Annotated in this window: 55 protein-coding genes (1 of these 55 running past the window's edge); 11 read left to right on the forward strand and 44 right to left on the reverse strand. The window is 48.3% G+C overall.

Annotation, left to right across the window (positions count from 1 at the left end; translation table 11 throughout):
- Positions 1 to 1,208: 1,208 nt before the first annotated feature.
- The 5 genes from FJQ58_RS09265 to FJQ58_RS09285 form a co-directional block, all read right to left on the reverse strand.
- On the reverse strand, positions 1,209 to 2,090 hold the full coding sequence (locus tag FJQ58_RS09265; RefSeq protein ID WP_139992596.1) for a carbohydrate ABC transporter permease: 882 nt from the start codon (positions 2,088 to 2,090) through the stop codon (positions 1,209 to 1,211).
- Positions 2,091 to 2,109: 19 nt separating this feature from the next.
- Entirely contained in the window at positions 2,110 to 2,982 is an 873-nt protein-coding gene (locus FJQ58_RS09270; RefSeq protein ID WP_139992598.1) for a carbohydrate ABC transporter permease, read from the reverse strand.
- Positions 2,983 to 3,355: 373 nt separating this feature from the next.
- The gene (locus FJQ58_RS09275; protein ID WP_139992600.1) at positions 3,356 to 4,681 is read right to left on the reverse strand and encodes an extracellular solute-binding protein; all 1,326 of its coding nucleotides are present in this window, start codon (positions 4,679 to 4,681) and stop codon (positions 3,356 to 3,358) included.
- A gap of 97 nt (positions 4,682 to 4,778) precedes the next feature.
- Entirely contained in the window at positions 4,779 to 6,317 is a 1,539-nt protein-coding gene (locus FJQ58_RS09280; protein WP_139992602.1) for a response regulator, read from the reverse strand.
- Positions 6,314 to 8,089, reverse strand: a complete 1,776-nt coding sequence (locus FJQ58_RS09285) for a cache domain-containing sensor histidine kinase (RefSeq protein ID WP_139992604.1) — start codon at positions 8,087 to 8,089, stop codon at positions 6,314 to 6,316. The genes FJQ58_RS09280 and FJQ58_RS09285 overlap by 4 nt, the downstream gene beginning before the upstream one ends.
- Positions 8,090 to 8,240: 151 nt before the next feature.
- Between FJQ58_RS09285 and FJQ58_RS09290 the strand changes: the two genes are divergently transcribed.
- The 3 genes from FJQ58_RS09290 (at position 8,241) to FJQ58_RS09300 (ending at position 10,706) form a co-directional block, all read left to right on the forward strand.
- Complete coding sequence (locus FJQ58_RS09290) at positions 8,241 to 8,900, forward strand: helix-turn-helix transcriptional regulator (protein WP_139992606.1); 660 nt, start codon at positions 8,241 to 8,243, stop codon at positions 8,898 to 8,900.
- Positions 8,897 to 10,045 carry an alanine racemase gene (locus tag FJQ58_RS09295; RefSeq protein ID WP_139992608.1) on the forward strand — a complete coding sequence of 383 codons (1,149 nt, stop codon included), beginning with the start codon at positions 8,897 to 8,899 and terminating at the stop codon, positions 10,043 to 10,045. Before FJQ58_RS09290 ends, FJQ58_RS09295 begins: the two co-directional genes overlap by 4 nt.
- Positions 10,046 to 10,241: 196 nt before the next feature.
- Positions 10,242 to 10,706, forward strand: a complete 465-nt coding sequence (locus FJQ58_RS09300) for a RidA family protein (RefSeq protein ID WP_139992610.1) — start codon at positions 10,242 to 10,244, stop codon at positions 10,704 to 10,706.
- Positions 10,707 to 10,810: 104 nt separating this feature from the next.
- On the opposite strand, the gene FJQ58_RS09305 is transcribed toward FJQ58_RS09300, so the two are convergent.
- The 21 genes from FJQ58_RS09305 to FJQ58_RS09405 form a co-directional block, all read right to left on the reverse strand.
- Positions 10,811 to 10,972, reverse strand: coding sequence for a sporulation protein YjcZ (locus FJQ58_RS09305; protein ID WP_139992612.1), 162 nt, complete (start codon positions 10,970 to 10,972; stop codon positions 10,811 to 10,813).
- Between the two features lie 269 nt (positions 10,973 to 11,241).
- Positions 11,242 to 11,373 (reverse strand): sporulation protein YjcZ, encoded by a 132-nt coding sequence (locus FJQ58_RS33405; protein WP_420799822.1) that lies wholly within the window; start codon positions 11,371 to 11,373, stop codon positions 11,242 to 11,244.
- A gap of 184 nt (positions 11,374 to 11,557) precedes the next feature.
- Positions 11,558 to 12,265, reverse strand: coding sequence for a peptidoglycan recognition protein family protein (locus FJQ58_RS09315; RefSeq protein WP_338016135.1), 708 nt, complete (start codon positions 12,263 to 12,265; stop codon positions 11,558 to 11,560).
- Entirely contained in the window at positions 12,237 to 12,722 is a 486-nt protein-coding gene (locus FJQ58_RS09320) for a phage holin family protein (protein WP_139992618.1), read from the reverse strand. The genes FJQ58_RS09315 and FJQ58_RS09320 overlap by 29 nt, the downstream gene beginning before the upstream one ends.
- A gap of 177 nt (positions 12,723 to 12,899) precedes the next feature.
- On the reverse strand, positions 12,900 to 13,277 hold the full coding sequence (locus tag FJQ58_RS09325; RefSeq protein WP_139992620.1) for a hypothetical protein: 378 nt from the start codon (positions 13,275 to 13,277) through the stop codon (positions 12,900 to 12,902).
- A 24-nt stretch (positions 13,278 to 13,301) separates the two neighbouring features.
- Positions 13,302 to 14,705, reverse strand: a complete 1,404-nt coding sequence (locus tag FJQ58_RS09330; RefSeq protein ID WP_139992622.1) for a hypothetical protein — start codon at positions 14,703 to 14,705, stop codon at positions 13,302 to 13,304.
- Between the two features lie 4 nt (positions 14,706 to 14,709).
- A complete protein-coding gene (locus FJQ58_RS09335) occupies positions 14,710 to 15,327 on the reverse strand; it encodes a putative phage tail protein (RefSeq protein ID WP_202915240.1) in 618 nt (205 codons plus the stop codon).
- Between the two features lie 3 nt (positions 15,328 to 15,330).
- Positions 15,331 to 15,828 (reverse strand): tail fiber protein, encoded by a 498-nt coding sequence (locus tag FJQ58_RS09340; protein WP_139992624.1) that lies wholly within the window; start codon positions 15,826 to 15,828, stop codon positions 15,331 to 15,333.
- Positions 15,829 to 15,840: 12 nt separating this feature from the next.
- On the reverse strand, positions 15,841 to 16,863 hold the full coding sequence (locus FJQ58_RS09345) for a DUF2793 domain-containing protein (protein WP_139992626.1): 1,023 nt from the start codon (positions 16,861 to 16,863) through the stop codon (positions 15,841 to 15,843).
- A gap of 11 nt (positions 16,864 to 16,874) precedes the next feature.
- The gene (locus FJQ58_RS09350) at positions 16,875 to 17,276 is read right to left on the reverse strand and encodes a phosphoglucomutase (protein WP_139992628.1); all 402 of its coding nucleotides are present in this window, start codon (positions 17,274 to 17,276) and stop codon (positions 16,875 to 16,877) included.
- A gap of 3 nt (positions 17,277 to 17,279) precedes the next feature.
- Positions 17,280 to 18,317 (reverse strand): baseplate J/gp47 family protein, encoded by a 1,038-nt coding sequence (locus tag FJQ58_RS09355; RefSeq protein WP_139992630.1) that lies wholly within the window; start codon positions 18,315 to 18,317, stop codon positions 17,280 to 17,282.
- Positions 18,310 to 18,711 carry a DUF2634 domain-containing protein gene (locus FJQ58_RS09360; RefSeq protein WP_139992632.1) on the reverse strand — a complete coding sequence of 134 codons (402 nt, stop codon included), beginning with the start codon at positions 18,709 to 18,711 and terminating at the stop codon, positions 18,310 to 18,312. Before FJQ58_RS09360 ends, FJQ58_RS09355 begins: the two co-directional genes overlap by 8 nt.
- Complete coding sequence (locus FJQ58_RS09365; RefSeq protein WP_202915241.1) at positions 18,708 to 19,010, reverse strand: DUF2577 domain-containing protein; 303 nt, start codon at positions 19,008 to 19,010, stop codon at positions 18,708 to 18,710. The genes FJQ58_RS09360 and FJQ58_RS09365 overlap by 4 nt, the downstream gene beginning before the upstream one ends.
- The gene (locus FJQ58_RS09370; RefSeq protein ID WP_139992634.1) at positions 19,010 to 19,978 is read right to left on the reverse strand and encodes an XkdQ/YqbQ family protein; all 969 of its coding nucleotides are present in this window, start codon (positions 19,976 to 19,978) and stop codon (positions 19,010 to 19,012) included. The genes FJQ58_RS09365 and FJQ58_RS09370 overlap by 1 nt, the downstream gene beginning before the upstream one ends.
- A gap of 4 nt (positions 19,979 to 19,982) precedes the next feature.
- The gene (locus tag FJQ58_RS09375) at positions 19,983 to 20,648 is read right to left on the reverse strand and encodes a LysM peptidoglycan-binding domain-containing protein (RefSeq protein ID WP_139992636.1); all 666 of its coding nucleotides are present in this window, start codon (positions 20,646 to 20,648) and stop codon (positions 19,983 to 19,985) included.
- The gene (locus FJQ58_RS09380; protein ID WP_139992638.1) at positions 20,645 to 22,966 is read right to left on the reverse strand and encodes a phage tail family protein; all 2,322 of its coding nucleotides are present in this window, start codon (positions 22,964 to 22,966) and stop codon (positions 20,645 to 20,647) included. Before FJQ58_RS09380 ends, FJQ58_RS09375 begins: the two co-directional genes overlap by 4 nt.
- A 229-nt stretch (positions 22,967 to 23,195) precedes the next feature.
- Entirely contained in the window at positions 23,196 to 23,618 is a 423-nt protein-coding gene (locus FJQ58_RS09385) for a phage tail assembly chaperone (RefSeq protein ID WP_139992640.1), read from the reverse strand.
- A gap of 31 nt (positions 23,619 to 23,649) precedes the next feature.
- Complete coding sequence (locus FJQ58_RS09390) at positions 23,650 to 24,114, reverse strand: phage tail tube protein (protein WP_139992642.1); 465 nt, start codon at positions 24,112 to 24,114, stop codon at positions 23,650 to 23,652.
- Between the two features lies 1 nt (position 24,115).
- Positions 24,116 to 25,432: a phage tail sheath family protein gene (locus FJQ58_RS09395; protein ID WP_139992644.1), complete on the reverse strand. Its 1,317-nt coding sequence runs from the start codon at positions 25,430 to 25,432 to the stop codon at positions 24,116 to 24,118.
- Between the two features lie 3 nt (positions 25,433 to 25,435).
- A complete protein-coding gene (locus tag FJQ58_RS09400) occupies positions 25,436 to 25,624 on the reverse strand; it encodes a hypothetical protein (RefSeq protein WP_139992646.1) in 189 nt (62 codons plus the stop codon).
- Between the two features lie 216 nt (positions 25,625 to 25,840).
- Entirely contained in the window at positions 25,841 to 26,461 is a 621-nt protein-coding gene (locus FJQ58_RS09405; protein ID WP_139992648.1) for an ECF-type sigma factor, read from the reverse strand.
- A 254-nt stretch (positions 26,462 to 26,715) separates the two neighbouring features.
- On the opposite strand from FJQ58_RS09405, the gene FJQ58_RS09410 reads away from it, so the two are divergent.
- Positions 26,716 to 27,141 (forward strand): helix-turn-helix domain-containing protein, encoded by a 426-nt coding sequence (locus FJQ58_RS09410; RefSeq protein ID WP_139992650.1) that lies wholly within the window; start codon positions 26,716 to 26,718, stop codon positions 27,139 to 27,141.
- An 8-nt stretch (positions 27,142 to 27,149) separates the two neighbouring features.
- Positions 27,150 to 27,560, forward strand: a complete 411-nt coding sequence (locus FJQ58_RS09415) for an ImmA/IrrE family metallo-endopeptidase (protein ID WP_139992652.1) — start codon at positions 27,150 to 27,152, stop codon at positions 27,558 to 27,560.
- Between the two features lie 646 nt (positions 27,561 to 28,206).
- On the opposite strand, the gene FJQ58_RS09420 is transcribed toward FJQ58_RS09415, so the two are convergent.
- From FJQ58_RS09420 to FJQ58_RS09485, 14 genes are all read right to left on the reverse strand, one after another.
- On the reverse strand, positions 28,207 to 29,439 hold the full coding sequence (locus tag FJQ58_RS09420) for an aminopeptidase (RefSeq protein WP_139992654.1): 1,233 nt from the start codon (positions 29,437 to 29,439) through the stop codon (positions 28,207 to 28,209).
- A 147-nt stretch (positions 29,440 to 29,586) separates the two neighbouring features.
- A complete protein-coding gene (locus FJQ58_RS09425; RefSeq protein WP_139992656.1) occupies positions 29,587 to 29,829 on the reverse strand; it encodes a YolD-like family protein in 243 nt (80 codons plus the stop codon).
- 193 nt (positions 29,830 to 30,022) lie between these two features.
- Positions 30,023 to 31,072 (reverse strand): GerAB/ArcD/ProY family transporter, encoded by a 1,050-nt coding sequence (locus FJQ58_RS09430; RefSeq protein ID WP_139992658.1) that lies wholly within the window; start codon positions 31,070 to 31,072, stop codon positions 30,023 to 30,025.
- A gap of 30 nt (positions 31,073 to 31,102) precedes the next feature.
- Complete coding sequence (locus tag FJQ58_RS09435) at positions 31,103 to 31,315, reverse strand: hypothetical protein (protein WP_139992660.1); 213 nt, start codon at positions 31,313 to 31,315, stop codon at positions 31,103 to 31,105.
- 25 nt (positions 31,316 to 31,340) lie between these two features.
- On the reverse strand, positions 31,341 to 32,522 hold the full coding sequence (locus tag FJQ58_RS09440) for a Ger(x)C family spore germination protein (RefSeq protein WP_139992662.1): 1,182 nt from the start codon (positions 32,520 to 32,522) through the stop codon (positions 31,341 to 31,343).
- A 28-nt stretch (positions 32,523 to 32,550) separates the two neighbouring features.
- Entirely contained in the window at positions 32,551 to 34,089 is a 1,539-nt protein-coding gene (locus FJQ58_RS09445) for a spore germination protein (RefSeq protein ID WP_139992664.1), read from the reverse strand.
- A gap of 1,663 nt (positions 34,090 to 35,752) precedes the next feature.
- Positions 35,753 to 38,494, reverse strand: a complete 2,742-nt coding sequence (locus FJQ58_RS09450) for an alpha-mannosidase (RefSeq protein ID WP_139992666.1) — start codon at positions 38,492 to 38,494, stop codon at positions 35,753 to 35,755.
- Positions 38,495 to 38,513: 19 nt separating this feature from the next.
- Positions 38,514 to 41,648, reverse strand: coding sequence for an alpha-amylase family protein (locus tag FJQ58_RS09455; RefSeq protein ID WP_139992669.1), 3,135 nt, complete (start codon positions 41,646 to 41,648; stop codon positions 38,514 to 38,516).
- Entirely contained in the window at positions 41,645 to 42,964 is a 1,320-nt protein-coding gene (locus tag FJQ58_RS09460) for a glycoside hydrolase family 125 protein (protein WP_139992671.1), read from the reverse strand. The genes FJQ58_RS09455 and FJQ58_RS09460 overlap by 4 nt, the downstream gene beginning before the upstream one ends.
- Positions 42,965 to 42,996: 32 nt before the next feature.
- Positions 42,997 to 43,914: a carbohydrate ABC transporter permease gene (locus FJQ58_RS09465; protein ID WP_139992673.1), complete on the reverse strand. Its 918-nt coding sequence runs from the start codon at positions 43,912 to 43,914 to the stop codon at positions 42,997 to 42,999.
- Positions 43,915 to 43,968: 54 nt separating this feature from the next.
- The gene (locus FJQ58_RS09470) at positions 43,969 to 44,907 is read right to left on the reverse strand and encodes an ABC transporter permease (RefSeq protein WP_238403930.1); all 939 of its coding nucleotides are present in this window, start codon (positions 44,905 to 44,907) and stop codon (positions 43,969 to 43,971) included.
- Between the two features lie 80 nt (positions 44,908 to 44,987).
- Positions 44,988 to 46,454 carry an ABC transporter substrate-binding protein gene (locus FJQ58_RS09475; RefSeq protein WP_139992675.1) on the reverse strand — a complete coding sequence of 489 codons (1,467 nt, stop codon included), beginning with the start codon at positions 46,452 to 46,454 and terminating at the stop codon, positions 44,988 to 44,990.
- A gap of 194 nt (positions 46,455 to 46,648) precedes the next feature.
- The gene (locus tag FJQ58_RS09480; protein ID WP_139992677.1) at positions 46,649 to 48,169 is read right to left on the reverse strand and encodes a response regulator transcription factor; all 1,521 of its coding nucleotides are present in this window, start codon (positions 48,167 to 48,169) and stop codon (positions 46,649 to 46,651) included.
- Positions 48,162 to 49,979 carry a cache domain-containing sensor histidine kinase gene (locus FJQ58_RS09485; RefSeq protein WP_139992679.1) on the reverse strand — a complete coding sequence of 606 codons (1,818 nt, stop codon included), beginning with the start codon at positions 49,977 to 49,979 and terminating at the stop codon, positions 48,162 to 48,164. Before FJQ58_RS09485 ends, FJQ58_RS09480 begins: the two co-directional genes overlap by 8 nt.
- Positions 49,980 to 50,196: 217 nt before the next feature.
- Here FJQ58_RS09485 and FJQ58_RS09490 point away from each other — a divergent pair, with 217 nt between their 5' ends.
- Both FJQ58_RS09490 and FJQ58_RS09495 read left to right on the forward strand, forming a co-directional pair.
- A complete protein-coding gene (locus FJQ58_RS09490; RefSeq protein ID WP_139992681.1) occupies positions 50,197 to 50,418 on the forward strand; it encodes a hypothetical protein in 222 nt (73 codons plus the stop codon).
- Between the two features lie 158 nt (positions 50,419 to 50,576).
- Positions 50,577 to 50,879, forward strand: a complete 303-nt coding sequence (locus tag FJQ58_RS09495; RefSeq protein WP_139992683.1) for a hypothetical protein — start codon at positions 50,577 to 50,579, stop codon at positions 50,877 to 50,879.
- Between the two features lie 68 nt (positions 50,880 to 50,947).
- Here the strand turns inward: FJQ58_RS09495 and FJQ58_RS09500 are convergent, their stop codons facing one another.
- Both FJQ58_RS09500 and FJQ58_RS09505 read right to left on the reverse strand, forming a co-directional pair.
- Entirely contained in the window at positions 50,948 to 51,946 is a 999-nt protein-coding gene (locus FJQ58_RS09500) for a glycoside hydrolase family 53 protein (RefSeq protein ID WP_238403942.1), read from the reverse strand.
- Positions 51,947 to 52,222: 276 nt separating this feature from the next.
- The gene (locus tag FJQ58_RS09505) at positions 52,223 to 52,498 is read right to left on the reverse strand and encodes a hypothetical protein (RefSeq protein ID WP_139992687.1); all 276 of its coding nucleotides are present in this window, start codon (positions 52,496 to 52,498) and stop codon (positions 52,223 to 52,225) included.
- 253 nt (positions 52,499 to 52,751) lie between these two features.
- On the opposite strand from FJQ58_RS09505, the gene FJQ58_RS09510 reads away from it, so the two are divergent.
- On the forward strand, positions 52,752 to 53,516 hold the full coding sequence (locus tag FJQ58_RS09510) for an ABC transporter ATP-binding protein (protein ID WP_139992689.1): 765 nt from the start codon (positions 52,752 to 52,754) through the stop codon (positions 53,514 to 53,516).
- A gap of 41 nt (positions 53,517 to 53,557) precedes the next feature.
- Here FJQ58_RS09510 and FJQ58_RS09515 read toward each other — a convergent pair whose 3' ends face one another.
- On the reverse strand, positions 53,558 to 54,472 hold the full coding sequence (locus tag FJQ58_RS09515; RefSeq protein WP_162341404.1) for a LysR family transcriptional regulator: 915 nt from the start codon (positions 54,470 to 54,472) through the stop codon (positions 53,558 to 53,560).
- Between the two features lie 117 nt (positions 54,473 to 54,589).
- On the opposite strand from FJQ58_RS09515, the gene FJQ58_RS09520 reads away from it, so the two are divergent.
- Genes FJQ58_RS09520 through FJQ58_RS09530 form a run of 3 tightly spaced genes read left to right on the forward strand, consistent with a single transcriptional unit; the run spans position 54,590 to position 57,406 of the window.
- Positions 54,590 to 55,630: an aliphatic sulfonate ABC transporter substrate-binding protein gene (locus tag FJQ58_RS09520; RefSeq protein WP_139992693.1), complete on the forward strand. Its 1,041-nt coding sequence runs from the start codon at positions 54,590 to 54,592 to the stop codon at positions 55,628 to 55,630.
- A gap of 19 nt (positions 55,631 to 55,649) precedes the next feature.
- Positions 55,650 to 56,636, forward strand: coding sequence for an Ldh family oxidoreductase (locus tag FJQ58_RS09525; protein ID WP_139992695.1), 987 nt, complete (start codon positions 55,650 to 55,652; stop codon positions 56,634 to 56,636).
- Positions 56,633 to 57,406, forward strand: coding sequence for an ABC transporter permease (locus tag FJQ58_RS09530; protein ID WP_139992697.1), 774 nt, complete (start codon positions 56,633 to 56,635; stop codon positions 57,404 to 57,406). The genes FJQ58_RS09525 and FJQ58_RS09530 overlap by 4 nt, the downstream gene beginning before the upstream one ends.
- 179 nt (positions 57,407 to 57,585) lie before the next feature.
- Here the strand turns inward: FJQ58_RS09530 and dgoD are convergent, their stop codons facing one another.
- Positions 57,586 to 57,671, reverse strand: partial view of a galactonate dehydratase gene (dgoD, locus tag FJQ58_RS09535; protein ID WP_139992699.1) — the final stretch only. The gene runs 1,066 nt beyond the window's last position; the window shows 86 of its 1,152 coding nt (coding positions 1,067–1,152); its start codon lies beyond the right edge, outside the window — the gene reads right to left on this strand; its stop codon occupies positions 57,586 to 57,588.

Here is a 57,671-nt window from a genome sequence, read left to right on the forward strand (position 1 = left end):
ACCTTTACAATGGAGATTTTTTTTGTTTTTGTCCATAAAATTCAGATTTTGATTAGTTATTAGTAAATGGTCATCCATGCTTTTTTCTATGTTTGTGTTGATGCAACGCTAGTGGAATTGTTCCCGTTAAAATAGCGATTCTCGCTCGGAAAAGCGAATAACAGGAATTCCTCCCGCTAATTTAACCGTTACGAGCCTTTTCCGGCAAAAGGTCTTGGATTATAGGGAGAAATTCCAGTTAAATCGCCCAAAACGTTAAAACCCTTTAAATTAGCATGACATTTTCCAGCTAAATGAAACGAAGAGAAGCCAATAACATTACTCGCTAAGCCAAACAAATAACAAGAATACATCCCGTTAATTTAATTGTTACGAGCTTTTTTCGGCAAAAGGTCTTGGATTATAAAAAGGCGAAATTTTATCAGGAATTTTTCCCGTTAAATAGGCGATTCTCGCTCAGAAAAGCGAATAACAGGAATTCCTCCCGTTAATTTAACCGTTACGAGCCTTTTTCGGCAAAAGGTCTTGGATTATAGGGAGAAATTCCATCTAAATGGCCTAAAACGTTAAAATCCTTTAAAATAACGGGACAAATTCCAGCTAAATTATAATGAAGAGAATCCATAAGTAAAAAACGCGAAGTTGAACGAAGAATTAGATATAAGCAACAAACGTGAGGTTCTACGAAGGATAAGTCTTAAGCAACAAACTCGAGGTTCTACGAAGGATCAAACTTAAGCAACAAAAGTGAGGTTCTTCGAAGGATAAGCTTTAAGCAACAAAGCAAGGTTCTACGATGGATCAGCCTTAAGCAACAAACGTGAGGTTCTATGAAGGATCAAACTTAAGCAACAAAGCGAGGCTCTACGATGGATCAGTCTTAAGCAGCAAAGCGAGGTTCTACCAAGGATAAGCTTTAAGCAACAAATGCGAGATTCTACGAAGGATCAGCTTTAAGCAACAAAGCGAGGTTCTACGAAGGAACAGCCATAAGCAAAAAAACAGCGCGAAGAACCTTGAAGTAAAGCCTAATGGGAAATTAGCAGCTAGGTGCACGGGGCTTTGCTCAAATCAAGCCGGTACTTTTAAAAATTGATTCTATTTAAATATATGAGGATGATTTATGTTAGAGGCGCTGTTGGGTTGGCCGATCTCTGGAAAGAACAAGACGTTCCTGCTGGCGAAACTGCAGAAACGCCTCCTTTCTTTTAACCTTTGACAGCTCCCGCGGTCATCCCTTTCATCACTTGCTCCTGTAGCACAAGGTAAGCGAGAATGGTAGGAATGACGGCAAGCGCCATCGCTGCCATAGTCAGCTTATAATCGGTGGAATAACCCGTTGCAAAAATCGAAAGGCTGAGCGGCAGCGTCTTCAGCTTCGGATCGCTAATAAAAACGAGCGCGAACGAAAAATCGTTCCAATATCTTAAAAAGGCCAGAATGCCAACCGTTGCCAGTGCAGGAAGGGAAAGCGGGAGCATCATGCGAAGAAAAATGCCCCAGTAGCCTGAACCGTCAATCATCGCAGCCTCTTCAATTTCTTTGGGGAAGGTGTTCATATACGCCACACATACGAAGATCGCAATCGGCAGCTCAAAGGCAGTATAGGGTAAAATTAAAGCGGCATACGTATTCAAAATATCGACTTTGTTCATTAATATAAACAAGGGAACGAGTGTGCTGTGAATCGGAATCAGCATGCCGAGCATAAAGGTACCCATGACGAGCAGCTTGCCGCGGAATTGGAAACGCGAGATGACATAAGCGCACAGTGCGCCCATGATCAGCGTAATTGCAAGCGCCAATAAGGTGACGATCGCCGAATTCATAAAAGCCGTGCCCATATCCGCTACTTCCCACGCGCGGGCGTAGTTGCTCCAGTTCCATACATCCGGCAAGCCGAATGGCCGCGAATAAAATTCTTCGTTTGTTTTGAAGGCGCTAATAAACAGCCAAATGAGCGGGTAAAGCGTAACCAAGGCATATACGGTTAAGCCAAGGGACAATATGCCCCCTTTCAGCTTGCGCGTGCCTGCTCCAGCACCTGCGGAGGAGGCTGGGTGAACAGCGCTTATCGATGGCGTAGTCATAAAGCAAATCCCCCCTCCTTTATTTTTTGGATTTCATCAGGTACTGGCTTCCCGCTACAAGAACGAGGCTAATAATAATAATCATCGTGGATACCGCGCTGCCATAGCCGAATCGGTAAATAGAAAATGTATTATTGTACATGTACGAAGCAAGCAGCTCTGTCGAATTTGCCGGACCGCCGCCAGTCATGACGTATATAAGGTCAAAGGCTTTGAGGCTTCCCGATATGCAAAGCACAACCGCTACCTTAATCGTATCCCAGATCATCGGAAGCTTGATCGAGAACAGCTTGCGTGAGCCGCGAGCCCCGTCGATATTGGCAGCATCATCGATCTCGCTTGGAATATTTTGCAGGGCGGCAATGAACATAATCAGGTAGGGACCCACGTTCAGCCAAATGATCGGCACCATGATCGCGTACATAGATACGGCTGGATCGGACAGCCATTGCATTTTCCAACTCTCCAAGCCAAGGCTATCTAGCAAAAAATTAAGAATTCCGATTTGCGGATGATAAATGTAGCCCCAGATAATGCCGACGACGACGGACGAAAGCACCATCGGCATAAAAATGGAAGCTCGAATAAACTTTTGGAACCAGCCGTTCTTAAGCAGTACCAAGGAAAGCAACAGCGCAATCGGTACCTGACCGAACACGGAGGCGGCGACGATGAGCAAATTGTTTTTGAACGAATGCCAGAACAGCCGATCCTGAACAACCTCTTTGTAGTTGTCCAATCCGATGAACTTCATCGCCCCGATGCCCTTCCAGTCAAAAAAGCCATAATAAGACGACCACAGGATCGGCACGATAACAAAAAAGACGAATAGCGCAAGCGCCGGAAGAAGACCGATCGCGATAAAACCTCTGATGCGTAAAGCTGATGACATAATCGTCCCTCCTCAAGGTTTGCGAAGCAAACCTACTTCGTAAGCATAAGCTTGGTTTGCGAAGCAAACCTTCTTCGTAAGCATAAGCTTGGTTTGCGAAGCAAACCTTCTTCGTAAGCATAAGCTTGGTTTGCGAAGCAAACCTNCTTCGTAAGCATAAGCTTGGTTTGCGAAGCAAACCTTCTTCGTAAGCATAAGCTTGGTTTGCGAAGCAAACCTACTTCGTAAGCGTATGTTCTATATGCGATGTTTGCTGGGAGGCCCGGCGCCCATGCATCATCTTCGGGCTGCCTGATCGGTGGCCAGAAGACGATACCGTGCGCCGTATTTCACAGAATCCTCGCTAGCCTATCGCTTTAAACGCAGCTGCTTCTTACTTCCCAAGCGCCTTCGCTTGCGCATCCTGAATTTTTTTGGCGATGTCCTCGGGCTTGCCGCCCATCAGAAGCTCTTGCAGGCCATTATTCACAGCATCCGCTCCGGCAGAGGTTAATTTGCCATCATAGACTGGCGTCATTTTCACTGTATTCACCAGCTCATAAACTTCACTAAAAATCGGAGAAACCTTGCTCTTATCCAGCTCTACTTTATAGCTCACCAGTTGGTTGCTCTCTAGCGTCCGCTTCTGAGCATCTGGTCCTGACATAGCATAAATGAGCTCGAATGCCGCATCCTTTTTCGGTCCGGTTGCATCCTTGCCTAGGCCCATGCCGACGCCGACTACACCCGAAAGTGAATTTGGATCGCCCTTGCCGCCTGGTATCGATGGCAGAACCGTTGCGCCCATCGCCTTCAACGCCTCTTCGGAAGCATTCGAAGCGAGGTTAGACAATGCCCAGCCGCCATCAATCATCATCGCTGCTTGACCTTGCGCAAACATTTGCTCCATTTGCGTATTGTCGATGGCATTGAAGCCATCCTGGAAAGCGCCTGCATCGCCGAGCTGCTGCATATACGTAAGTGCCTGTACGAATTCAGGATCCGTAAATGCCGCACCGTCCTGGGCTGCCGCCTTCAAAAACCATTCCGTGCCCGTTACGCGATCAGCAAGCGAGCTGAAAATACTCGATTGTGCCAGCCATGCCGCTTTGTTGCCAAGAGCGATCGGCGTAATTTTTTTCGCCTTCAACACGCTAATCGCATTGAGCAGCTCATCCCAAGTCTTCGGAACCGTCAATCCATTTGCCTCGAGAATGGTTTTGTTGTAATAGAGAACCGAAGTCGGCGACAACCCCATTGGCGCGCTATAAATGTTGCCGTCTACCGTAAAAGCATCAAAGGAATTAGGCATAAAGCCTTCCTTCCACTCCTTATGGCTGTCAATCAGCTCATTCACCGGTTGAATAAGGCCGCCCGCGGAAAACTCCTGCGTCATCGAGCCGTTCGATAAAATAAACACATCGGGCATCTCATCCGCTGCCGCGACCGTTTTGAGACGAGTCTTGTAGCCGTCCGGCGGAATAGCCTGAATATCCAATGTAATATTCGGGTGATCCGTCTGGAACTGCTCGATAATCGAGCGCATCGTCTGTGCTCTCAAATCATCGCCGGTAAAATTATGCCACAGGCTAAGCTTTACCTTTTCCGCTGCAGGCGTGTTGCCCTCTGTTGTATTGCTCTCGTTGTTCTTTCCCCCGCACGCTGCCAAAATTGAAATCATAAGAGTGACCATAATCGCGATTGTTAAGCTCTTCTTCATGTCATGTTTCCTCCTTGATATTTGTCTTATCTCCGAGTATAGGGAACGGAAAGTGACATGGGCAGGGGACAGAAAGCGGGAATAGGGTAGACAAACTTCAGCTTCTGGAGCGGTACTCTGAAGGGGTGTAGCCTGTACTGCGCTTAAACAATTGGCTAAAATATTTCATATCCGCATATCCTACGCGGCCTGCCACCTCGCTTACCTTCATCGGCGATTCCTCCAGCAACCGCTTGGCACGCTCCATTCTGGCGCGGGTGACATAATCGATGTAAGTGTGTCCCGTCTCCCTCTTAAACACCTCACTAAAGTGATTGGGATTCAAATGAACATGGCGAGCCACCTGTTGTAGGGTCAGTTCCTTGTCAAGATGGTCATGGATATAGGCAATCGAACGCTTGATGTAAGGTATTCCTTCCTGTCCCACCGCTTCACGGTACAATTGCTGAAGATGAATGAGCTGCTTGTACAATACTTTTGCTCTATTGCCCTGATCTGCGACAGCAATTGAAACTGCTGGCCGCGCGGCATCGGCTAGAATCGCTGAGCCGCCAAATGCCGTTATGATCCGTTCCACCCAGCGATGGGCGGATATTTGGACGGAATGGATGAATCGGTCTAGCGAGTCCGGGGTCGCATCCGGGTCGGAGAGCTGGAGCAGGATAAGCTCATCCACCCAGCGCTGCAGCTGTTGTTCCGTCCCATTTTGAAACAAAGCCGTCAGCTCGCCTTCCTCTTCTTGCGAGCATACCGAGCGCCCGCCTCGCCTGCCTTTGATGCTGTCATGAGCGAGCAGGCCATTCTCAGCCACGATTCCTTTAAACAACGAGGCATAAGAGGCTTCCGAATAGGAAGCGCTGAGATGGCGCCAATCCGTTACCACCGAGCCTGCTGCCGCAAACAGCTCGCACTTCAGCTTGCGCGCTACTCGCTCCAGCACCCTTTCTAGCGGACCAAGATTGCCTCGCGGGCTTTCCTGCATTAGCAAAACAACGACGCTATCCTGACGCAAGAGCGCCTCGCCTACGACCAGCTCACTCAGCATATTGTGCACGGCAAACAACAGCAAATAGCTTTGGCTTGCTCCGTTCCCCCAGCCGGATGCTTTTACAATGACTGTCTGGTAAAAGGAAGCCTCTGACAAGCGAAGATTCGGCAGCAGCTTCACCGCTTTCTCGGCCGAGTGGCTGTCCAGCTCGGTGTCTTCAACCAACCGCTCCAGCAACCGATCCCGAAGCTGGTCACGTTTAAGTGATTCCCACTTTTGCAAAATCCGCTGCTTCGCACCGTTAACCGCCTTGATAATCTCGTCTGGCCGGCTTGTTTTGAGCAGATAGTCGCCCGCGCCTTCCCTTATCGCTTGCTGCGCATAGGAAAACTGATCATACCCGGTTAGTATGATAACCTCACTATCCGGCAGCTGGCGCCTGATTTCTCCGGCAAGCTCTAGTCCTGTCATTCCGGTCATTTGAATATCGGTCAGTATAATTTCCGGCTGTTCGGCAGGCAAGCGCTCAAGAGCTTCCTCACCCGATGCAGCGGGCGTAAGCAGCTCATAGCCCAGCACCTCCCATTTGATCACCGTGCTAAGCCCCGTCCGAATAATAACCTCGTCGTCCACGATCAACAGCTTCATCCTGCTCTTCCCCCTTCGCTCAGCATCGGTATAGAAAAGGACACGCGCGTGCCGATCCGATCCGTGCTCTCAATGCGCAAACCCGCTTCCGTGCCATAGTGAAGTTGAAGCCTTTTATGGACATTGCGCAATCCATAACTCCCCCGCTCCAGATGCTCGCGGTCCCGTCTGCGGTCATCCGGTCCGTGCAGCTCCTTATAAATCGTTGCCAGCTTGGCCGCATCCATTCCAATTCCGTTATCCTCGACCGCAAACGCCATAAAATGCCCCTGCTTATGGGCGGTAACTTTAATTTTCCCCGCTTCAGGTTGCTTCTGAATGCCATGAATTAGTGCATTTTCGATCAAGGGCTGGAGCAGCAGCTTCAGCATCGTTTGCTCCAGCAGCTCCGGATCGATTTGGACGCTTAACTCAAATTTGTCCGGAAAACGGATCGATTGTATATTCGCGTAATGCCCCGCATGGGCTGCCTCCTGCTCCACGGAGCAAAATTCCTCCCCTTTGTTCAAGCTGAAGCGCATAAAATCGCTTAAGCTCCCGACCATGTCTGCCGTCTTCTCATCCTGATTCATCAACGCCATCCAGTGGATCGACGAGAGCGTGTTGTACAAAAAGTGAGGGTTGATCTGTGCTTGAAGCGCATGCATATCGGCCTCCTTTTTATAGGATTCCTCCAGCTTCACCTGCTCCGTCAGTCCCTCGATTCGCTCGCTTAGCTTGTTGTAGCTGCGCACGAGCTGGCCCACCTCATCCATCGTTTCAACGGGATAGGTTTGCATCGGCTCCTCAGGATTGGAATGCTTCAGAAACTGCGTCAGCATAATAAGCGGGTTCGTGACCCGTTGAACAAAATAAAGAACGAGCACGGCAACAAGCAGCACCGAAAATACGATCACGATGACCATCAGCTGCAGGACGTAATTATTTTGAGCCTTGTATTCGCCGAACGGCATGATTCCGGTGAGCTGCCAGCCCACATCCGATACCGTATCGTAGAGTATCGTCTGTTTATTTTCTCCTTCGCCGTAATTAAGCGTGCCTGCGCTTCCCTTTATAACGAGGCCCGGCAGCAAATCATCGATGGTCACCGCCGCCGCTCCTTCCTCGCTGCCTGAGAGCACCAGCCCCTCCTTATTCGTCAGCACCACATAACCGCCAGCCGGAATTCCCGCCTGCTTTAGCAGCTGCGCTACCGCCTCCTCGTTCAAGCTAATCACGAGCGTTCCGATTTGCTTGAAGTTGTTGAGGCTCCGAATCGGCCGGACAAGCGAGATCACCTGCTTCACGCCTGCAGCTGTATCCGTTTCATAACGGCTCGTCCACCACTTGACGCTCGATTGAAAATGCCGGACATCCTGTCCCGTCAGCTCGGCCAAGCCGGTCTCAAAAATCGTCGTATTGGACACCGGATGCGATGGATTTAGGGGATAAATGGTGATGTCGGAAATATAAGCTTTGGAGAAAACGAGATTAGACAAAAATTCGATCATCTGCGTCTGCTTGACCGCATTCTCGCTCGTGCTGCTGAGATACTGCTGAACATCCTTTTGCCCGATAAGAAATAGCGACATATTCTCGATATCCTGCACAATAAACTCGAGGTTCGTACCCGTCTGGCGCAAAATGCTCGTTCCTGACTGCTTCGCTTTCTCTTCGGTTGCCGTTGCCGCCATGTTGTAGGCGAATAAGCCGAGCGCAAGCAGCGGAATCAGAACCGAAAGCAGCAGCAAAAAGGACAGCTTGCGCTTCAAGGAGCTGCTGATCCAGCGCATGGTTCATCCCCTCTTTCCTCTGTGATGTCACTTGAAATAATTAAAAACATCCTACCATACTTTTTTTTAGGTTAACAGATTTTTTGTTTGATTTTTCGAGAAAGCCGTAGTACGATGTGGGCAATAAGTCAACAAGGAAAGCAGGACACTCATGGAATCGATAGCGCAGGAATTACTGTTTTTGACGGAGATGGCCAAAGGCATTGCGGCGCAATTCGGCGATCATTGCGAGGTCGTCGTACATGACTGGTCAAAGCCGGTGGACAGCACGATCGTCGTCATCGAGAATGGCCATGTTACAGGCAGAAAATTGGGAGACCCCGGCACCAATCTCGGCCTGGAAATTATGCGCGGCACGTCCGAGGGCGACAACCGCCACAACTACGTAACGCAAACAAAGGACGGACGCATCCTCCGCTCCACTTCAATGTATGTGAAAAACAACACTGGAACGATTATCGGCGCGATGTGCATAAATTTTGACATCACCGATTTAATGGTGGCCGAGAAGACGCTGCAATCGTTGACGGCGAGCGGGCTTCAGCCCGTGCGCGAATCCTTCGTCAGCAACGTAAACGATCTGCTGGATACGCTCATTCAGGAAGCACAGGAGCTGATCGGCAAGCCGCCAGCGGCAATGGCCAAAGAAGACAAAATCAGAATCATTCAGTTGCTGGATCAAAAGGGTGCTTTTCTGATTAAAAAGTCTGGCGAGAAAATATGCAGTTATTTAAGTATTTCCAAATTTACGCTGTATAGCTACCTGGAGGAATCCAAAGGCGGAGAAAGCGAAGGAGGAGCAGCGGAATGAGCGAGCCATTAGCAAGTGGGAAAAATGAACCGCATACTCGTGAAGACTTAGGGCTCGAAACCCCTTGCCTAGTCATTGACAGCAGCGTTGTGGATGCGAATATTTCAGCAATGGCCGATGCTGTGAGCCGCCTCGGCGTCACGCTTCGCCCGCATGCAAAAACACATAAGCTGCCTCAGATGGCAGCGCAGCAGCTCGACGCTGGGGCAGCGGGCATTACCGTAGCAAAAATCTCGGAAGCCGAGGTAATGGCAAGCAGCGGAATCCGCGATATTTTCGTCGCTTATCCGCTAGTGGCTTGGTCCAAGCTTGAGCGGGCGGCACGGTTAAGCCGCTCCGGCGTTCGCTTGATCATCGGCGTTGATAGCATCGAAGGTGCACATCGCATTTCTGAGGTGGCCGTGCGAGAAGGTGTTGTACTTGAAGTACGGCTGGAGCTGGAAACGGGACTGCGGCGCACAGGGGTTATCTTGGAGCATGCGGTACAGCTCGCTGGGCAGATTCATGCGCTTGACGGGATTAAGCTTAGCGGTATTTTCACCTATCGCGGGGCGATGCTCGGCGGCGCGGCAACGCTCAATCTCAAGGCAGCGGGCCATGAGGAAGGACGTCTAATGGCAAGCGCAGCCGCCGCTTTAAGAAGCGCTGGGATTCCGATCCAAGACGTTAGCGTCGGCTCTTCGCCTACGGCAAGGTTTGCCGCTGAAATCGAAGGCATCACCGAGGTACGGCCCGGCACTTACATTTATCAGGACCGAATGCAGGCTGCTTTTGGCCTCTGTGCTTTAGAAGATTGCGCCGGCGTCGTGCTAGCGACCGTTATTAGCCGTCCGTCCGGCGACTTGATCGTCATCGACGGCGGAAGCAAAACGTTCGCCACGGATGTACAGCCGGGTAACCCGCCGCTGTTTCTGAAAGGATTCGGACATATCCTCGGAGATCCAGACGCGGTGCTAGAGCGCATGAACGAAGAGCACGGCATGATTCGGATTCAGCCCGATGCACAATATAAGGTCGGGGATGTCATCCGGATCATACCCAATCACATTTGCAGCACCGTCAATCTGCACAGCTTCGTTTACATCAGCGACTCGTCAGGCCAGCTGGTCAAAACACCCGTAGCTGCGCGCGGCATGCTCGAATAACTCGCATAGGTAGGCATGCCACATGCTCGATACCCTGTTCGGCGCTTTATGTGGCGGATATTACCGCCATTCAGGCAGAATACAGCAACCTTTGAATGCCATTCGATCCCCTTCGGGTATCTCGTATGTCATCATCACCAGCCTTCTTGCGCTGCTGCACCTACTAAACGATTTTTCAAAAAGGAGCCATTATCTTATGTCATTAATCGAAAAACGTCTCGCTGAGCTAGGCATTGTTTTGCCCGAAACGACAAAACCAAAATTCTCCTACATTCCCGTGAACCAAACCGGCAACCTCATCTACACATCCGGCTTCGACTGCCGCATCGACGGCATTCTTATGTATGAAGGCAAGGTCGGCTCTGATCTGACGATCGAGCAGGGCCAAGAAGCTGCTCGCCAAGTGGTTATCAATCTGCTAGCCGCGATGAAAACCCATTTGGGCGACCTGGACCGCGTGGTCAAAATCGTCAAAATTCTCGGCTTTATCAACAGCGCGCCCGGCTTCGGCGATCAGCCATACGTGCTGAATGCTGCCTCCGACCTCTTAATTGAAGTGTTTGGCGAGAATGGGCGCCATGCCCGTTCCGCGATTGGAACGAGCGACCTTCCGTTCCATACCCCTGTTGAAATTGAGCTGATCGCAGAGGTTCGCGACTAGCCTAGGCATGCAAAACCCCCAGGGCTCAGGCACCTGGGGGCTCCCATACTATTTTAGTTTAGTGGAAACGCAAATGTTGACGATTTACAAGTAAGCGTATTTGCCTAGCACCAAGAGCGGGATATGATGACAAGCAAAATGAAAAGTACTAATATAATACCAAGTCCAGTACCTACTCCGCCAACTCCGCAACTAGCGCCTGCAACCGGATAAACGGGGCCGCAGTTTCCTGGACCTACGTTCGCACCTGCTACTCCATAGCTCATTTGTTCATCTCCTTTTTGTTAAGGTACAGTATCCTATGTTTCAGGAACAAAAGCGTATAGGCGATTGAACAAAATGTGCTCCTGCTCATTTTTCAGAGCTTCACGCACAATCGAACGAGGTGCTGGGCTGCTGAAAGTGAAGTCTGGCAGCTTGTCTTTATGCGGAAAATGAGAATCCCCAAGTGCCTGCAGCCTTGGGGATTCTCATTTTATTTTTAGTTAGTGGACATCATAGGCGTCCGACTTGTTTGTAAGCTCCCGTGTGGCGATTACAACCAAGAACGAGAAATGATGACAAGTAGGATAAAGAGAACGAGGATAAATCCAATGCTGGAAAATCCACCGCCGCCGCAATTACTTACACCTGCAACCGGGTAAGGTGCGCAATTTCCTGGACCCACGTTTGCTCCTGCTACTCCATAGCTCATTTGGCCATCTCCTTTTGTTAAGGTACACTGTATCCTATGACTCAGGGGCAAAAGTGCATGGGCTTTTGGCGGAAATGAGCAGATGCCTAAGCAGGGAAAAAGGTCTATTTTGAAAAGGCACATAATCACCTGTAGATCCATTTTTCATGAGGATTTGCTATTTTCGCGAAAGAATAATCGTATTCAACCAAGCCAGCTCCGATAGGGTCAAGGAGCCCTGCTCCGCTTTTTCCTTCCACTTGGCATCTTGGAGCAGCTTTTGTTCCGTAAATCGACCAAGCGTTTCCACTAACAATTTATGCTCCCCGTCAGAGAGGATTAAATCCGACTTTGGAATGTCCATTTTCATTTGCATATTCTCCGATACCTTTATTTTAAAAGCAGCCCAGCCCGTCCATTTGCCTGCATCGTACATTAATCTCGGACAAATTTTCCCGCTCCAGTCATAATGCCGAAAGAGACGCTCCGTCCCCCAGCCAAACTGCTTCAGCAGCTTCGCCGCTAGTTCAGTTGCATTGGCTAATGCTTTCGAGTAGTCTCCGCTCTCGCAAATTTCGATGCCAATCGATGTGCGGTTGCCGCTAGCCGTTCCGCTACCATCACCAGCATGCCAAGCGTTTTCGGTTAGCGGCAAGCACTCGATCACCTCATGCTCGTCCACGACAAGATGATAGGATGCGGTCCGATTATTCGCTGGATTAGTCAGCCAGGCTCGCTCATTTTGCGCCGTGCTTGCCGGATTGCCTGTGTTGTGAATCGTTATCGATTGAGGAATTAGCAGGTGGCCAGGACGGCGGTTGCATGGGGTTGTTTTGGGGATGTGGTTGATGGTGTAGTTAGCGATTGGAGCTCTCTCCTTCCGAATCGGCTCCGCGCTGCGTCGCCCTGTTCACTTTCGCCTTCAGCTCGCTCTCGATATGCTTGATGACCGTATCCGGTATCCATTTCTGCCAGCCAGCACGATAGGCATTCGCAGTAAGCGACTGCCAAGTATGATAGACCAAACCTAGCGTAATCGCGTAAAATAGTAGCCCCGGCGTACCTAGCATCATATCTAGCAAATTGGCCAAAAACGGAAAAGCCAATAAGAATATGGTCCGCAAAATACCATGCCGTCCATATTCCGAGCTGTATGTCTCGTCTCTGAGTGATGCGGCGATACCGGTAATCCAGTCCATGACAATAGCTGCTAGAAGCAGCGTGATTGGAATGAGACGCCCCTCCCCGTAGATCAGATCAATCCACGGGGCAGCTGCTGCTCCTACTCCAGCGGCTAACGTCTTCGCAGGCGAAATTTCTATTTCAAAAATCTGTTTAAACATTGCTTTACCTCCTTTCTTGACTATGAATATTTGAGTTTTTTACATAAAAAAGAAAGCCTTGACGTAGCAAGGCCTTCTCAATATAAAACTTTTTAACATTCCATCATAAATTATTTCGTTTTTCAATTTACTACATATGCTTATCCACTCAAAGAAAAATCAAATATTCTTTTGCGCTTAATTCTTGCTACTTCCGATGTTATCATATAGCTCATTGATTGCTAACATTATACGTATATTATTTTCTTTAAGTTCGTTTATTTCTTCTTCAATTGTCTTTCTTTGATTATCAGTTTTCACATCAAAACTTGACCATGAAATCTCGCCTGTTTCAATAGAAATATGAACAGGATAACCATTTGAAAACTCGTAGGAATATTCACCATAGTTTAATTGAACATAAGAGTAGCTATCTTTTATTCGTTCAGATAGTACGTTAAAAATAGCTCTGTCTTGCTCAGGCAATGTTTCAATTACATTACCAGTCATCTCACTTGTTATCAAAATTACATTTCCTGAGCTATTGTCATAATAAATCTTTCTTCCAATTTCCATAAAAAAAGAACCTCCAATTTCAATTTAGTACCCACCAAATGCATGCCACTTAAGGGAAATGCCCCCCATAGCTGATGAACCATTTAGAACAAATCCGTTACTGTTAATTGAGGCACTTCCTTTATTAATGGTATTAGATGTAGCATAAATATAATCGGTTGTTGATTTAAGTGCATCATATAACATAAAAGTTGTACTCGTATTCCAACTTGAAGCATTTGAAGAACAAACAAAAACTAATTTAGGTATGAAATCCAAGCCAGTTACTGATAATATCCCAGATGATGATGCATACGTTGTTCCCGATGCTCTTAAAATTGAACTTCCCACATAAGATCCTATTTGTCCTAGTATATTTACTCCACTTCTAATATTTGAAGGTGTAAAACTAGGGTCATCTAGCCGTAACCATGAATCACCTTCATAAAGCATGGCCCCTAGATTAGCAGTTGTTGGACGAATAAATAGTACACCATCCCATACTGTTTTATCTACTGGTACATGGTGCCCCGCACCTCGTATAGGAATGGAACCTTGTAATCCAAATATATTTTTATCAGCACGGAAATTACTGTTCACTAAATCAGGTTCTGCATTCTGCAAATGCACTAGAGGAACTTTCACTTCAGCCCCACCGTTCACACCCCCACCATAGTAGCCATTAGGAAAATAAGCAGAAATAGAACCATCTCCCCACTGACCAGCCCCTGTACTTTCTACTAAACCTCCACGTACAGGTATTGTTCCTGTTTGTTTAATTCCACCTTGATAAAAGGTTTTACCGTTTAACACATCTACACTACTTGCAGTTGCATCTTTGCTAATATTTCCAACCTTTGTCGCTAGCGAAGAGTGTGTTTCACTTCCCGATGCGGAGACTCCCATGCCAGTAATCGCCGCCGCAACCGCGTTCTTACCGTTACTGACATTTGTAAAAAGCTCTTGAATCGCACCTTCAACATTCGTAGCCGTAATCACACTCCCCGCATCAGCAATCGTAATCATAGATGCTGCATGCGTAGACGGATGCGTATAGTTATTCGCCCCTGCCGCAATTCCGTCCAGCTTGGCTTTATCCGCAGCGGATTGCAGTCCAGCTGTCGTAGTTGTCGCGGCTGCCGTACTAGCCTTAGCGTTCCACGCCGCTTTTTCCGCATCCGTTGCGAAGCGGTTGCTAGCATCCTGCACGATAATGCTTGCTGGATGAGTGGATGGGTGCACATAAGCGTTGGCACCCGCAGCCACTCCCGCAAGCTTGGTTTTCTCAGCCGCCGTATAATCATTGGCCGATAGTCCTTTTCCAGTCTCTTTATCTACCTTACCCGCTACGGCCGCATCAATGATATCCGCATTGCCGTTTAGATCCGCAATATCTACAACATCTGTTCCTTCTGGCTTTTTCAAGCCTAAGTTTCCTGTTGTTTGCATAAAATCACACTCCCTCGTAAACTCTTAATTCGCTCCACGTCTTGCCTTTGGCTTGATTCCACGTCAAAGCTTTTATCTGATTCCACACCGTATAGGTGTATTTCAAGCTGTAGGCCAAATGAGCCGGCTTGATATCCTCCAGCATCCGAATAAAACCTGCCATATTCGGCGGAATGCCCTTCGTTCCCACAAACACAACCTCGAACCGGCTCTCCGCCGGATACTCGACGACGTTTACTTCCCCGCCCGAAAAAGCAATCGCCGTTTGAATAATCTTAACTCTCGTTGTCGTTCCCGCACCGCGCATTTTGGCAATAATGCTTTCCCTGCGGCGGGCATTTGGCAGCGAAGGATCGCTGGCAAGTCCCATCATTTTTTCCCAGCGCGCTAGCCCCCAGGTCGAGGAATGAACATAGTATTGTGCCAACGTATCCTCTAAAGCTGCTGCCTGCTTCCCGATCTCCTCACCTAACTGCCCTTGAATCAAACGCATCTCCAGCACCTGATGGTAATAAAGCGGCAAATACTTCATCAAATCGATTTCAGTAGGAACGGTTTCTTCCCCACTCTCGTTGTCTGCCCCGTAGGCTTGAACTCCATACAATGTTAAACCATACGACAAAACCTACACCCCCTTTAGCTGGTTCCAGGTGACGCCCGGGCTCAGCTTCCCGCTTGCAAAATCATAGGTTAGCTTCACCGCATTTGCTGTAGCAGCCTGAACCGTACTGATGCTATTAACCGCATTATTGAGCTGGGCAACGCCAGCAGCGGTTGTCGAAGCGGCAGGCAACCGGGCTACAGCCACCGTCCCCGAAGTTAGATCGGAAGCGGCATGCCCATGTGCAGCAGGGGCAAAGGTTGCAGGCTTTCCGCTTACACCTGCCCAAGGTACCGCATCAGCCGCTTCCGCGCTGTCCACTCGCCCGTTATTGTTTGTATCGTAAATGCTTTTGAGCATATCGCCCGTCGCCTGTTGGGCGGCGGCAAGCAGGATATTCCCACTCGACGCTCCTATATATAGTTTTTGAGTATCGGTGCAATATCCCAACTCGCCTGTCTCCAGCGAACCGATGCTTGCTTCGACTCCCCGCCTCAATTGAATGAGTACTTTTCGTGGCATCTGCCCACCTCCTTAGAACGTGCCGCCATCAATAACGGCAACCTTCAAGCTATTTCCGGCAGCCGTATCGTACACAATGCTTACGCCATCAATATTAGCTTCAATACCTGTCGCATTGACCAAAACCCCTTTGCCCGCCTTAGCGCTAACGGCAGAAGCGGCAACGGTAATCCCGTTCCCCGCGCCAACGCTGAGGGTAACCGAATCGGCCTGTCCCCCGCCCGTTAAGCCGTTCCCGGCAGTGATCGTTTGTAAAGCACCTCCGGTTCGAACCCATGCGGAACCATTCCAGCTATAAATTTTCTGCTCGTCATCCACATAGCAGGTCCATCCGACCTGCGGTGCATAAAAATCCCAAGCGACCCCGTTCCATTCCGCGATCTTGTTCAATTGCGATGCCCAAGCACCCGTCGCCCCTGCCGGAATAATGAAACGGTCAAAGGGTAAAGGCGTTGCTGGCGGAGCAGCCAGATCCTTATCCATGACCGACGCTTGCGGCTCAATATTGCGTTTGGCGAGTTCAATTTCGTTACGAATCTTTTGCGCGGACCATAAGTCTGTTACAGATGTGCTCGTATCGTTAATCAGGCGATGCTTGGTCGCATCGTCCAGATGCGTTTTGATTTCGGCTGCGGTCTTAACGTTTACGCCATCGGAAACCTTATTTACATGGCCGGAGGTAATATCCGCTTTTACCACCTTAGCGTACGCAGTACCTTCGGCTACATCGTCCAGCGTTCCAGTTAAATCCGTCAGCTTTTGGGCATTGATTCGTTTCCAAACTGCGCCATCGTCAAAATACAAATAGCCGACATTAGTGCCGCTGCTAACGTAATATAGCCTTCCCAACATCGCTGCGGCAGGCCTCGCTGCTTCCGTTCCCGACAGCGCCCGCCCTACGAAGCTATTTGCCGTTCCATCGCCGATATAAACTTCCTTCGTGTCGGTGCAAAATCCCATCTCTCCCGGCAATAAAACGCCATAAACCGCTAATTGCGCCTTTGTTCCGCGCTTGATTTGAATCGTCTGCGCCATATAAGCCTCCCCTAAAATGTTCCTCCATCGATGTTTCCATTCGTTTTGTAACGTTCCACTTCCATTTGAATGGCCTCAATGCTTCTCTGCAATACGTTGATATCCCCGGCTTCCACCCGGTCGCCAGGCGTTTCATAAGTGACGAAAACCTCATTCACCTGTGAAAAAAGCTTTAAGCTAAGCTTCCATGGGGTTTCTAGCGAGGAAGACAAAAAATAATTTACTACTCTTTCCCCGCTTAGGCCCACTCCCGTATAGATTTGGATGCTTTCCTTCCGAATATCGTCATGGGCCAGCTCGCCCTCGAATACGCCGCTCATGACAGCAAGCTTTTCTTCGATAACGTATAGCTCATTGTTATCCTTCTTGTTCAGTTTTTCCGTAAAACGATCCAGCTCGTCAGGGTATGGCATTCGCTACACCTCCAATTCCACAAGCCCTGCAACGGGCACTTCATCAATATCGAGCTCAATGTTGGCAGTCCCGCCATTTAGCAAAAGCCCGGCGTAATCAATTACCCCAGGAATGCCTAGAAGTAAAGTTCCAAGCTTGGCGATGCTTACATAAATAATTTGAAACGCCGTTTCCTCCAAATAAGCGCTGACCGCAGCGGTGAAAGCGGCTTTGACCTGCTGGATCGTATAGCCCGCAGCGAGGGTAACGCTCGCGGCTGCTGCAATTGGCAAACTGATAGCAGAAACAACCGAAACATCTGCTCCAATTGGCCGTTGCTCGTTTAAATACGCCAGTACTTCTTGCTGTAGCAATTCGCTAGCTGGCTGCTTGTCGGCATTTACAATGACGACTTTTACGGTACCAGGGCCATCCCATAAAGGAAGCACCCTCGCCCCTCCCACACCAGCAACCGACGTCGTCCATTTCATATAATCGGACACATTGCCGCTTGTACCCGGATTTTGCACCTCTGCCAAAAAACGCCGACGAAGCTGATCATCCGATTCTTCGTCCTCGCCGGGCACCAGCACATCAACCAGCTCGGCACGCGCAAGCGAAGGGACATAATCAATTGGGAGCATGTCGCCGAACTGCTGATTCCCGGCTTCGCCTTCCAACTCGCTTTCGAGTATAAAAGAACCGGCGCTTAGCCGTTCTTTGACGACAAAATTAACCATGCTAACCGAATATCGGCTGCCAATGGGGACATCCACAGCCGTTTCGCCAGAGCCATAAAACTTGCCAAGCCGCTTTGCTCGCGTAGCCGCCTGCCTGTTGATACCGAAATCTGAGGTTCGCCTAGTCAGATATTCTCCGCTCGAGGTGTCAGCAAACGCGAGATTCAAATTCACGTCGAGCTGGGCATACAGCTCTGACAGCTCTGCGGCTGCCGGGGCCAGCGCATCGTAAATGATGCTCCCCTCTCGCTTGTCCACATCGCCAGCTACCCGGTCCAGCATCTGCTGCAGCAAATAACTATAGGTCATCTGTTCATACACGTTCCATTACCTCCTCTCCAAAACTGCCGAATTCCGATACGACGGTAAATTGGATGGTCGCAAAATCATTCGTGACCTCAAATTGAAAATCAGTCACGGCGCTTATGCGGTCATCCTGCATCAAAGCCTCCCGGATTCTGCGCTCCAGCTCGGAGCGAACGAAGGAAGGAGCCTCGCCAACCAAGCCCTGCAGCTCAGCTCCATAATCCGCGCTGTAAATAAAAAAATCGAAGCGCTCCGTCTGTAAAATTTTAAATACGGCTTGTTTAACCGCATCTAGACTATCGGTTTTGCCTACAATCCGGTTGTTGATCATATCGAGCTTGTAGGTGACGCTTGTCTCCGTGCCTTCATTCTCCACGTTCTCTGTCAGTCTTGCCCCTTGAGGAATCATGGCTTGACCACCTTATCCAGCACCACGAATTGCTGCCCGCCTTGCACGCGAAGCATAAGTACGGCATCTCCCGCTTCAAGGCCGCTCCGAATAAGCAGCTTCTCCGAGGAGGGCAGCACCGCTTCAAACCGCGTCAAGCTTTCCGGCACAATCAAAAAATCCTCCGTCAAGGTAAAACGTTGATCCACGTTTAGCTCCAGAGGATTAATCTTCGTTACTTTTCCGATCATGACGGCCATCGGGTTGCCAGCGGCATGAGCCGCAGCGCCTGCTTTTTTAATTGAGTCCAACAATGCCATTAAATCACCCTCAATTCCAGCTTCATCGTGTGCGAATCCGCATCAAACTTATGCGTACACTCGTCCACGAGAAAATATTGATTGATATCCAATTCTTTAATAATGACCGGAACGTAGCTGCCCGCCCTGACCCGCAAGTCGCCAATCGCGTCAATGCTGATGCTTCGGCTCTCCCGGTTTTTCAAAGTCATGAGCTGACTGAGCTGCTCCCTGATCTGCGCCTCATTCATTTTCTCGTCTGCCTGCTTGTACAGCTGCAGCCGCCCCCACTTCGCCATATTCGCACTATCCTGCTCGATATGAATATCGCGTTTGCCTGTTTCCTTATTGTCCTGATAAATTTTAATTTTGTTATACGTGTCCCCGTCAATCGAACGCTTTAAACCATAATCGTACAGAAGGCTATAATCCCCAATAACAAAATCGACCTTCATATCCTGAATGTTCCGAACGGAAATCTTGCCAAAATCATCCAAGAGCATAAAATTCCCGCCTTTATGAATAAGCGTCAAATCCAGTGCCTTGCAAATGATATCCAGCAGCTTCTGGTTGTCCTCCACCATCTTCGGAATTTTATATTCCGTATCGGCAAGCAGCCCCGTCTTCAGCTCAAAATCATCCGCGATTTGCTTCACAATCTGCGAAGCGGTGACGTCTTTAAACACATAAGTGTCGTTCATAAGCAGGTAACGAATCTGATCATAGGCTTTAATCGACACGCTCTCGTCCTTGCCAGAGCTGATTTCAAATACATAGCCATAAAAGATATCAAGATTATCATTACGCACCGTGATGACATCGCCGTTGTTCACTTCAAACGAAGCGCTCTGGAACAAGCTTCCTCTAATAAACGTCAGATCAAGACTAGATGCAGATCCGATCCGTTTTGTCTTGTATGTGAGGGACGGGACCAGACTCGTTATATTCCACACCTTGCCGTTTCGGTTATCAATTAAAATTTCCAGCATGTTTTCACCCCGGCAGCTTGAGCAGCATTCCAATCGGCAGCTTCTTCAACTGCGAATCCTTAATGCCGTTCAGCTTCTGAATTTCTTTCCAGCGCCCTTCATTGCCGAGCTGGACCCTAGCCACTTTGATAAGGGAATCTCCAGCGACTAGCTTGTAGGTCTTGGGCGTTGTTTTGTCGGAAGGACGAGCCTGTGGCTTCACGCTGGCTTTATCATTTTTAATAATGACTGGCCTCGCGCCGTAGAAAGCAAATTCTTTTAGCGAAATGCTGTATTCGATGTCTCCGGAGCCAGCGGCTTCTTTCCATTCGAATTTTTCAATGCTCATCGGCAAATTGATATCGAATGTCGGTCCCGTGTAAATAAAGCGAATGGGATACTTTTTCTCCATCCAACCCTTAATGACGATGACATAAAAGGCAGGGTCAATCCACGTTTTACTAACTAAGAACGGATAGGCCTCCGCAGGAAAAAAGCAGTCAAATGAAATATTGGTAAGCTTTGGGCTTTGAATGACATTGATTTCGCCCAGACCGGATACCTCGTACGTTTTGCCGCCTGCAGCATCGCCGAGCTTAATTTCCGGCGGATTGACGGGCAAATGAAGGTTTTGCTTCTGATTGCCGTAGCTCAGCCATATGTTGTGTTCATGATTGCGATTCGTAATCATACGTTGTATGTCCTTTCCGCAGACATCGCAATCTCCTCATTAAGAGAACGCTCAATCCGTCCAATAATAGTATCAATATCATAGCCGTTATTGATATCGCCAGTTTGCACACTAACCGTTGGCTGCAGTGAGACGAAATTCTGAATGTTCTTCATCTCCGCAAGCTCCCGCATCGTCTTTAGGTCCTCACTGGATATATCGACGGTTTCGTTAATGGAGCCTACCTCATTTACTCGGTTGATGTCTGGAGCTACACTCTGGAAGCCTGTTTGTGCAGGCGAGGTCATTCGGCTTCCACTACTCATGCTATTGTTACTGCCATTCATAATTTCATTAAGATCAGGAGAGTTCCCCCACTCTTTAGCTATTGCATTGGGATCAAATTTTGGTGTTGGTTCGAATTCTTCTTGCGTATCCTCTTTTGTACGATTTTTAATAAAATCATTAACACTTTGCTCTCTTTCTGCAGCATTTTTCGATGCTCTTGCATAGGCGTCTTCTTTCTTGGCTTTCATAAAATCGAGAGTATCATCAATAATATTATCCATATTGAATCTAGCTGTTATTTCATAACTCTTACCAGTGACCTTATTTATGATACCTAAAACTTTATTAATTCCTTCAATAATTCCATTAATCACTGCATCATAGATAAAACCTATCTTTTTTGCCCACCAAAATAACGGAGAATACATCCATTCGGCCAGCTGCCAAAAATATGCAGGTAAACGATCTAAAAAGTTAAAGATAGAGTTCCATGCTCTCAAAAATCCTGCAGCAAAAGCATCATTCTTTTGCCATAACGCTATTATGAAAACAATTAGAGCAACAATTAAAGAAATAATAAATATAATTACATTTCTCTTCATCGTAGCATTCAGCGTTGCCCAAGCAGCAGAAAGACCGCTAGTAACTAGAGTTAGTAAAGCAAAAGCTACTGTTCCTGAGGTAGACAGCGCCACCATAAGAGACATATAAGCCGCTATGATAGCTGTTCTGGCAGCGAGAAGTCCAATTATCGCATGCCAGGCGGTTATGCCTGCAACTATTCCCCAAATTATAGGCTCAATTACTGGCCACCCTACTGAAATTACTAAACCCAACCAAGTAGCAGCACTTGCAATCCAAGCTAGTAAACCAGCCACCCAGGTTAATACATTTCCTAGAGAATCAAAAAATGGTTGAAAAACATCAGATCCAAAAAAGTCATTCAGTAACTGAAGCGGCTCCATAAAAGCTGTTACGGCTCCAGTACCAGCACCTGCAAAAGATGAAGCAATATTTTGCTCAAGCATTTGAGCCTGCTTAACCGGTGTATCCATCATTTGCTTCATGGATTCTTTTCCCATATCAGCTTTTTCCAACACCGTATCTAAAGCAGAAATGAAACCGTTCATATCTCCTGATTTCCCAAGAGCTTCTAAATTAGCAGATTGAACTAGATCTGGAGAAATATTGTATTGTTTCGCTAATGAAGAACTATCTCCTTGAGCAGCTGTCATTACAGCTCGAGAAGCGGCTTCATTCCCTCTCTCGGCCGGATCAAGAGTCGCGAGCTGAATAGATAACGCAGAAAGCTCGCTTATTTGTTTGGCATTACTTGTTGCGCCTTTTAAAATTATAGCTCCCTTAGCAGCTTCACTTAGAGCCATACCCGCTTCCAGTGCTTGAGTGCTTAAAGCGTTAAATAACGCACCGCCTTCGTTCTTACTGCCAGTTTGGTTGATAAGCATACCTTTAATCTGTTGCTCTTCAACCGCATTTCGCAATGATAGATCTATGATTGTTTTAACCGGCTCTTTTTTAAGATCAGTAAACTGCTGTTTTAAAGCGTCAATAGATGATTTACCATTATTTAATGTCATTGCTGTTGGTGCAGCGACCGCAGCCTTAGCCGGTTGTTCCACATTTGATATTTGATTTTCTTGAGAAGTAAACTTAGAAAATGATTCGTAAACTGCAGGTTCTACTTTTAAAATTTGGGTTCCAAAAAAAGGACTGTTAGAGCTAGACCTTGACTGGTTAGGCTTAGCAGAAATAGATTGTATCATCTTAGATAAACTTTCGATGTTATCTTCTAAATTTTCTAACGCACCTGCTGTGTTATCAATTGCTGAATTTGTTTTGCTTAAAGCAGCATTGATTGATAAAAGTTGCTGCCTGGTATCCATAAAAGCTCTTGCAACAGAATTACTGTCATTCATTTGATTATTAAAACTTTTAAAAACGGATATGGACTTATTCATAGTAGCAGTCATTAGTTTCACTGCTCTAGTGACATTATTAAATCCTCCAGCAGCAACATTCGCACTCGCCATCTTCCCACCCCCTTCACACGGGCAAGAGCGCCCCCTCATGGGAGCGCTGCCCGTCCTTATTTTCGTTTTGCTTTGGCGCGCTGCTTCTTCTCGTTCTCGATGCGAACATCGATCATCGCGTAGATAGCCGCTTTTTCGCGCTTGGTCATGGCCATCAGCACATGCGGCAGTATGCCGAGCTCGTGGAGGGCGTAGTAAGCGTAATTCGCTTCCCCGTCGCCCTCTTTAATTAGTTTTTTACTTCTTCAGCCAGATCGTTCAGGCTTTGGTTGAAGCCGTTAATTTCCTGTACGCGCTGAACGAGGGACGCATACTCGCCCGGCAGCAGCATTTTGCGCAGCAGGTTTTCGGCGCCTAATGTGCCGTACGATTTTTGCAAATCGGCATCCTTCAAGTTAGGAAACTGAATGCTGCTCACGACGAGCTTGGCGAGGTATTCATCGGTATTGGTTTCCGGTACGAAAACGCCGTTTTTCCCTTTCACCTTGCGGGTGGAGGACTTGCGGCATTCCTCGTTCTCAGCCTCAGTCATGCTGCGCAGCTCCCAAGCCACGGCTTGTCCTTCGGCGTCCTTGAACCGATCGGATACGATAAACGGCTGCGTCGACTCGACTGCCGCATTTTGTGCAAAAAATACGCTTAAATCACCCATTGATAAAGCCTCCATTTCAATCTATGTTAAATTAGCCCAACGAAAGCGCTGTAAAGTGGTCCTGAATATCTACGCCCTCAAAGGTAAACTCGATCTCTTCCTCAAGCGCTTCGCTCTCGGTATCCAGCTTGCCGATGATGACCTTGTTCAAGTTGACCTTATTCAGGACAACCGTTTGCTTGCCTGTCGCAGAGGAGGAATCCTCGTTCATAATGACGATGTCAAAATAAGCATCCACGCCGGTTTTCACGTAATCGAGCATCATTTGGCGGAATTTCGTCGTTACATAATAGATGGTCATCGTCCCTGTACCTGACCAGCCTGTTGCTTTGTGCTGCAAGCCCCGGTGGCCAAGCGTCTTGATTTCCGCCTTTTGCTTCTCGATGCTGGCTTCCAGCGTCTTCACGTAAAACATTTCTTCCTGCGAGTTGTTAATTACCGTAAAAGCCCGGCCTTCGCGGCCCGAAATCGTATCTCCTGCGTTCAAAAATGCCATATTACTTCACCGTCACTTTCATGTATACTTTTTCTACGCTATCTACTGGTTGAATATGAACGTCAATCACAAGGCTATCGGAATCCGTGCCGGCAAGCACCGACAAATCCGCCTGCGAGTCGAAATTTTGAATCGCGCCAAGCGCCTGAATACTATTCAAATACTTCGTGCACTCATTGCGGAATAGACTGCGGCCATCAGCGTTATTATCCACTTTGCCGATATAAAAGGTTTCGAAAATTCGTTTGAAGTCATTAGCAATGCCGTCCAACACGCGAATGACCCGATTTTTCGAGAAGGCCTTTCCTTTTTCGAGCGTATAGCCGGTAAACGTGTTAATATCCTGCTCGACAATGACTCGTCCGCCGCTAACGGTAAACAGAAGCTCACCAGCCTGCAGCGCCGCAACCGTCTGCGAATTCGTATAACGAACATCGGCATCGACTGCCTCCTCATAAGCCTCGTACGTCAGCGATTGATTGATCGCTGCGCCCGCCGTAGCAGCGGCCACCCATACGGTCGCTTTTTGTGCATCGATAACGGTACCGTCCTGCAGTTTCACACCGTTTTTGACGCTAATGACGCCCTCATGGTCCGCAGACGGATAGTTCGCAAGCACAACCTGAATTTTTCGGCCTTCCTCCTCGCGCAAGCGGCGAGCAAAGGCAGCATAGACCGCCTTTAGCGAAGCATCTCCGGATACAAGCGCAACCGTGTTAAAATCCTGCAGCTCGATCTGAGTCAAATAATCGGTGTGGTCCTGATTCGTCACCGTACCGTTAGCGCCGCCTGCAAGGGGAACGCCTGCTGCTGCAGTCAATACCCCTGTACCGCCAAAATCAACATAAGCATTACCGCTCAGTGCTGCTATAGCAGCTACCGACTGCGTATCTACCTCTGCATCAGCAACATAAGTGATGACATCGAACAGCTCAACGTCGTCAACGTTTTGCTTCACGGCAACCTTGATATCATTGCCTCGAACGCCGCCATATTTGGCTGTAAGCGTCAGGCCGCCAATGGTTGCTGCTGCCTTCGTCCCTTCATTAAGACGATATAGAAGCAAGGTTTTGGCTTTCTTGAGCGCTTCACGCACCAGCAAGAGCTCCGGTGTGCTCACTTCATAGCCGAGCAAACCGCTAAGATCATCGCCCGCCTGAATCGCGATCACTGATTTTGATTTTCCCCAATTCAAGGTCAGCGCCGCTGCCACCGTTCCGCGCTCGCCGATGCTGCCCACCGTTTGTTTTTCGCCTACCAGATTAATATATACGCCTGGACGCACCTTATTTTGTGATGTATAAGTTCCTCCTGCCATGTTCTACATGACCTCCTTTTTCAAATAGGCTGTTATCCGAGATAACGCTTGTTCATGAGTGCATCTGTCTTGCTCATCCAATACCGCTGAGAGCACATCCTTCTGTGCTGGCGTATACCGCCTCGCTGCGAGCAATTGCTGCTTGCTGAAGCCTGCCTCTTTCCCAGCATTCTGCCATGCTTTCTGCTTCATCCCATCCATCCTCCGGCTTCCTTCTTCGTTTGAAGCGGCTAACCCGCCTGGCGATCAGCCTTGCCGCCTGCGCACTTTCACCTCAGCACCTACATCACAACCACCTCCTTTCCTTGGCAAAACAAAAGGGACGTTCGGTATAGTCCACCGCTCGTCCCCGGTTATGATCTCTTGCACAATATCATAATATCACGGTTATTTGAGCAAAAACGGACATTAGGCGGACAGAAAGCGGACAACTTCCGCAAGCGCCTTTTGCTTCCATCTTCGAAACGTCCGATCGACGATTCCAAGCTCCGAAGCAACAAACTCTGTAGGCTTTCCTTCTATAAAGCGCAGTCTCAGCAGCCTCGCATAATCGGGCTCATAGGCTTCTAGCGCCTCCAGCGCTTGGTCAACGGTTTGCAGCTGCTTCTCGATATCCTGAAGCTCGCTAATTTTATCGATCACGCCCATGTAGCCTTCGTAGCCTCTGGAGCCGGTACGGGCTTCAAGCACTTTTTCTATCTTTTGCTCCAGCTCTCGCAGCAGACGTTCATCCTCCGGGCTTGCCGCTGCCCGGCTTTTGATGACCTCGCTGAGCTGCGCCCTCGTTCCAAGCGGATATTTGGACAGGTTGGCGTGTGCAGCTGCTTCGATTCGCTGCTCTTGTTCATCTAAGTACATCGATGAGGGCAGCTTGCGCAGCTCCCGGTGCAGCTCCTGCAAATGATCATCCTCGGACATGGTGCTTAATCTAACTCCAGGCCCTACTGAAATTCCCTCAAGCTGTTTCTTTCTCGCCTTTAACCGTTTATAAGCTGTTAATTGGTCAATAATATGCTGTTCCTCTTTCATCGCAATACCCTCCTGTTGGTTATGATTTAAGGTTGAGTATTTAAAATACCGTTCTAATCAAAAAAATATAATGGAGTTCTCGGTATTGACAATACTCTCGAACAAAAATATACTAGCTTTGAAGTATCTAAAATAGCGAATCAACTTTACTGATAAATAGTGATACTGTTCGTCTGATGAATCTCATTGTATTCGGTATTTTAATTACCGTCAAGTATTTTAAATACCAATACTAAAAATGGAGGGTATTTATAATGTCATTAGGAACAAGAATAAAGCAGCTGAGGATAGAGCGCGGGTTAACGCAGCAGGACGTCGCCTCTAAGCTTGAGATGGGCCGGTCAAATTTCGGGCATATCGAGAATGACCGGGTAACGCCAACCAGCGAAGATCTGCAAAAAATGGCCGATATTCTAAATACGACCACAGATTATTTGCTCGGACGCGAGGTTTCTACGGCAACAATACCCGATTGGGCGACGTATAAGGATAAACGGGATTTTAAGAAGCTGCTGGAGGAAGACGGGGAAATTATGTTTGACGGCGTACCGATGAGCGGAGCCGATCGCCAAAGAGTGATGGACGTATTGACAGGCCTGTTCTGGGAAGCTAAGCAAATGAATAAGCACAAAAAAAATACCGAGCCGAAGGATGCGACTCCTGATGATGCCAAAGGGTAGGTGCTGCTATGGATAAAATGATTTTGAAGCTCATCCGCAAATACAAAACCAATGATCCTTTCACCATTGCAGAAGGCCTTGGCATCCATATCCGGTATGCGGATCTCGGCGAAGGCACGCGCGGACTTTACTTCAAAAAGCTGCGAAGGCGATTTATCGTCATCCATGAGACGCTGCCAGACAACTGGCGGCGGTTCGTCTGCGCTCATGAGCTCGGACATGATCGATTGCATCCTGGATTCAACCGTTTTTGGATGGATGAACAATCGTTCTTTAATGTGGGAAAGTATGAGCGGCAAGCGAGCAAATTTGCCGTTCGCCTGTTAACGGCAGGCGATGCCCCTGCTCGCAGCGAGACGCTGGAGCAGCTGCTCACGCGCAACGGCGTGCCTGCGGAGATGCAAAAGTTTTATTTTTGAGATGCTGGCAGTCGTTTCACAATAAAAAAGTCAGGTTCGCCATGAGCGTTCCTTGCTTTTTTTAGCTTACTTTATCGGTTAATCGAGCATCGTTAAACGACCTTAGTAGGTTGATATGTTTAATCATGACATATCATTAAGTACTAGCTGTTTACCTTCCCGTTCTTTTATAGCATCACTAGCAACCGATGAATAGGTCGGGCAAAGGTTTTCAATTGTCTCATTTCACCCAAACTCTCTCCTTCCTAATCTGAATATTTTTGATTGCTCAATACGATGATTTAGATGGAAATTATCCTTCTATTTACGGAAAAATCGGTAGTTTTTAGCATTTAAAAGGAATTTTCCCTGCTAATTTCAGGAATTTGGTTAGAAACCGGCTGATTCTATCAAATTAACGGGATAAATTCCTTCTATTCTATGTCCACTGCTAAAAACGCTATTTTAGCGGGAATAATTCCATCTATTTTATAAAAAAGTTTGTTTGAATGATCCCTTAAACAATCATTGCTCTCGGCGGAAAACCTGACCTCTTATTTCTCCGCATAAGACAAATGATCCGCTAAAAGCAAAAAAGCCCGGACTCCAGAGCAATTGCTGCTCAGGAATCCGGGCTTATTATCTATTCATGGAAGACTGCAGCAGCCTAAATTGCCCAATTGCCGCTGCGGAAGATAGCCTCACTCTTGCCATCCGGGGTGATGCCGTCAATGCTCATGTCCGGCGATCCGATCATAAAATCCTCATGGACGAGGCTTCTATTCGCGCCATGGGAAAGCAATTCCTCTGGCGACATTCCCGTACCTCCCTTGAGATTCACCGGGTATGCTTGGCCTAGAGCCAAGTGACAGGAGGCATTCTCGTCATACAACGTATTAAAGAAAGTCACATTAGAGTTGGAGATGGGGGAGTCATGCGGAACTAATGCTACTTCCCCTAATTGCCGCGCGCCATCATCCGTGTTGAGCAAATTCGAAAGGGCCTCGTAACCCTGTTCCGCGAAATAATCGACGACTTTCCCGTCCTTAAAGGTCAAGGAGAAGCCGTTAATCACCTGGCCGTTATAATTTAATGGCTTGGTGCTGCGAACGGTTCCGTTCACTCCATCCTTCAGAGGCATCGTAAATACCTCCTCCGTGGGCATGTTGGGATTAAACAATACACCCTTCGAATTTGCTTTAGCGCCGCCGAGCCAAATATGATTCTCCGGCAGCTCAATCGTGAGGTCTGTTCCTTGCGCTGTATACTTTAACTGCTTGTAGCGCTTGCCATTGAGCAGCTCGACCATTTGAAGCAGCTTCGCATTATGTTCTTTCCATGCCTGTATCGGATGCTCCAATCCGATCCGGGTAGCGTCAATGATTCGCTCCCAAAGCTTCTGCACCGCTTCTTCTGCCGAAACCTCTGGAAATACCTTTGCTGCCCATTCCGGTGTGGCATAGGAGATAAGAGTCCATGCATTCGTGTGGTTCATTAATGATCCACGGTATCCGCTAAGCGCAGTAGAAGCGACCTTGGATGCCGTAGCCACCCGAGCCGGATCTACGCCGTTCAGCAAATCAGGGTTAGGAGAGTAAATTTGAATAAACGCTGCGCCCTGTTCTACGAATTGCTCCCATGCCTGGGCGCGCCACATCGGATATTCGGTGAAAGCTTCCTCCGGTGCATTTTTGTATTTAATGAGCGAGAGCTCCTCGTCGTTATACTCCACATGCACGTTTTTGGCACCGGCCTCATATGCCTTCAAAGCAATTAGCCTTACAAGTGGTGCAGAACTAATTGGCGCCATTACAACGACGGTCTGTCCTTTCTGTACCGAAACGCCGACATTCACCGCAAGCGATGCATAGTTTTCTAATTGCTGCTGTGTAGGATACATATATGTAAATTCGCCTCCATTTTTTTATATTCGTTGCTTATTTCATTATAATGCTCCTGCTCGCTTAGCTCAAACGAACCTCATATCCAAAAAAGCCCCCGTCCGCTCAACGTTCAAACGGAAGAAGGCTTTGATCCAAACGATGGATTAATAGGGGTTTTCTACCTTCATAATATCCAGAAAAGGGATCTTCGTTACGCTCCCCATATACTCCACATGAACCTTTTTCGTTCTGGAATCGAGCACAGTAATCACGCCTCTTACCTGCTCTTCCGCTGCCCAAACCGTGATCAGCAGCTCCGTTTTTTCCTGCTTGGCCTCCACCAATCGCTCGCCCAGCTCTTCAAGCTCAAACTCATCTCTCGTTGGCCGTTTCGGTCCTTTTGCCATCCTATTCCCCTCCTGCACGATATATGGCAACCCGAATACTCCATAAAAAAAGGGCCCCTCCGCTCCGAGGAGACCCCATCCCTATCTATCTAAGTTACACGAATAACTCTATTATACCATGATGCCAAGGAGTCTGTTAGCTGCGTTTTCGACGTACATAGGACCAGCCTAACAATAACATAGGCAGCAGAAGTCAAACCGTCAAATCAAACATTGACCAGTAGTGCTTGATCATCTCATTATATATGACGATATTAGGCGTGCTAACCACCGAGCCTACCAATAAAATCATCGCGAGCGGAACCGTAAGCATCTTGCTTTCTTTCAACCGAAACAATTGCTCCAGGCTCTTCGTTAGGGCAAAAAAGATCAGCAGCGTTTTAAAATATACCGTAATGATCCACATAAAGGTGAGGATCGCCTCCATCCGTTCGAGAAAATTACCCACCGTAATCTTCTGGGCAAGAATAAAGGTAGGGTAATATTTTGTTTCCATCAGATTCGCACCGAGCACGAGTAAGCATATCAGCACCGTTATGAATAAAAATAGTCCCCCTATGCTAGTGCCAATAAGGAACGGCTTAAGCGGTTTCTTTTCTCCCGATAGATGAGGGACTAGCATCAGAATGACAATCAGCTCCGTAAACGGGATTGCAAAAGCGGTAGGGACCCCTTTTATAATCGGCAGCATCCCGTTAGCCATTATCGGCTGCAGCTTGTCTACTTCAACCTGGGGAATCAGAAGCACAACCATGAATATAAACAACAGCATAAAGAATGGAAAAAGCAGCTCGCCCATGCGGGCAAAGGCTTCAACGCCTAACCGGTATGCGATAATGACGACCGAAATGAATAGGATAAAAATCGCGTTGTTCGGCGTTTCAGGCATTAACTGCGTGGTCATAAACTGGCTCATTTCGCTAGTCAGCGTGATATGAAGATAAACAAAGTACACAATGAATACGATGCTCACCAGGCTGCCAACTGCATTCCCCAGCGATTGCTGTACGAAAGCGATCAGATTGGTCCCCTGCATTCTCATCGCAAGCCAACCGTAAAGCGCACCTACACCAATTCCCATAGCCATACTGATCAACATCGTGATCCATGCATCCTGCTTGGAGGCTGCCGCTATAATCGTCGGAAGGATCAGGATGGAATCGCCGATTGTACATAAAATGATGAGGATCATAAATTGTCTGGCCGAGATTTTACCGTTATCTTTTGAAATGCTCTTGCTCATAATACATTCCCCCTAACCCTAACGCACGATTCAAGACATGATTGGATCAAAAACGGCTTTGATCAGGAGAAAAGGATTCGGTATTTTGGCATGCAAGGTCAGCGCTCCGTACAGCCCCGTACCGATAAGAAGCAGAGCGATGAATAGGAAAATTTCCTTCCTTCTTTTTCGCTTGATCAGTCCCGGCAGCTCCCAGCAAGCAACGCAGACGGCTACGGCTATGACACCAATAAAGGATGACAACGCTTCAGCCTCCTCATTTGATCCATTATTTCATGGTTGAATTGCCTATTGTCCCTATCTTGCGAATATTCACTTTAATATGGTAATGAAGCTTCAACGTCTGAAACCCATCCTCATCCCAATGAGTTCGGAGATTTTTCCATAGGGCAGGATGCTGCCTTTCAACCGCGCTGCCCAATCCGAAAATATCGGACTTTAAGCTTTTCGCCCGTTTTACGGAAGCTTCCGCATTGCTTTTCATCACCTTCTCGACCCGATGCTCTAATGTTTGGATGGCAGCTGGATCGGAGAGATCCACATCTTTGCAGGAACGGTCAACTACATTGGCTTCCGTCTGAAAATAGATATGCGCCTCCGGCATTCCATCCTTCACTTTCATTTCAATACGCGAGTTTGAAGAGGTAATCTCGATTCCCATATATAAGTTCCCGCTGCATCGCAGCTCGACGGACGTACTGTCCAATTTATTCGTTATATCCGTAAAGCCCTTGCTTTCCTTTTCATTAAGCCAGCCGATGAGCTTGTCGTCTTTAAAAGCCGCGATTCCCGTATAGCGGAAGTGGCTGCTTGGAAGAAAGGTTTCCACGTTTTGCTTTTTTTCCGCTAATTGCTGATCGCCAATTACCTGAATGCCCGTGAGCGCGAGCTCCCTCCCATCCTCGGATAAAAAGTCAATTATATCGTCCATCGTCACTGAAACCGTCGGTGCCCAAGAACGCTCGGAGGTTTGCAGGGAACGGAGCATATTTTGAGTAGGCAGCTTCTCCATAGGCGTGAAAATTTTCAAAATATCCTCGGCCTTCATTCCCTTTGCGACAACGACATTAAAATCCATACGTGCTTCATTATCGCGCAGCGTATTATCTAGAAACGAGGAGATGCCCATCCTCGCCAGCTTTTCTCCGATAATAAAAATTTGCATATGGCCAATGTACACCTTCCGTGGCGCTTCCGCTGTTAAGAAACGTGCGGCTTCAAACATCGTTTTGCCTCGGCCTTGATAGAGCGTCCCCGGCGGACGGTCTCCACCTCGCTGCTGGGCGGAAATCTCGCTCGGGTTAACCACCTGAAAGGAAACCAAATATTCGCCATCCTCCCAATCCACCGCAACGCCGAGCACGATTAACAGCTCATTGAGCTCGCGTCTGCTCCAGCAGCCCGTAAGAAGCAGCATGCATAAGGTGATCATTATCGCTTTTTGCAGCATCCCGTACCGCTCCTTTCCCGCTTTCCATCTAGCTCTTTTGCTGTCGGTTGCGGTTGCTTTTTTGCGAACTGCTTGGCCGTTTGAAATAAAGCCACCTCGGCATCCGGATTAGGGCATCCTCCTGCTCAGTTGCAATAAAAGGACTGAGGGGCGCCATATACGGCTCCCCAAAGGAGCGGAGTGAGCATAGATGAAGCAATAAAGTAAACAATCCCATTATGATGCCGAACAACCCAAAGCTAGCCGCCAATCCCATGAATGCAAAGCGAAGGATACGTACTGGAATGGACATGCTGTAGGCAGGCACAGTAAAGGTTGCAATTGCCGTTACCGAAACGACAATAACCATGGCCGCGGATACGATTCCCGCTTCGACAGCAGCTTGTCCGATGACAAGTGTCCCAACAACCGAAACGGCTTGGCCGATGGCTCGGGGCATGCGAAGCCCCGCTTCCCTTAATATCTCAAAGGTTACCTCCATCGCCACCGCTTCAATAAAGGCAGGGAACGGTACTCCCTCCCGCTGGGCAGCAAGACTGATTAACAAGGACGTTGGCAGCATGTCACGGTGAAAAGTCGTAATCGCGATATACAAAGAGGGGAGCAACAGTGAAATAAAGCCGCTAATAAATCTTAAAATGCGGAGCAAGCTCGCATAGACGGCCCTCTGGTAATAGTCCTCGTTCGATTGCACGAAGCTAACGAATTGCGTCGGAACAACAAGAGCGTTTGGCGTGCCATCCACTAATATCGCTACTTTCCCCTCCAGCAGCTGCGATGCAACATTGTCTGGAAGTTCCGTGTTGAATACCGTAGGAAAAACCGAATATTTGGCGTCCTCAATTTGCTCCTCGATATATCCGCCTTCCAGTACGCCATCGATATCGATAGCATTCAATCGCGAGCGGACCTCATTTATGACGGAAGGTTTCGCTATGCCGTTCAAATACATCATGGTCACATCGGTCTTCGTAATACGTCCAATGGCGATGGTCTCCAGCCAGAGCCGCGGGTCCTTGATTTTCCTGCGCACTAGCGAGGTGTTCACACGCAGCGTTTCGGTAAAGCTCTCCCTTGGACCCCGAACCGAGGTCTGGTTGGTGGATTCAGTTACATCGCGACCCTTCCACTGACGAATATCAGCACGATAAGCATGATCGCTCCCATTCAAGAGAATGATGGCTTCACCGGATAACAAGGACTGATAAAGTTTTCCCATTTCATGAACGCTGCGAATCGAGCCTATGCCCGATAACAGCTTTTCAGCCAGCTCCTCTGGCGCTGCTTCGTGCTCGGAATAATCCGACGCGTGATGCATGGAGCGCATTAGAACATCAAAAATAAAAGTATTGATAATAGCCGCATCCGACATCCCATCGATATAAACAACAGCCGCTGCCAGAGCTGTGCTTCCAACGCTTCGGATCTGACGAATGATGACATCGTCGCTGCCGCCCAAATCCTTTAAAATCGTATTTATATTTTGTTCGATGTCCGCAGATAGAAGAACATCCGTCGATATAGGCTGATTCGTTCCATCGGATGCATGCTCAATAGGCTTGGTCATAGGTGATCGTCTCCGGTTCCATTGTCTCTTTCCATTATCACCATCGAAGTTTGCGGTTAAACCCTTGTGACATAGCGGAAGCCATAACAAAAAGAGCTGGCTCGGAAGGAATTATTCCTTCTGTGTCAGCTCCTCCCCGTTCAATTTTCCATATAGAGATTACAATTGCAGTCCCTATAACATCGCATTTTAAATTGGATTACCCCTATAAGTTGAATTTAATTTTTTCGTTTAGATCGCTTTGCGAGTAGACCATTCTTTGGGATCGCGGTTGTAACCAGATTCTTTGATTGACTATGAAATGTAAAGGGAAGCTTCCAGCTATAAAGGCAAACTCTTCGTTTCTCCAGAATGATCTCCTAACGCTGCTTAAACTTCCTTCATTTCTTTCGTTTAACTTACATAGTGCCATTAACTTTTTGGTAGCCCAAATTTGCATCCGCTGAATTGCAGCTACAACACCATTCTAATTCTTCGTATTTGCTTTGTTGTAACTTTTGGGTTCTTTGGGTTCTTTGGGTTCTTTGGGTTCTTTGGGTTCTTTGGGTTCTTTGGGTTCTTTGGGTTCTTTGGGTTCTTTGATTTCTATATCATGCATTTCATCGGCTTAATGACATCTTATGAAAAAGATCCTTGTTCCCCGCTGTTTTCTTTGTCCACCCTATGCATGCGTCTGATCAGGCAACATTGTTGTTTATGACAGCTCTCCATTCGATTTAGCGGGAATTTATCCCTCTATTTCTAAGAAATTTAGGCTTCTGAGGCATTTAGATGGATTTTCTCCCTATAATTCGAGATTATATAATGAAAATAATCTAAAATGCTTGAATTAACAGGAGAAAATCCAGTTATTTCATCTGTCCAAGGAATATCGTTATTTTAGCGGGAGAAATTCCAGTTAAATTGTAACCACTCTCTAATCACTCTTAACGGGCGAAAGGCGCTTATTTCAATAACCACTTAACATTTTTATATCCCACAAAACAATGTTAGATGAACGAAGGAAATCCAGCTAATCATAACCACTCTCATTTCACCCAATAAAACGTAGGAATTTCGCTCATTACATTTCGTTATTTCTATCTCACATGCCGCAAAAAATTACTATATATTAGTGGAGTAAACTCCATTGTAAATAACTCAACAGATGAACCAAAACGCCTTATGTAAGTTATTGAAACACTAGATTAGCTGAGCCTAAGAGATGATGTTACTGTGATGCGAGAAAAACGGTTGGAGGAAATTGGGGGAAACGAAGTGTTCGCCTTCACAGTAAGATTGTGAAGTTAGATACCTAGTACATTTATTGTCAGTTTGTCACTTCAGATGTCTGGCACAATTATCGTTAGATTGTTCCGTTAAATGTCTGCACAATCAAAAAAACCAGCTCCAAAAGTTACTCTAAAGCAGGATCTCCTCGTGCAGTGAACCTAACGTCATATTCCAGATCGATTAATGATTGCTCCGCGCTCCCTCTCCGCTTGAATCCTGCGCTTGTTCTTGAAACAATCAAAAAAAACAAAATCGATTAACGGCTGCTCAGCCATTCACTTCCCTCCGTTTACAGCCAGCGCTTGACCTTAAAACAATTAAAAAACAAAGCAAAAAAAGAGCTGCACAAGCAAGACAAATGTCTCGCTCATGCAGCCCTCTCTATGAAAAATTATGAACGTTTCACACCAACTGTCAAAATCTCGCAAGCGCCAACTGGAACTTGGTAATGTGACTCACCTGCTGGAGCAAGACCGTCGCCCTGCTGCTCGAGCACATCACTCCGATATGCCTGTCCAAGTGACGGTGCAGCCTCGCCAGCCAAGAGCTTAAGCTCCGATGCTGCTGGCTTCATGTTGTACCAGCGAAGAAGGAAGTCGCCTGATTGCTCATTCACCTTCAAGGAGGAGAAGGCTAGGCTGCTGCCTTCCCAGTTGAATAGGGAGCCTGCGGAAGCCAGCTTGCCCTCATGAATGCCGGTTTGTACAACCGTCCAAGGCACTTGGAACTGGTATGCCGATGCATAAGCACCGGATTCAACTCCATCACCGCTATGCGGAAGAATTAACAGGCTAAAGCTTTGCTCGCCTAGGCATTGCGCTTCCGGAGTAGGGAATACGCCCCAGTCGCCAAGCTCTGCTACGGCACGAAGCAGCGTAACCGCAATCGTGTTGCGCCCATCACGCAATACTTCATATTCGTTCAAGCCGAGGTTTGCTACCGTCATCCCCGCTTGCTCGCCGCTCACATCAACAAAAGCCTGCTGATGCTGCGCGTTGCTTGGGTTGATCCATTCTGCTGCCGGTTCGTTATCACGCTGAGCAATTTCGAAGATCGAATCCGCATGATGCACGTTTGCAGCCAAATCCGTTGGGAACAGGACGCGTACGCGGTGATCCTTCGCTTGGTTATTGAAGAAGGATTTCCATTCTACGCCTTGCCCATCACGGCTGAGTCCAATTTCAGTACGGATCGTCAGCGGAACCGTTTGCTCCGTACGCTGCGATTTACGCTCAGGGAAATATACCGCCTCGCGCTTCTCTACTTCAAAATACTCATCAGCCGAAGCTGGCACCGCCCATTCGTGCACGATCTCGAACACTGCATGGTACGCATTGTCCTCTTTCAGACGAATGCTTGCCGGCACGCCTTTCGTCGTTAAGGCCTGCTCGCCTGTAGGCTGCTTGTACATATATTCATTCCCGATATCACCGGTGTTTTCATATATGCCTAGGTCGCGATACACTTGGCCCGTGCGTTTATCCGTGAGCTGGAAAGAGCCATCCTCTGCGAGGTCAACGCGCAGCCATTCATTCTCAAGCGCATGTGCTCCCGCCACGAGCGAAGCTTGCGGCTGGGCAGCCGTTTTCGCATCAAGAACCCAAGCGAATGACGCCAGACCGAGTGCTGCTACCTGCTCTGCTTCGAACGACAAGCGAACTCTGCGGCTCATATAAGGCTGGCGGAACTTGTCATCCGGCAGGTCATAACCGAAATGTAGTCCCATATCATGAACCGAGTGAGCAATCGCCGAACCGTTGCGGTCGACGAGCGTTCTGCCGGTTACATCAATGCCATACATTTTCTGATTCATTTCATTCAGCGTAAAGCCGTCACGGAAATAGATCCGAGCCACATCCAGCTCGACTTCGATTACGCCGCTGCGCTTCCACCCAGTCGTATTGTAAACGACAAACGGAAGGGCATCTCTGCCGTATTGCTCGAACACAGTAGTATCCACCGCAGCCGCAATGGCTGTTTTGCTCTCATCAATAATTGCTTCTGCGATATGGCGACTCTTATCGAAGCGAGTCACCATCTCGCGGTGAACCTCGTCCACGCTGCAGCCGCAAATGCTGTCATGCGGATGGTTCTGCATTAGCGTTTTCCAAGCATACGTAAACAGATGATGCGGATACTCATGACCAAGGGAATAAGCAAGGGAAGCCAGCGGCTCGGCTACCTTCTCCAGCATCGCTTGGCCAAGCTGATTCATTTGCTTCAAGTATACGCGCGCAGAAGCCGTATTCACCAGTGTTGACCAGCCGTCCGTCCGCTGGCTGCGAAGCTCGCCTTTTACGACGGAAAGCTCTCGAGTTAGCGAATCATTGACCGAAGCCAAATAATCCTTGAAATTGGAATGTACAAATTCCGTATCCGGGAATAAACGTCTTGCCGTATCAAGCGCCTCGGACAAATCCTGCTGGATCGGCTGATGATCGCAGCCATTCATAAACAGCAGCTGGCCGGTAGCCGCGTATTTCTCTGCCTCGGCAAGCTTGCGCTCCCAATATTCCTTGGCAGCCGCTTCTTCCGTCGGCACTTCCATTCCGTTGCAGTACCAGTTGGCGAACAATACGCCGAGCACGCGCGAGCCATCCGGGCCTTCCCAGATCAGCTCGGAGAAGGACGATTCATAATCCGAATCCGCAACCGTGTTGTTGAAGCCTGTCGGCTTCACGCCTCGGCCGAACACAGCATTATCAATGCCCGCTTGCTTCAAAATTTGCGGCGCTTGGCCGATATTTCCGAATGTATCCGGGAAATAACCAACCTTCGCAATGGTGCCGTAACGGCTCGCATCCTGATGGCCAATTTGCAGATTGCGAATATTCGCTTCGCTGCTGGTCAGGAACGCATCCTGCAATATATACCAAGGCCCGATTGGAATGCGGCCCTCTTTAATGTAACGCTCCAGGCGCTCCCGGTTTTCGGGACGAACCTGCAAATAATCTTCCAAAATGATGGTCTGGCCATCCAAATAGAAGCTTTTGAAATTGGGATCGGTATCGAGTGTATGAAGCAGCGTATCCATCAATTTTACGAGCAGGACGTGATGCTTCTCATATGGTAAATACCATTCGCGGTCCCAGTGGGTATGCGAGATGATATGAGCGGTTCTCTTTTGGGTCATCGTTGTACACCTCTTCTTGTTAGTGGTCGTTAGAAGGCCGTACCGTTACTTCCACCTGATCTGGCCGATATACGGACAACAATTGTCCCTTGCTATCCACCGCAAATAATACGGAGCGTTCGTTCTCCAGCATAAAGGCGTAACGAATGCCTGTAACTGGATCCTGTACTTCAATTTCCACATCCAAGCTAAATTCGGAGACGAAAGTGAACAGCGCGCCGCCTTCAAAGGTCAGCTTGCGTCCATAAACGCCAGGGAAATGCCCACCTTTTACCCATTTCAGCTCTTCACTGCAGCCAGCGGTTGCAAGCGCATGTTGGTAAATAGCCGATATCGGCTCGATGCGGTCATTTAGCTCTACCGGCAGCGGACACCATAAAATCCGGCCCTTGCCATGCTTGAGCTCAATCAGCTGATCGGCATTCGCTTCAGCGGCGCCAGCCATCGCTTCTTTCCATACCTGCGCAATCCGCCGGTTGCTATAAGAGACGGGCAGCATCCGATTGCCGATGTGAAGCAGCTCCTCGCGGCGCACATTGACGAGCTCTCTCGTTCCAAGCAGCTCGGAATGACGATTTATGGGGCGCCAATAGGCATCCAGACTCGTCGGGCCCGTAATAAGGAGCGTTGCCCCCGACTGCTCGGTATAATCGAGCAAACGGTCAAATGCAGCATCATCTATGTTATGGGCGCTCGGTACGATCACAAGCTTAGCCGGATTCGCTTCCAGCTCATGCAGATGATATTCCGATACGCCGCGGAACGGTTTGTTCAGCTCGTATGCGAGCACGCGCGTCGCTTTGGTTGTTGCATCGAAAGCAAGCTTCCGGTTAGAGAAATCATTTGAGTAAGGGAATACCACAACCGTGTCTTCGAGCTCCCGGCCCGTGAACAAATCTCTGATCTCAGCCATAAAGCTTCCGAAATCATAAGAAACGTCTGCCTCCGGCTTCTCTGTACCATCGGCCCGGAGCGCGCCGATATGGGATTCATTCGCATTGTCCATATAGAAATTCGTATTCCATATCCACTGGACCGCACCGGCCCCGCCAGTAGCGAAAGCATAGGCGTACTTACGCTCGAGCATGCTTCTAAGCTCTTCTTCCGTACGCTTTGCACGGCCCTCAGGCGTCTCGACATACATGATGCCCGTTTCCTGTACAAGGTTAGGCTTGTCTGCCGTCTTGGCAAATATGCTGTCCCAGACCAAATGATCGTTCAGCCACCACGAATGCACGGTCGTATAATCAACCGCTTCTCCATAGAAGAATGGGGAAGGCCTTTGCGCGCCAAGCGCCTCGTCCTGACCGACTGTAACCATATGGTCCGGGCATTCTTCTTTGATTGCCTCGTAGAGCTCCTTCGCCCAGCGGTTATGCATGTCCATCGAGAAAAGAGCATAATCGAGCCAGCGCGTGCCCTTCTTGCCTTGATGCATATCCTGCACGTCAAAGTTAATTTCTTCCGGCTCTGGCGGCAGCGCCGCTTCAAAGCTTGGCAACTGCTCCGGCGTCATGTTCCATAGCTGCTGAAGCCGCTCCACCGATCCGTGGCGCTCCTCCAGCCATGCCGCATAAGCAGCTTTCTCGAAGGGATCGCGCGCTGATCTTGGGCCGTCGGAGAAAATCCGCGGCGGATCGAACATCGAGGGCTCATTGATCAAATCCCAGTCCACATGCTTCGATTGCTTGTGGCGCGAGATAATCGCCCGAATGTACCGTTTCTGCGCTTCGACGCTGCGCGGATCGAGATAAGGGTTCTGCCCTTCCCACGTCTCTGGCGTAAAGGAGAAGAACGTGAAGGTTACCTGCAAATCATGGCGCTTCGCTGTTAGCAGGAACGCATCAATCGAGCGCAATACCTCTTCCGACGCATGCCCATCCACCTGCATCACATTGCGGTAAGCCGTCCATATGCCGGTTCTAATCCAGTTAATGCCCGCTTTGCGCATTTGGGCCATGTCCCGCTCCCAGACTGCTGCATTCGGCAAAAATAAGAACTTGCGCGCGACGTCTGAAGTCATGTAAGTCATGCCGACAACCGGCATCGGACGACCGTCCTTCACGAAATAATCCCGCTCGCTCGTAACCGGACTGCCTTCCGCAAGCAGCCCCTCATCGAAGCCCCAGAAGCCTTGACGAAGGATTCGAACTTCGCCGCTCGTCGATTCCGCTTTACAAGTTGCCTTGTAGTAGCCGCTCACAAGCGTAAGCGGAACGGGAATACGGACGATCTGCTGCTTAGCCGAAGCATCCAGCTTCAAGCTGCTCGTCCATCGCTGCTCCTTGTCGTTGTCGTGCTCGATTTCAATCGTAAAGCTCCAACTTGCAGCAGATGCCGCTTGATCCGCATTGCGGCCAAGCTGCTGCATCTGCAGCGTCAACAGGGCGCGCTCTCCCGGCTCGAAGGAAGCATAATTCGGCTTCAACCACAGCTCCGTAACGCCTTCCGCGCAATAATCCGCCCAGCGGCGAAGCTCATCCGCCCCGCCAGCCTGCCAGAATAATTCCGTTAGCGGCAGGTTGACAAACAGCCAGCGTGCGCCCGCAAACGAGCCTTTCATATTCTCCCATAGCAACACGGGAGCAGCTACCTCGCGCCTATCCGCTGAAATGCCCTTCAGCAGCGGATACAGCTGCGCGTCCATCGGACCGGCCGATCCCATCTGATGCGGCAAATCGCTGCTTTTTGTCACATGAGGCACCAGGTTCCAAGTGCTAGACACCTTGAACATTGCTTCTTTGCCTTGCAGCAAGGAAAGATCGGCATGAGCAGACAATGTTTTGATCGGCGCTCCGCTTACCGGCAAAATCTCATGAATATGAAGCTCCCTGTGGTAAGCGGTTTGCTCGTTCTCGATCTCCCATACTCCGGCTTCATTCTTCGACACCGGGCGCTTGAACGGCGCGCCGCCAATGCTGACAAGGCCGCCACCACGTTTGAGGAACGCCAGTATCTCTCCCCAAGCCTCCTTCGGGAAGAACGGAGCATGCAAATTCACGAAGCTGCCGCCGTTCGCCTCGCGGAGCGCCTTGGCAAGTCCACTCGCACGGACCACGTTGCCCTGCTGAACAAGCTGCCCCTCCGCATCCGCGCTGAGCAGTTCATCTATCGGAAACGAAGAATCATAAAAAATAATGGTGCTCATGCTCATAGAATGTCATCCTTCATTGCCTTGTAGACAAGCTGCGAGAACAAGCTGTTCGACCAAGCGAACCATTTGCGTGTAAATACGGCTGGATCATCCGAATGGAAGCCCTCATGCATGTAGCCTGTATCCCCGTCCGTTGCTTCAAGCATGTCGATCAGCGCAAGCTTCTCTTCTTTGCTTGTTGCTGTTAGCCCCTGCATCGACAAAGCCATATGCCAAATGTAGCCTGGAGGCGTATGCGGACTGCCAATCCCTTTGGCTGCTTTGCCCTCATAATAGAACGGATTATGCTTGCTTAGCGCAAAGTTACGTGTATTTTGATAAATCGGATCGTCCGAAGTCGTGTATCCAAGGTAAGGAATCGACATCAAGCCTGGCGTACCAGCATCATCCATCAGGCAATAGTTGCCGAAGCCGTCTGTCTCGTACGCATAGATTGGGCCAAATTCCGGATGCTGATAAATGCCGTACAACTGAATGCCGTGATCGACATCATCTTCAAGCTTCTTCAGCTCCTTCACGAAGTCCATGTCACGGAAAACCCACTCGGCGATTTCTCTCATTTGGCGCAGCGTAACTACCGCAAACATATTCGCCGGTACGTTGTAATGGAAATCACACGCATCGTCGCTGGAGCGGAAGCCTGACCAGATCATGCCAGTGTAGTTCACAGGCATTCCTAATCCGTCATTGCGCAGGGAATCCGTCGGAATGCCGTTATCGCGAGTGAAGCGATAAGGCGATTTCTCGAAGTGGCGCTGCTCGGTTTTCCATAGCTCAACAATTTGGCGCATCGCTGCTTTAAAGCCGGAATCGAAAATATCGGTCAGCTCTGTCTCTTTCCAGTAGGCATGCGCAAGGCGCATGGAGAAGCAAATGGAATCCAGCTCGAATTTGCGCTCCCATACCCATGGCGACATTTCCGTCTCATCCGTGGTGTTCCAGTGCCAATCGTTAGCCGACTCATTAAACGCATTCGCGTAAGGATCGATTTGGATATAAGAGATATGGCGCTTGATCAGACCGCCGATAATCCGCTGCAAATCCTTGTCCTCTTTGGCAAAAGGAACGTAGTGAATAACCTGCTCCACGGAATCGCGCAGCCAAAGCGCAGGAATGTCGCCCGTAATGACAAAGGTTGTCCCATCATCCATCAGCTTCGTTGTTGTTTCGAGCGTGTTCGGGAAACAGTTTTTGAACAATTGCAGCAGCTTCGGGCGGTGCGCAAGCTTCTGCTCCGCTTCCTTCAGCACGTCTTGAACCGCATTCGGCAGCGTCAGCTCCGGAAGCGGGATTTTCGGTAATCTAAATTGCTCCATATCGTATATGCTCCTTTAGCAATAAGTCGTCGTTATTCCTTAACGGCACCAACCGTCAAGCCTTGAATGAAATATCTTTGGAAGAACGGATATGCGAATACAATTGGCCCAGTCGCAAGCACGACCATCGCCATCCGCGACGTATCCTGCGGCATCGATTGCAGCACGCCTACACTGAGTGAAGCATTTTGCGAGTTTTGCATAATAAACTGCATACTATTTTCAATCCGCATCAGCATCGACTGAAGCGGCACTAAATTCGGCGTATTAATGTACAGCAAGGCGTTGAACCAATCGTTCCAATAACCAAGCGTACTGAACAAACCTATGGTAGCAAGACCTGGCAGCGATAATGGCAGCACGAGCTTGAAGAAAATGCCGAACTCGCCAGCGCCATCGATTTTGCCCGATTCAATAATCGCATCCGGCACCATCGTCGAGAAGAACGTGCGCAGAATCATAATGTAGAAGGCGTTGACCGCAAGCGGCAAAATTAGCGCCCAGATGGAATCTTTAAGGCCCAGAAGCTGCGTGACAATAATATACGTCGGCACAAGGCCGCCGTTGAACAGCATCGTGAAGAAGGCAAAGAAGGCGAAGAAATTGCGGTATTTAAAGCTGTGGCGCGAGATCGCGTAAGCGAAAAGCGCGGTAAAAACAACGCCGATTACCGTACCGATCACGGTAACCATAATCGTAACTCCATAAGAGCGAAGCAGTTGATCTCCGGCTTTGAACAAATAGGTGTAAGCTTCTACGCTCCATTTTTCCGGAAATAGCTGATACCCGTTTCGGGCCAGCGTCGTCTCGTCCGTAAAGGAAATAATCGTAACGAATAAAAAAGGAAATACGCATAGTAGTGCAAAAATACCGGCTACGGCATGAAAAGCGATATTCCAAGCGGTCGTCAGCCTGTGAAAATCACGGCCTTTCGTCGTTTGAGCGGACACAACGATTTTCCTCCCTTCGCAATGCTAGCTTGTCTGGCTGTCTGATCGTGATGACTAGAACAATGCATTGTCTTTGTTGAATTTACGAACGATTCCGTTCGATGTAATAACCAATACAAAACCAATGAGTGACTGGTACAAGCCTGCAGCCGTACTCATGCCGATCTCGCCGGTTGATTTAAGTCCCCGGTATACATAAGTGTCGATAACGTTCGTGACGCTGTAGAGCGTTCCCGAATCGCGAGGCACCTGATAAAATAATCCAAAGTCCGCGTAAAAGATTTTGCCGATCGCAAGCAGCGTCAAGATGGTAATGAGCGGTGTCAGCATCGGTATCGTAATGTTGCGAATTTGCTGCCATTTGTTGGCGCCATCGATCATCGCTGCTTCGTAAAGCGATTTGTCGATCCCCATGATAGCGGCCAAGTAGATCACGCTGTTATAGCCTACTGATTTCCAGAGGAACACGACGACGATAATAATCGGCCAATAGGTCGGATCGGAGTACCAGTTCACTGGATCGATGCCGAACCAGCCTGCTACTTGGTTTACAACGCCGCGATCAAGGCTTAGGAAGCTGAATACGAAATAACCAACGATTACCCAAGATAGGAAGTAAGGCAAGAACATCCCTGTCTGATACACCTTCGCCAATCGTTTGTTCGTAATTTCGGCTAGCATGATCGCCATCGCAACGGCAATGACAAGGCCGAGCACGATAAAGAAGATATTGTAGACTACGGTATTGCGGGTAATGATATAAGCATCATTCGTGCTGAACAGAAACTTGAAGTTTTGCAAACCGACCCACTTGCTTTCAATAATGCTCGCAAGAAAGCCGTCTCTGCTGTACCGGTATTCCTTAAACGCGATAACCATACCCGCCATTGGCAAGTAAGAGAAAAAGATGAACCATAACGTCGCTGGCAGTACCATGATCAGCATTGCCGCATTTTTGTTAATATTTTTGAAAAATCGCCCAAAGGCTCCCACGTGATCACCTCTCTGCTGTCAATTTAATGAGAGAAGGTATGAATCGAATGCCGAGCATTCGCCTCATACCTCCCGCTTTCTTACTTGTTCGCGGCTCTCCACTCGTCTAGTTGGCGCTGCGCTTCAGCCATAATTTTATCCAAACCGGCTGCCTTGAATTTGTCGTTAGCACGGGCAAGGTATGTCTCAGGATCTACTGTACCCGTCATGAGAGCTGCCCAGTATTCTTCCTTCACGTTTTGAACGGAAGCGATTTCTGTCGTTACCTTCGAAGTATCGAAGTTGAAGCCAAGAAGCGGAGCTGGCTTTCCTGCGTCATTAAACTTCTTGAACTCTTCCCATTTGTTCGTAGGGTCAGTCGTGTTAAGGTACGTAAGCATAACATTTCCTAGCGAGAACGTTGGCATATCGTAGTTTTTCGACTCGTCTAGGTTTTCCATCACGTTGTCGCTAGCTTTCTTGTAATGAACGCCTTCGATTCCGGAGTCAACCATGTTGCGAAGCACAGGATCTGTGTTAAGCAGGTTCAAGAACTCCATTGCTTTCTCCGGGTATTTCGAGTTCGCCGAAATGGCTTGCATGGAGCCCATTACCGACCAGTTGTAAATCATTGCATCGCTTGCAGGCGTGGATACAACCGGGTAGCCGTAGCTTGCCGACCATAGGTTGTCCGCGAAAGGCTGTGAAGTTGCGCGGTCCGCGAACCATTTGCCAGTCGTTTGCACGTCTGTCATCGAATCCATTGTAGCGGCTTCTGTTGGGATGTAGCCTGCTTTGTAGTATTTGTGCATCGTGTTCAAAATTTGTTTCATTTCTGGTGTATCCAGTACGTTAACGATTTTGTAATCCGTTGTGTCAAGCGATACCGCCATTGGCAGCTTCTCGATGACGTAATCGTAAGGAACGTAAGGCATTTGGTTTTTGTCTACAGCAAACGGATAAACATCTGGCTCGTTTTCTTTGATCGTTTTGAGCAAAGGCTCCAAGCTCTCCAAGCTGTATACGTTAGAAGTATCCAGTTTGTACTTGTCTACGTATTGCTTGTTGAAACGCCATACCTCTTGAGCAGGAAGCTCTTTGTTAGCCGGGATGCCGTAGTTGTGGCCATCGACCTTCGAGCCTTCCAAGAATGCAGGATCAAGAGTATCAACAATGCCTTGTCCATGCTCTTTGAGCAAATCGTCGATTTGCATGAATGCGCCTTTTCTAGCGTTTTGAACATAATCGAATGCCCATGATGAAGTGAACATAATGTCAACCGCTTCGCCTGAAGCCGTCATCACTTGAAGCTTTTGGGAATAGTCACCCCAGTCGATCATGCTCATTTTTACCGTTACGCCGATTTTCTCAGCTGTATATTTGCTCACTTCCGCCATGACCTTGTCTACATCTTTTTGCGGTGTACCAATGGTGTACCAGATCAGCTCAACCGGTTTCTCGGCTGTGCCTTCGGAGTTGTTTTTGCCGCCTCCGCAAGCGCTTAGCACAATGGACATGGCAAGCAGCAGCGAAAGGGCTACCGTAAAGCTGCGTTTCTTTCTAATCATTAAGTAAATCCTCCCCGTGTTGTGTTTCGAAGCAGAATCCGAATGCGTAAGCATGCGCTTACTTTATTTCTGTGCCCCTCGCGCGTAGCGTTTTGGGGCTAACTTAAAAATACCGGATGTAACGATTTTCAAATAGGCAACAAATTAAAGGTATGGTGTACAAATTAAAGAAAAAAAGACTGCCCTAGCTTGCATTAGAGCAGTCCTTTGTAATCCGTGGGCGAAATGCCAACGTATTTCTTGAATTGTTTATAGAAATAACCGGTCTCCCAGTATCCCACCTTTAATGCGATTTCCTGTACCTTCAGCTGCGTTTCCTTCAGCATTTCCTTCGCTTTGCCGATTCGGTATTTGTTGATGTATTCGGTAAAGGTCTCGCCCGTCTCCTTCTGGAACAGATGCCCGAGATAGACCGGATGAATATTATATTGCTGGCTGAGCGATTTCAAAGAGAGCGCCTGGGCATAGTTTTCATGGACGTAATTAAGCAGCAGCTGAATGATCGGGCTCTTCACATCGCGCATGAGCGAATCCACGGTTAAAGCGGCCGCTTCCTTTACGACTGCCGCTAGCCCTTCAATCGTCTCGGCTTGCATGATTTGCACGAAGCCAGCTTTGTACAGCTCGGGCTGGTCCGCCTGCTTAATCTCCTTCAGCTCCATCTTAAAGCGAATCATCAGCTCGATGGCCATGCTTTGAATATACGCGGGGGTAACGCCTTCAAGCGATTGGTATCGCTCGAACTCTGCATTAATCATCTCCTGCAGCTGATCCAGCTCCTTCGCCTTGATCAGCTTAGAATACGCGGGCCAGTCTAGCGGCTCGGCAGCTGTATTCTCGATGCTGTTCTTCTCAGAGAGCAAATCATAGTCGAGGATCACCGGTTCATCGAGCAGCAAAAAATACTCTTGCGCTTTCTTCGCATGCGAATAGCTTAAGGGAGCTCCCTCCCCCATTTCCTGAACGCTTCCAAGCGAAATGCGCATCGGGCTTGGCGCTAGCCTTTTCTGCATATTTTCTAGCTGGCTCATTGCTTTTATTTTGCCTTCGGCTCGATCTTCCAGCAGAAAGACAATAACGAGATCACCGTCGATATCGACAAACGGGAGCATCGATGAATCCTGCATCGCAAGCCGCTGCGCAGCTTCGTAAGAAGGCTCGAATTGACTCTCCGTCCGCAAGACGGCTGTCACCAAATAGGGCGCATCGAGCTGAATGTCCAGCATATCCGTTCTCTCCAGCAGCTCATTTGGCGCAATTCTCCCCGTTAGCCAGCGATACAATATATTATCCCTAAGAATGCGAATATCATAATCGCTAAATAAACGGTCCGGCCTTGTGGTGTTCAGCTTATCGATCGTATTAGCCAATGTCTCCTGCAGCTCGTCAATGTTAATAGGCTTGAGCAAATAATTTTCCACGCCTAGCTTGAGGCCTGACTTAATGTAATCAAAATCATTGTATCCGCTCAAAATAATGACCTTTAAGTCCGGCCGGAATTTTCGGGCTTCACCGATCAAGGTCAAGCCGTTCATGATCGGCATTGATATATCCGTCAGCAAAATATCAGCCGCCGAACCCATAAGCGCTTCCAGCGCGTCCTGTCCATTCTCGGCAGAACCCACGATCTCAAGGCCAAACGCCGACCAATCGATAATATCGTATAACCCTTCAATGATGAAGGGCTCGTCATCAACTACAAAAACTCTATACATGCACTGCCTCCTCGATGTCAGGGAACTCAAGCGTGACAATTGTTCCCACGCCTGGCGTGCTCTCGATGACAAGTCCGTATTCCGTCCCGTAAAGCAGCTTCAGCCGTTCATGAACGCTTCTCAGACCGAAGGACTCACCAGTCTCCTCCAAGGAATCCATCGCTTCACGAATCGATTCCAGCCGCTCCGGCTCAATGCCAATGCCGTTATCCTCAGCCTGAATGCGAACTCTGCCTTCAAGCTGTTCAATGGTAATTACAATCCGGTTATCCGCTCTTTTTGGCTGCAATCCGTGAACGACGTAATTTTCGATAATGGGCTGAAGCGCCATCCGCATAATTTTACGGCCCGCTAGGCTTTCATCGCAAATAATTTCATAAGACAGCTTGTCTTTGTAACGAATCCGGAACAATTCCAAATAGAGCCGTGACGTTTCGAGCTCATCCTTGAGCGTATTTTCTCCCTTTGGCTGCACGAAGCTCTTGAACAAAACGGACAGGCTATAAATCATTTCGCCAACATCCCTCGCTCCCTGGGAGACCGCCCGCATTCGGATGACCTCAAGCGTATTATAGAGAAAATGCGGATTCACCCTAGCTTGCAGAGCAGCCAGCTCGGTATGCTTTTGCTTGATTTCTGCTTTGTAGACACGATCGATATGACGGGTCAGCTCGTCCAGCATATCGTTAAAGCTTCTCGATATTTGCCCGAGCTCGTCCTCTTTGTCATCTAAAATTCTCGCGGACAAGTCACCGCTCTCGACCTTGCGCATAAAGCGAATAATTTTGTTGGTTCGCTTCGCGAAATTGCTAACGACCAAAATCGGAACGAGCAGCACCATGACGATGCATACTGCGCTAATAATCATAATCGTACGCTTAAGTCCCTGATAAGCAGCAGCAACCTCCGACTTTGGCGCTACGCCAACGACCAAATACCCCGCCTGATTTTGAGTAAGCGTCGTGACATAGGATTCCTCCTCCAACATCGCAGTATTATACAAGGAGTCTATTTTATCAGCATAGGGGTAACGAACGCCATAATAGCGATCCGAGGAATCAAACAGCACTTCGCCCGAAGGACCAAGCACCACGATATAGCCTTTTAATTGTTCATTGTAGCTATCAAGCGCATTCCTAATCCGGTCCGAATTATAATAAACGAGCAGTTGCCCTAAATTTTTGAGCGTGTTTTTATCATTAATGGGCACGCGCATGGAAAACAGCTTCGGCTCATACTGGTTGATCGCGCTGCGTACCCATGCATTAGGTACCGAAACCATCGTATTCTCCAGCGCCATGGCATCCGGGATATAAGAGCGCGAGGCATTGGTTGATACCAAACGGGTCACATGCCCCTGCTTATAGGCAAACAAAAACTGTTTTTCCGAGCTGTACAGCATTAAATTTGCGATATCGGTATCGCTGTCGAGCTTATTTTCGAAAAAATCCAGCCCTTTCGGCACGTCCGCATTCGACTCGTCAGCATATTGGTCGAGTTGGTAATTCATATAATCCTCAAAGGGGTGCTGCAAGAAATAAGCGAGATGCAGCGACAGTGATTCATTCCGGTACACGTCAAGCATAATCGATTGCACGGATTCGTATTTGCGTGTCATATAGCTATTAACGCTTTCCATCGCTTTTTTCTGATTTTCCAGCTCATTGCGCACGATAGATTGCGACATCACATTAAACATAAAATAGGAGAACGTAACGATCGTAACCGTTGTAATCAACGCGAACAGCAGGATCATTTTCATGAAAAGATTATTTTTCACATAGTTGTCGTACAAGCTTTTTCCCTTCAAAATAAACTCCTTCCCGTGAAGCATCGATACTTCCCTACACATGATTTGCGTTACAACGTTTAATCATACTCCACGATGATTTGCGGACACAAGTAGGCAGCGCCTTGCCGAGTTGGTGTCTATATACATTATCGGAAATGAGGTGTGGTTGAATGACGGGGCATGCAAGGCATATAATGGAGAAGTGAGGTAATCAGCAAGGGATGGAGATGAGAGCATGACACTTGGTAAAATGGTACGCCATATTTCAGTGGGACTTCTATTCGGTATACTCGCAATTGGTTTGCTGCCGTTTCTCGTTATTTTCAACTGGGCGGAGATGCTCAATCTCGTTGAGCTGGAAGCCTCGCCGTTATTTTTAATTTTTGGCCGCATGATCGGCCGAACCCCATTAAAGGCTAAAGCAAAAAAGCCGAAGCAGCAACATTTGGATCAGTAATCGAACTTATGCCGACTTATCGTTCGCAATGAACGCCAGGCCCGAAAGGCTGTACCTTGCCAAAGGTGTGCAGCCCTTCGGGCCTTTCTTTCTCGCTTAAAGCGCCATTCTATAGTAAAATAGGGCAAAGCAACACTATACGATTATGAGGTGCTGGAATGTCCATTAGCTTTACAACGTCCATAATAAGCCGGTTAAAGAGAGAAATCTCCGACCTACAAAAACAAGGCGCCGCCGACAAGAGCAAGAAGGATAAGGCGCTGGCCAAAATAAAACAGCTGCAAAAAAGCGTGAAACTCAGCTCCTCGCCCACGGACTTAAGCAGCAAAATGACACAAATAACAAAGCTGAATGACGAAGTAGCTCGACTGGATGCTTCTCAGCTTGCTTTAACCAAGCAGCTTACGGCCAAAAACGCCGAGCTTAGGCAGCAGCAAGCCAAGGAGCAGCCGAAAGGGTAATCATTAGATGGTTTACCGCCAAACGACCAGAGGCAGGCTCGAATGAGCCTGCCTCTGGTCGTTATTTATTAATTCAAGAACCCTTCAAGTGCAATCGTAGGCTTGCCATCCGCTTGCCAGGCTCCTTTGTTATAGCCTCCATTATATCCAGGCGTCGCCTGCGGCTCCCAATAAAACACGCCTAGCCCTTTTCCTCCAGAAATATTGCGCACTTTCGTTTTGATGTCAGTCACAAAATTTTTGGCAGCAGCCGGCTGGTTGTAATCCATTCCGATTTCTGTAATCATAACTGGCTTTCCGTAACGTGTGATCATATTGTTTGAGTTGCTGATCGTTTGCGTAACCTTGCTAGACCAGTCAGTTGCGGTAGGATATAAGGACATGCCGATAATATCGAAAGTTGCTCCGCTTGCGATCAGGCCGCCAATGTTCCAGATAAATAAGCCATTATCGTATCCGTTCGCCAAATGGACAATCGTTTTGGTAGCCGTGCTGATCGACTTCACGGCGTTGTTGCCCGTATTAATTAGCCAAGCATAGTTTTGCATGTTTAGCGAGGCCCTGCCGTCATTCCAGAGCATTCCGTCGTTCGTTTCGTTGCCGATTTGCACCCAATCCGGCGTAACGCCTTTGGTTTGCATTGCAGTCATAACGTCCCTAGTGTGATTCCAGACAGCGTCCATCAACTGCTGAAACGTGTAGCCAGTCCACGCAGCCGGTTTCGTCTGCTGGCCAGGATCGGCCCATGAGTCGCTGTAATGAAGTGTCAGCATTACGCTCATGCCTGCATCCTTGGCCCGCTTCGCCAGCGTCGCCGCCCGCTCCTTGTTCATATACCCATTGCCATAGCTCGAAGATGGATTAACGAAAACGCGAATGCGCACAGAATTGATCTGGTAATCCTGCTTTAAAATTTGAATAATGTCTCTCGTTACGCCATTTTTGTCTTTCCAGCTATAGCCCTGCGCCTCCATCCCAGGAACCCAGCTGATATCCGCTCCTTTGGCGAATGTCGGCGCTGCGCTTACCTTTGACGGAATACCCTGATTCACGCCAAAAACACTCATGACCAGCAATAGTGCGAGTACGACACAACAAATTCTTTTCCACATCGTTTTGCCTCCTTAGACTAGTTTGGCCCATCGTAAATATTATTTTGTATACGTTTCCATTTGTGTGGTTTTATTATAAATTTTACCGAAGTAATCATATAGGATGTAATCCCAATATTTTCAATGTTATTGCAACCGGTTTAGGGCTTCCCACCTGAAGCCTATCATCTGTCTGCATAAGAAAAACGGCGCTGCTGTCATGTTCATGACAGCAGCGCCGTTTTCCGTTCATTATTGAAGAGGCTTATTTTGCAACGCATTTGCTGCCGCTTTGGCCTCTTGAAGCTTTTGTTGTGCTTGCTGAATATCTTGATGCTCTTTCTTCACTTGCTCTTGCGCCTGCAATACATGATGGATCTCCGATTGCAGCACCTGCTCCGCTTCTAGCAGCTCTTGGTTTTCTTCTTGCAGTTGAAAATGCGCTTCTTGCACTTCATGCTGGGCAAGCTGCAGCTGTTCGTTTTCTTGAAGATCGGCAGCGATTTGCTGCAGGTTTCGATTAACCATATCATGAGCCTCCATCATTATAATTATAGTCCGTGATTGACCAACCATTAGGGTGCTCTTATGAACGGTTTTTATGCCGTGTATGGCTGGAAAAAATTTCACTATGCGAAGAAGTTGACGTTTGTTTTCTTCATTGCAAGTTTACTTGTATCGTTGTTTTGAATAAATTTGGCAGCAGCGAGCTTACATTGACTTTTAGAAACAAATACAGTACCTTTATTCAAAACTAGAACACTTCGAGGTGATTCCATAGATGGCTACTGTAAAAATCAACCATGTATCTAAAGTTTTTTCCTCACAGGGGACAGATGTTCATGCGCTAAATGACGTCAATCTGGAGCTGGAGCCCCATGAATTTGTGGCTATTATCGGACCCAGCGGCTGCGGCAAAAGCACGTTGCTCAAGGTCGTCGCCGGTCTCGATACCAACTACGAAGGCACCGTTAAGCTGGACGATGACTCCGTAACAGGGCCAAGTATTGAAAGAGGCGTTATTTTTCAGGAACATCGCTTATTCCCTTGGCTGACTGTTGAGAAGAACATTGCCGCAGACTTGTCCTTGAAGGATCCTAAGGTGAGAAAAGCAGTGGATGAAATGATCGAGCTAGTCAAACTCGGAGGGTTCGAGAAGTCTTTTCCCAAACAATTGTCCGGAGGGATGTCCCAGCGGGTAGCGATTGCGCGTGCCCTCATCCGCAGTCCCAAAGTACTGCTGCTGGACGAGCCTTTTGGCGCCCTTGACGCATTCACGCGCAATCATATGCAAGAAGCGCTGCTCGATATTTGGCGCAGCAACAAGACAACGATGCTGCTCGTAACACATGACATTGATGAAGCCATATTCCTCGCAGACCGGATTGTGGTGATGCAGTCAAAGCCAGGAAGAGTGAAGAAGATCATTCCCATCTCTATGCAGCATCCCCGCTCCCATACTTCCACGACATTCTTGGAGTATCGCAAGCAAGTCATGGAAGCATTGAGCGAATCGGAACAACCAGAACCGGCCTACTCCATTTAACTTTCTCCGCTTCACCCGACAGGGTGAGGCGGTTTTTTATTTCATAGCCCGAGCCGCTCCATTTCCCACTTCAAATATTTAAGAAGCTCCTGATGGGCGATAGAGAAATGCTTGCGCTTGGAGTGGGCATAGCCCAGCGGAATAATATCCTGATCCAGCTCCTTGGCTTCTAACGGAATTGCTACGATGTCTCCGCTTAGAATTAGCGGATCATTCCTAAGATTAAATTCCATAAAGATGCCGATTACATCGCCTTCAGCAATCGTTCTTTTTAGCACTTCCTGATTTGTAGATGTAAACACAACCTGCACAGGACCGTATTTTAGCGTCATTTTTTTCATGAAGAATCGGGAAAAGCTGCCATTCACGCTTACAAAGGTCTGGTCCAATAAATCCGGTATGCCAAGTCTGCTCCTTGCAGCTAGAAGCGAGGATCTATTTACGCACACCACTAATCTCGATTCAACCATCGTCGTCAGCCACAGGTCCTTGGTTTGCTCGGTATGCTCGGGGTGAAAATAGATCAAGCCCATATCGCTGCGGTCATGGCGGATGTCCTCCAAAATCTCGACGGAGTCCTTCTCGGAAATCTCCAGCTTGACGTAAGGATTATTCGCTTTGAACGACATGATAACCTTCGGCAAAATGGCAATAAAATTAGGGCTGACCGATAGACGGATATCCCCATGGATTTGTTCCTGCTGGCCGGATACCTTATCCTTGAACTCCTGCAGCTTCAACAAAATCTCTTCCGCTTTAGCTAGCAGTTCCTTTCCCCTCTCCGTCAGCAGCGTCCCATACCTGGTTCTGCGGAACAGCTCAAAGCCAACTTCCTTTTCCAGCTTCATAATGGCTTTGCTGATTCCGGCTTGAGAGATATGCGAGATTTCAGCAGTGGCCGATATGGAGCCCGTTCTTGCCACGTTTACAAAATATTCTATTTGTTCAATATTCATTTGAAATAACCTACTTCCCATAACTCCTGGTTATACTAGCATTATTCATTGTTATTATACTTGTTTAGTCGGATATAGTATAGTGTTCTTACTTTAGATAAAAAGGAGTCTTACACGATGAACAAAAGAACACTAGCCCTCCTATTCCTTACCATAAGCATGCTGTTGGCTTTAGCTGCCTGCGGCAAGGACAATAATACCGGCAATTCATCCTCCGCCTCTGGTGGCGGACAAGGGGAAACCTCCGCTAAAGAGGTTACCGTCAATATTGGCGTTCAACATGCCGTCCATCCCCTGGTTCTCGCCCAGCAGCAAAAATGGTTTGAAGACGAGTTCGCCAAGCATAATGCCAAAGTCAATTGGGTGGATATCCCAGGCGGACCTGCGCAATTCGACGCGATCCTCACTAACCGCCTTGACCTTGCTGTAACCGGAAATACCGGCGTTATCACCGGACAAATCTCCGATATTCCGTTTAAGGAAATCGCCGTAGGAAGCACCGGCTCCAAAAATGTCGGATTGCTGCTGCCCAAAGACAGTACGATTACAGAGCTCAGTGCTCTGAAAGGCAAAAAAATTGCTGTAGCCAAAGCAACTGCAGCCTACGATATCCTGTTCCGTTTGTTAGACAAAGCTGGTCTTACCGCTAAGGATGTTGAAATCATTCAACTAAATGCGGATGAAGCCAAAGCTGCTTTTGTCAGCGGATCCGTAGATGCATGGGGCATCGGCGAGCCATATCTGTCTACAGCCGTGGTAGATGAAGGCGCCAAAGTGCTCGGCGACGGATCAACGTTAAACTATATTAGCCCTGCTTTCCATATTGCTCGCACCAAGTTTGCCGATGAGCACCCTGAGCTCGTAGTCGCATACCTGAAAGTTTTGCAAACTACGCTTCAATGGCAAGCGGAGCATTTGGACGAAGCCGTGAAAATCTACTCCGAAGGCACGAAGCTAAACCCTGACGTCGTTAAATCCGTCATCTCCAACGTACAGTTCGCAACCGTTCCGGTTTCGGATGATTTTGTGAAATCGCAAGCGGAATTAAACGAATTTCTTCTAAAAGAAAAAGCGGTGAATAAATCGGTGGATGTTTCGACAGTCGTAGATAACACGTTCATTAATCAAGCATTGGAAGAATTGAATAACGATAAATAATACGTTAGGAGCGTCAACCATGAGTACAATTACCATTTCAATTCAAGAGCTAAAGGATATGGGCAAAAAAGTGCTGATGAAGCACGGCGCTACCGAATATGAGGCTGAAATCATTACCGACGATTACTTGGATGCCGATCTGAGAGGGCATGCCTCGCACGGCTTTACTTTTTTCAAGCAGGCGGCAGGCGCATTCGAGGGAAGAGGCAAATATGAGGCGGGACCGTTGGAAGGCTCCTACCTACATATTAACGGAAATTACGATCTGGGCAGTGTTGTGGCTCGCGAGGCCATTGACCTCGCCCTTCCCGCTCTCCCGGATCGTAAAATGATAACCATCGGCATTACTGATGTGTCCCGCTTCAATACCGCTGGCGTGATTGCACGGTACGGAGCGGAACACGGCGCGGTTACAGTGATCTCGGCATACGGCGGAATGAGCGTGATGGCGCCTCCCGGTGGCAAAGGCCCTGCTGTGAACAATACGCCGCTGGCGATTGCCATCCCGCACACGAATCCGATGTTCGTGCTGGATATGGCCATGTCGGAGCGGGCGTGGGGTCATCTCAGCATTGCCAAATTCAAAGGCGAAACGATACCTGAAAACTGGGGAGTCGATGAGGAGGGCCAGCCGACTGAAAACCCTGCGGATGTCAAATGGTTGTCTCCGGTCGGCGGATACAAGGGCTTCGGACTATCCCTTGCACTGGAAATTATTAGCGGAGCGCTCGTCAACGTGCCGATTGGAGCGAAAGGGCTTAAGAAAAATCGCGGAGCCTTTATCCAGTTAATCGATCCGACAATTTTCGGACATACCGTAGAATCTTTCAAGGAACAGGTCTCCGGCTTTCTTGGGGAGCTTGAACATTTTCCGCTTGCCGAGGGGCATGAGGACAAAATCAGGTATCCTGGACAAGCCTCGGAGCAGCGGTACCAAGAAGCATTGGCCTCCGGGCTCATTACGCTGCACCATTCTGCGATTGACTACTTGCGCAGCCAGCTATGAAAAATTACAAACCGTATACGAAATATCTATATGGCAGCCTGCTTCCGATTATAATTTTGGCGGTTTGGCAGTTGATCGGGGAGCTGCATCTGCTGCCTCCCCAGCTGCTCCCAACTCCGCTCAAAATCGGCGAAAGCTTCATTAGCCTGCTCTTCAGCGGTGTACTCTTGTCCAATATTGGCATCAGCATTTCGCGCGCGCTAATCGGATTTCTGATCGGCGGGGGACTTGGCGTCGTCTTTGGCCTACTGGTCGGCTTCTACAAGAAAACCGAATGGACCCTTGACCCTATGCTGCAAATGATCCGGACCGTCCCCCATTTGGCTATTATGCCTCTGTTCATTTTGTGGTTCGGCTTTGGTGAATTTTCCAAGGTGCTTCTGATTGGGATGGGAGCCTTCTTCCCGATCTATTTAAATACTTTTCTTGGCATCCGAAGCGTAGACTCCAAGCTCATTGAAGTCTCGCGAGTACTCGAATTCAGCAAATTCAAGCAGGTAACCCGGCTCATCCTGCCCGCCGCTATGCCCAATCTGCTGCTGGGAATTCGGCTATCTTTAGGTACTGCGTGGCTGAGCCTGATTGTCGCGGAGCTAATGGGAGCAAACGCAGGCGTTGGCTATATGATCTCCGATGCCCGCCAGTTTGCGCAGACGGAGGTCGTGTTTGTCGGCATTGTTATTTTTGCTTCCGTTGGCAAGCTGACCGATTCGCTCGTTCGCAAGCTTGAGATCTACTTATTGCGCTGGAGCGATAATTACAAGGGTTAGAGGCAGGCTCCATCGTCCTCATCCCTTTATGCAATGAACGGAGAACAGGCGCAGCAAGCCGCTTATCGCGGTAGGCTGCGCCTGTTCTTTTCTGCGGCGTCTACTGTATTCACTGCTATTTAAAAGGCCCGAGAATCGCTGTGAATTTTCCGAATATAGGTAGAACCTCAAACTCTCTTCTACCACTCGGCCACCGATCCGTCCTTATGTCTCCAAATTGGATTTCTCCATCGATGCGGGGATTCCGATGCCATTTTACGGACAT

Origin of the sequence: Paenibacillus paridis (assembly GCF_006345825.1) — a bacterium.
GTDB classification, from domain to species: Bacteria; Bacillota; Bacilli; order Paenibacillales; family Paenibacillaceae; genus Pristimantibacillus; species Pristimantibacillus paridis.

Coding starts and splice junctions, on each gene's coding strand:
- FJQ58_RS09265 (WP_139992596.1), bottom strand. CDS start 2,090: ATGACTACGCCATCGATAAGCGCTGTTCACCCAGCCTCCTCCGCAGGT.
- FJQ58_RS09270 (WP_139992598.1), bottom strand. CDS start 2,982: ATGTCATCAGCTTTACGCATCAGAGGTTTTATCGCGATCGGTCTTCTT.
- FJQ58_RS09275 (WP_139992600.1), bottom strand. CDS start 4,681: ATGAAGAAGAGCTTAACAATCGCGATTATGGTCACTCTTATGATTTCA.
- FJQ58_RS09280 (WP_139992602.1), bottom strand. CDS start 6,317: ATGAAGCTGTTGATCGTGGACGACGAGGTTATTATTCGGACGGGGCTT.
- FJQ58_RS09285 (WP_139992604.1), bottom strand. CDS start 8,089: ATGCGCTGGATCAGCAGCTCCTTGAAGCGCAAGCTGTCCTTTTTGCTG.
- FJQ58_RS09290 (WP_139992606.1), top strand. CDS start 8,241: ATGGAATCGATAGCGCAGGAATTACTGTTTTTGACGGAGATGGCCAAA.
- FJQ58_RS09295 (WP_139992608.1), top strand. CDS start 8,897: ATGAGCGAGCCATTAGCAAGTGGGAAAAATGAACCGCATACTCGTGAA.
- FJQ58_RS09300 (WP_139992610.1), top strand. CDS start 10,242: ATGTCATTAATCGAAAAACGTCTCGCTGAGCTAGGCATTGTTTTGCCC.
- FJQ58_RS09305 (WP_139992612.1), bottom strand. CDS start 10,972: ATGAGCTATGGAGTAGCAGGTGCGAACGTAGGTCCAGGAAACTGCGGC.
- FJQ58_RS09320 (WP_139992618.1), bottom strand. CDS start 12,722: ATGTTTAAACAGATTTTTGAAATAGAAATTTCGCCTGCGAAGACGTTA.
- FJQ58_RS09325 (WP_139992620.1), bottom strand. CDS start 13,277: ATGGAAATTGGAAGAAAGATTTATTATGACAATAGCTCAGGAAATGTA.
- FJQ58_RS09330 (WP_139992622.1), bottom strand. CDS start 14,705: ATGCAAACAACAGGAAACTTAGGCTTGAAAAAGCCAGAAGGAACAGAT.
- FJQ58_RS09340 (WP_139992624.1), bottom strand. CDS start 15,828: ATGCCACGAAAAGTACTCATTCAATTGAGGCGGGGAGTCGAAGCAAGC.
- FJQ58_RS09345 (WP_139992626.1), bottom strand. CDS start 16,863: ATGGCGCAGACGATTCAAATCAAGCGCGGAACAAAGGCGCAATTAGCG.
- FJQ58_RS09350 (WP_139992628.1), bottom strand. CDS start 17,276: ATGCCATACCCTGACGAGCTGGATCGTTTTACGGAAAAACTGAACAAG.
- FJQ58_RS09360 (WP_139992632.1), bottom strand. CDS start 18,711: ATGATTCCTCAAGGGGCAAGACTGACAGAGAACGTGGAGAATGAAGGC.
- FJQ58_RS09365 (WP_202915241.1), bottom strand. CDS start 19,010: ATGGCATTGTTGGACTCAATTAAAAAAGCAGGCGCTGCGGCTCATGCC.
- FJQ58_RS09370 (WP_139992634.1), bottom strand. CDS start 19,978: ATGCTGGAAATTTTAATTGATAACCGAAACGGCAAGGTGTGGAATATA.
- FJQ58_RS09375 (WP_139992636.1), bottom strand. CDS start 20,648: ATGATTACGAATCGCAATCATGAACACAACATATGGCTGAGCTACGGC.
- FJQ58_RS09380 (WP_139992638.1), bottom strand. CDS start 22,966: ATGGCGAGTGCGAATGTTGCTGCTGGAGGATTTAATAATGTCACTAGA.
- FJQ58_RS09385 (WP_139992640.1), bottom strand. CDS start 23,618: ATGGGTGATTTAAGCGTATTTTTTGCACAAAATGCGGCAGTCGAGTCG.
- FJQ58_RS09390 (WP_139992642.1), bottom strand. CDS start 24,114: ATGGCATTTTTGAACGCAGGAGATACGATTTCGGGCCGCGAAGGCCGG.
- FJQ58_RS09395 (WP_139992644.1), bottom strand. CDS start 25,432: ATGGCAGGAGGAACTTATACATCACAAAATAAGGTGCGTCCAGGCGTA.
- FJQ58_RS09400 (WP_139992646.1), bottom strand. CDS start 25,624: ATGAAGCAGAAAGCATGGCAGAATGCTGGGAAAGAGGCAGGCTTCAGC.
- FJQ58_RS09405 (WP_139992648.1), bottom strand. CDS start 26,461: ATGAAAGAGGAACAGCATATTATTGACCAATTAACAGCTTATAAACGG.
- FJQ58_RS09410 (WP_139992650.1), top strand. CDS start 26,716: ATGTCATTAGGAACAAGAATAAAGCAGCTGAGGATAGAGCGCGGGTTA.
- FJQ58_RS09415 (WP_139992652.1), top strand. CDS start 27,150: ATGGATAAAATGATTTTGAAGCTCATCCGCAAATACAAAACCAATGAT.
- FJQ58_RS09420 (WP_139992654.1), bottom strand. CDS start 29,439: ATGTATCCTACACAGCAGCAATTAGAAAACTATGCATCGCTTGCGGTG.
- FJQ58_RS09425 (WP_139992656.1), bottom strand. CDS start 29,829: ATGGCAAAAGGACCGAAACGGCCAACGAGAGATGAGTTTGAGCTTGAA.
- FJQ58_RS09430 (WP_139992658.1), bottom strand. CDS start 31,072: ATGAGCAAGAGCATTTCAAAAGATAACGGTAAAATCTCGGCCAGACAA.
- FJQ58_RS09440 (WP_139992662.1), bottom strand. CDS start 32,522: ATGCTGCAAAAAGCGATAATGATCACCTTATGCATGCTGCTTCTTACG.
- FJQ58_RS09445 (WP_139992664.1), bottom strand. CDS start 34,089: ATGACCAAGCCTATTGAGCATGCATCCGATGGAACGAATCAGCCTATA.
- FJQ58_RS09450 (WP_139992666.1), bottom strand. CDS start 38,494: ATGACCCAAAAGAGAACCGCTCATATCATCTCGCATACCCACTGGGAC.
- FJQ58_RS09455 (WP_139992669.1), bottom strand. CDS start 41,648: ATGAGCATGAGCACCATTATTTTTTATGATTCTTCGTTTCCGATAGAT.
- FJQ58_RS09460 (WP_139992671.1), bottom strand. CDS start 42,964: ATGGAGCAATTTAGATTACCGAAAATCCCGCTTCCGGAGCTGACGCTG.
- FJQ58_RS09475 (WP_139992675.1), bottom strand. CDS start 46,454: ATGATTAGAAAGAAACGCAGCTTTACGGTAGCCCTTTCGCTGCTGCTT.
- FJQ58_RS09480 (WP_139992677.1), bottom strand. CDS start 48,169: ATGTATAGAGTTTTTGTAGTTGATGACGAGCCCTTCATCATTGAAGGG.
- FJQ58_RS09490 (WP_139992681.1), top strand. CDS start 50,197: ATGACACTTGGTAAAATGGTACGCCATATTTCAGTGGGACTTCTATTC.
- FJQ58_RS09495 (WP_139992683.1), top strand. CDS start 50,577: ATGTCCATTAGCTTTACAACGTCCATAATAAGCCGGTTAAAGAGAGAA.
- FJQ58_RS09500 (WP_238403942.1), bottom strand. CDS start 51,946: ATGAGTGTTTTTGGCGTGAATCAGGGTATTCCGTCAAAGGTAAGCGCA.
- FJQ58_RS09505 (WP_139992687.1), bottom strand. CDS start 52,498: ATGGTTAATCGAAACCTGCAGCAAATCGCTGCCGATCTTCAAGAAAAC.
- FJQ58_RS09510 (WP_139992689.1), top strand. CDS start 52,752: ATGGCTACTGTAAAAATCAACCATGTATCTAAAGTTTTTTCCTCACAG.
- FJQ58_RS09515 (WP_162341404.1), bottom strand. CDS start 54,472: ATGAATATTGAACAAATAGAATATTTTGTAAACGTGGCAAGAACGGGC.
- FJQ58_RS09520 (WP_139992693.1), top strand. CDS start 54,590: ATGAACAAAAGAACACTAGCCCTCCTATTCCTTACCATAAGCATGCTG.
- FJQ58_RS09525 (WP_139992695.1), top strand. CDS start 55,650: ATGAGTACAATTACCATTTCAATTCAAGAGCTAAAGGATATGGGCAAA.
- FJQ58_RS09530 (WP_139992697.1), top strand. CDS start 56,633: ATGAAAAATTACAAACCGTATACGAAATATCTATATGGCAGCCTGCTT.